Genomic DNA, 55624 nt, shown 5'->3' with positions numbered 1-55624 from the left:
GAGGGGGTGCTCAGATCTGCCGTCAGGGATGCCATGCGGTAGATGGTCTCCCCCTCCAACAGCCGCTCCGACGCTACCAGTAAGCCTGTCTCCACGCTGACCCAGTACCGTTGGGTGTAACCCTCCGGATCCTGGACCGTCTCCACGTAAATGCAGTTCACATCGGAGACGCTGCGGTAATCCGCGGCGGCGATATCCTCCACCGGCAGGTCCAGGATGGTCTCATAGGTGGGGATGGCCTGCTCGTCATCCGGGGTGATGTCCCCCGCAGGGGCGCTGTAAACGCTGCTCTCACTGCCATACCAGATATAAGTGATCTCCCCGTCGGTGATGGTGTGGCGAACCTGTCCGTCCGACAGGGAGCGATCTGTCCGTGTCCAGCGGCCGCTGACCGTGACGGTGGTCTCAAAGGAACCGCTGCCGCCGTCCCACAGCTGCTCCACCCGGATCACCCGGCTGTACTGCCGCGGGCGGGTCAGCGTCTCAATGGCGGTCTGCACCGTCTCCGGCGTCACCGCGATCACTGTCAGGGCGTCACCGCCGGAGGCATTGGTATCATCCTCTGTCTGTCCGGGGGAGCTCCCCTCCTCCGGCAGCGTGATATGGGAGGAGCGGCGCAGACTGTTGCTGAACATCAGGATCAGAACCATCACCACCAGGACAATAAAGCCCGCGGTGATCCGGTTCAGCTTCCGTTTCTCCATCTCCGCCCTCCTCTCTCAGGGTGCCGTCCGCGGCAGGTCAGACGCCGAATTCTGCCGGCCGATCCCGCCGCAGGCCGAACTTCCACTCGATGGCATCGGCAATCCGGCGGCAGGCATGGCCGTCACCGTAAGGATTCACCGCGTGGGCCATGGCGTCGTAGGCGCTCTTGTCCCGGATCAGCCGCTCCGCCATGGTGACGATGTCATCCTGTACCACGCCGCAGAGCTTCACGGTCCCGGCCTCTACCGCCTCCGGCCGCTCCGTCTCCCGGCGCATCACCAGCACCGGCTTGCCCAGGGCAGGGGCCTCCTCCTGGAGACCACCGGAGTCTGTCAGCACCAGATAAGACCGGGCCATAAGGTTATGCATCTCGTCCGCCGGCAGCGGGTCGATGAGATGGACCCGGGGCGCGCCCCGAAGATAGGTGTCCACTGCTTCCCGCACCACCGGGCTCAGGTGCACCGGGTACACCAGCTCCACGTCCCGGTTCTCCTCGGCGATCTGCCGCAGGGCCAGCATGATGTTCTTCATCGGCTCGCCATAATTCTCCCGCCGGTGGCAGGTAACAAGAACGATCTTCTTCTCCCCATAGGGCAGCTGATTCAGCTCCTCTGTGGAAAAGCGGTAGTCCGGCCGGACTGTGGTCTTCAAAGCGTCGATGACCGTGTTGCCGGTGACGAACAGCCCCTTGGTAATACCCTCCCGCTCCAGGTTGGCCCGGTTGTTGGCGGTGGGACAGAAATACAGGTCCGCAATGGCGGACACCAGCTTCCGGTTCATCTCCTCTGGAAAGGGAGAATACTTGTCATAGGTTCGCAATCCTGCCTCCACGTGCCCAACGGACACCTGATGGTAAAAGGCTGACAGGGCACCGGCAAAGGTGGTGGAGGTGTCCCCGTGAACCAGGATCATATCCGGCTTCAGGGCGTCGATGGCCTCGTCCATGCCGGTGAGGCACTTGCTGGTGATGGTGGACAGCGTCTGCCGGGGGGTCATGATGTCCAGATCCCAGTCCGGCTTCACCTGAAAGACCTCCAGCACGCTGTCCAGCATCTGCCGGTGCTGGGCGGTGACGCAGCAGAGGCTCTCGATCCCCTCCCGATTCGCCAGCTCCTGCACCAGGGGGCACATCTTGATGGCCTCCGGCCGGGTGCCGAAGACGCTCATGATCCGCAGCTTTTCCATTTACTTCTCCTCCGTCTTTCCATCATCCTCCGGCTTGTCCGCTGGATGATGGCCGTGGTGGCCGTGCTCCTTCAGCTCCTCCAACTCTTCGTGCAGCTCCTCCTTGACCTCCTTGGGGAACACCACCCGGGCGGCCACCACTGCCACGATGCACAGCACCAGGAACAGCAGCATGGCCCGGCCCTCCCCACTGGTAGTCAGCACCACGGCGCTCAAGCCCAGGATGGCAGAGATCACGTACAGAGTAGCCACCGCCTGCTTCTGGTTCAGGCCCATGTCGATGAGCCGGTGGTGGATGTGGCTCCGGTCGGCGTGCATGGGGCTCTGGCCGTGGGCGATGCGGCGGATGAAGGCAAAGGCGGTGTCAAAGATGGGCAGTCCCAGAATCAGGAATGGCACCGCAAAGGAGATGATGGCATAGAACTTGAACAGGCCCTGGATGGACATGGTGGCCAAAATGTAGCCCAGGAAGGTGGCGCCGGTGTCGCCCATAAACATCTTGGCGGGGTTCATGTTGTAGGGCATGAAGCCCACGCAGGCCCCCACCAGGGCCGCCATCACCACAGCCACCTGAAACTGCCCGCCAATGAGGGCGATCACCAGCACTGTGGTGGCGGAGATGGCGGAGACGCCGTTGGCCAGGCCGTCCAGGCCGTCGATCAGGTTCACCGCGTTGGTGATGGCAACAATCCAAAGCACCGTCAGGGGCACGGAGAGATTTCCCAGCACCCAATAGGGATTGTCCGAAAAGACGTTGGGGTTGGAAAACGCCTGGATCACCACGCCGTGGGTGGCGGGGATCAGGGCGGCCACGATCTGCACCACAAATTTCAGCAGCGCCGGCAGGGCCATGATGTCGTCCACCACGCCCAGCACCACGATGATAACGGCTCCCAGCAGGATGCTGCGCATCTCGGCCGTGATCTCCACAAACAGCAGGATGCTGACCATGAAGCCGATAAAGATGGCCAGTCCCCCCAGCCGGGGGATGGGAGTCTTGTGCATCCGGCGGGCGTCCTTGGGTACGTCGATGGCCCCCACCTTGTAAGCAAAAGTCTTGACGATGGGCGTCATCAGAAAGCTGACGACCAGCGCCACCAGCAGCGCCAGCAGCGTATAGGCGATCAGCCGGTTTTCGATCAACATGATGTCTCCTCCATCACCGGGGCAGGAAGCCCACCTTTTTATAGACCTTGTTCAGGGTCCGGTTGGCTACATAGGCCGCCTTCTCCGCACCGGCGCGGTAGACGCTCTCCAGATAGCTCTTGTCCGCCAGCAGGCGTTCCGTCTCCTCCCGGATGGGCCGCAGCAGCTCCACCACGGACTCACCCACCGCCTGCTTGAAGTCGCCGTAGCCATGGCCGGCGAACTCCTGCTCGATGGTCTCAAAGCTCTTGCCGGTGGCCACGGCGTAGATCTGCATCAGGTTGGACACACCGGGCTTGTCGGCCGGGTCAAAGCGGACGCAGGCCTCGGAGTCCGTCACGGCCTTCTTGAACTTGCGCAGGATGTCCTCCGGCTTTTCCAGCATGTAGACGCAGCCGTTGGGGTCCTTGTCGGATTTGCTCATCTTCTTTTCCGGGCTGGTGAGGCTCATGACCCTGGCGCCCACCTGTGGGATATAGGGATCCGGCAGCTTAAAGGTATCACCGTAGATCCCGTTGAACCGGGTGGCGATGTCCCGGCAGATCTCCACGTGCTGCTTCTGGTCGCCGCCCACCGGCACCAGGTCTGCCTGGTACAGCAGGATGTCGGCGGCCATCAGGGCCGGATAGGTGAAGAGGCCGGCGTTGATGTTGTCGGCGTTCTTGGCGGACTTGTCCTTGAACTGGGTCATGCGGCTGAGCTCGCCGAACATGGTGTAGCAGTCCAGTACCCAGCCCAGCTGGGCGTGGGCAGGCACGTGGGACTGGACGAACAGCACGTTTTTCTCCGGGTCCAGGCCGCTGGCAATGTAGGCCGCCACCTGGGTCAGGGTATGCCGCCGCAGCTCAGCGGGCACCTGCCGCACTGTGATGGTGTGCATGTCTGCCAGCATGTAGTAGCAGTCATATTCGTCAGCCAGAGCCGCCCAGTTCTTGATGGCCCCCAGATAGGAACCCAGGGTCAGGTCGCCGGAGGGCTGGATGCCGCTCAGGATTCGTTTTTTCTGTACTTCGTTTTCCATTTTGTATCCACCTCAAATACTCAAGCTGCCAGGCATCTCTGCCGGATGGCGGCCGGTTTTCCTTATATCGAGATAACTATTATATTATACCATACAACATTATTCTGTGCAATCTTTGATTGCGCTCCCAGACGTTGCGTGTTACAATACCCCCATAACCGCAGCTGCTCTGCAAAGAGGAGGGATGGGACGTGCTCCCCAAAATCGGAATCCTGTGCGCCGGAGATGACGAGCTCGCGCCGTTCCTGCCTCTTCTGGACAGGCGCTCCGTCCGCCGGCAGGCCATGCTCACGATCCACGAGGGATGGATCTCCAGCGTTCCTGCCGCCGCTCTGTACAGTGGTGTCTGCAAGGTCAATGCGGCCATCGCTGCCCAGGTCCTCATTGACAGCTGCCGGGTGGAAGCCATCATCAATGCGGGCACAGCAGGAGGCATCGACCCATCCATCTCCATCTTTGATACCGTCATCAGCACAGAGACCGCCTATCACGATGTAGCTGAGGATATTCTCACGGAGTTCCATCCCTGGATGGACTCCATCTGGTTCCCGGGGGACCCCTTCCTGCTCTCCTTGGCCACCCAGGCGGCCCAGGACTCCGGCCGCCCCGTCCGCTTCGGGCGGATGGTGACCGGAGAAGCCTTTCTCTCTGGCCCTGGGACAGAGGCCGTGCGGTCCGCATTTCACCCCCTTTGCGCGGATATGGAATCCGCGGCCGTTGCCCATGTCTGCCATGCAAACGGCATCCCATTCCTCTCCATTCGCACCATCACCGATTCGGCCGACCGATCCGCCGCCGCCTGCTTTGAGGAAAACTGCCGCCGGGCTTCTGAAATCGCAGCCCAGGTGACCCACGCCCTGTTGAAACGCCTGGCCGTCAGCGAGTCCTACCCGATTGAAAAAGGAGAACTGCCATGACGCATTTCTGTACCTGCCAAAACACCGCCTGCCGCTGCCATCCCTCCAACCATAGCCAGGGGTGCGATCTGTGCATTCAGAAAGAGCTGCGCAAAGGCGAGATCCCCAGCTGCTTTTTCAATCTGGTGATCCGACCCGGGGAGACAGTGGAGGATTGTACCATGGCGGCCTTCGCCCGACGGGTGCTGGAGCGGGAGGCGGAGATGGCCGCCTCTGATAAACAGTAGCTGACCCCGGACAGAAAAACGGAGGGAGCGCATCGCGCTCCCTCCGCCTTCTTTTCAAAAACAGGGTCCGGGGCAGGCTCAGGCCTTGTGGTCGCAGCCCAGCACGTCCACGATCTTGTGGGACACCAGCTCCTTGATGGCGGCGCGGGCGGGCTTCAGGTACTCGCGGGGATCGAACTTGTCGGGGTGCTCCGCCATGAACTTGCGGATGGTGCCGGTCATGGCCAGACGCAGGTCGGAGTCAATGTTGATCTTGCACACGGCGCTACGGGCAGCCTTGCGCAGCTGTTCCTCGGGAATGCCCACGGCATCAGGCATCTTACCGCCGAATTCGTTGACCATACGGACGAACTCCTGGGGCACGGAAGAGGAGCCATGAAGCACAATGGGGAATCCGGGCAGGCGCTTCACGACCTCGTCCAGGATATCAAAGCGCAGGGGAGGCGGAACCAGCTCGCCCTTCTCGTTGCGGGTGCACTGGGCGGCAGTGAACTTGTAAGCGCCGTGGCTGGTGCCGATGGCGATAGCCAGGGAGTCGCAGCCGGTCTTCTCCACGAACTCCTGGACCTCCTCGGGATGAGTGTAGTGGGACTCCTCGGCAGAGACCTTCACGTCATCCTCGATGCCGGCCAGAGCGCCCAGCTCGGCCTCCACAACCACGCCGTGGTCGTGGGCGTACTCAACCACCTTCTTGGTGATTTCAATGTTCTCAGCAAAGGGCTTGCTGGAGGCGTCGATCATGACGGAGGTAAAGCCGCCGTCGATGCAGCTCTTGCAGGTCTCAAAGTCAGGGCCGTGGTCCAGATGCAGGGCGATGGGGATGTTGGGGCACTCGATGACGGCCGCCTCCACCAGCTTCACCAGATAGGTGTGGTTGGCGTAGGCCCGGGCGCCCTTGGACACCTGGAGAATCAGGGGAGCCTCCAGATCCCGGGCGGCCTCGGTGATGCCCTGGACGATCTCCATATTGTTGACGTTGAACGCGCCGATGGCATAGCCGCCGTCGTAGGCTTTTTTGAACATTTCGGTCGTGGTAACCAGTGCCATAAGATCAACTCCTGTTCATTTATTTGTCCCGCTCTCCCACATCGGCCGACAGGTCCGATCCCGGTTGTCAAAAAACGCCGATTCAAAAGAACGAAAACGATTTTCCCTTATGATAATATCACAAGATTTTTAAAATGCAAGTATTTACAATTCTTTTTTTGAATGATATGATGAAAGAAAGCATCCCGAAACCAAATCTGAGGAGGATTTTTCCATGAGTGAACTGAAAGGCGCCTGCATTTTCGGCCAGTCCGGCGGCCCTACTTCCGTCATCAACGCTAGTGCCTACGGCGTCATCGCCACGGCATTGAAGAACCCCAGCATCACCCGCGTCCTGGGCGCGGAGCACGGCATCAAGGGCGTTTTGAACGACCGGCTGTTTGATATGGGCCAGGAGGACCCGGCAGAGCTGGAGCTGCTGAAATACACCCCCTCCTCTGCCCTGGGCTCCTGCCGGTACAAGATGGCGGACCCGGATGTGGATGACACCGACTACAAGCGGATTCTGGAGATCTTCAAGAAGTATGACGTCCGCTACTTCTTCTACAACGGCGGCAACGACTCTATGGACACCTGCAACAAGATCAGCAAGTACATGCAGAAGGTCGGCTATGAGTGCCGCGTGATGGGCGTGCCCAAGACCATCGACAACGACCTGTTTGGAACCGACCACTGCCCCGGCTTCGCCTCCGCCGCCAAGTATATTGCCACCAGCTGCATGGAGGTCTATCAGGATGCCCGAGTGTATGACACCGGCATGGTCTGCATCATCGAGATCATGGGCCGCCACGCCGGCTGGCTGGCTGGCGCCGCCGCCCTGGCCACCGCCTACGGCGCCGGCCCCGATCTGGTGTACCTGCCCGAGGTGGACTTCGACATGGATCAGTTCCTGGCCGACGTGGAGCGCATCTACAAGGAGAAGGGCAACTGCATGGTGGCCGTCTCCGAGGGCATCCACTACGCCGACGGCTCCTTCGTCTCCGAGGCCAAGACCTCTGCCACCGACGGCTTCGGCCACGCCCAGCTGGGCGGCCTGGCCTCCCTGCTGGCCCAGGTAGTCAAGGAGAAGACCGGCGCCAAGGTCCGGGGCATCGAGCTCTCCCTCCTCCAGCGGTGCGGTGCCCACCTGGCGTCCGAGACCGATATCGAGGAGGCCGTCATGAGCGGCATGGCCGCTGTGGAGAACGCCGTCAATGGTATCACCGACAAGATGGTGGGCTTCGAGCGCAGCTATGAGGACGGCCAGTACGTCTGCAAGACCAAGCTGCTGCCCCTGACCGATGTGGCCAACACCGAGAAGAAGGTGCCCATCGAGTGGATCAACGCTGCCCACAACGGCGTGGAGAAGCCCTTCATCGACTATGTGCTGCCCCTGATCCAGGGCGAGCCCAAGCTGCCCAAGGAGGACTCCCTGCCCCGCTTCGCCAAGCTGAAAAAGGTGCTGGTGAAGTAAGCGGCAGCGAAACCCCAGAACAGGAAAGAGATCACCCGCTTTGGGTGATCTCTTTTTCTTCAGCACCGTGTCTCTCGGTAGACAGAGTACAAGAAATGAAGCATTTCTCCGCTGTAATATCGGGTGAGAAACGTATCTTCCTTGCGCATGCCGATGCTCTCCGCCACCCTGATTGACGCAAGGTTATCCGATTTGATGATGGACGATACCCGGTCCCGCTTCAGTTGTTCAAACGCATATCGTTTACAGCCTTCAGCTGCCTCTCTTGCATACCCGCAGTGCCAGAACTCCTTCTTGAGCAGATATCCGATTTCAAGCACGTCTTTATTTCGATATGGCTGCATAGTAAGGCCTGCCTGCCCAACCATGACACCACTGGTTTTCGATATGACCGCCCACAGGCCAAATCCATAGTCCCGATATCGTCCGATCTGCCGGTCAAGCCATTGTTGGACATCCGAGTTGGAAAAATCATGTTCATAGGCATACATCACCTTCGGATTTTGCAGCATCTCCGCCAAATCAAGAAAATCATCCTGATTCATTTCTCTGAAAGCCAGACGTTCTGTCTCGAAAACCACAGGACTGCTTGCCCCCAATGTCATTGTTCTCACTTGTTCTTCTGATAGATCGCCCACAGCCCGTCCATCAGCAGGTACTTGTCGTAGACGATCTTGTTCCGGCAGTATTTCACGATCACCGGGGCATTGCCGCCGGTGGCCACCACGCTGAGTGTCCGTCCTGAGAACTGCTCCCGGATGCGGTCGATGACGCCGTCCAGCATCCCGGCGGTGCCGTAGACGATGCCGGAGCGCATACAGTCCTCCGTCGTCTTGCCAATCAACACCTTGGGGTGCTGGAGGGAGATGGCGGGCAGCTGGGCCGCCCGGCGGCTCAGGGCCTCCAGGGACACGTTGACCCCCGGCAGCAGCATCCCGCCCTCGTAATTCCGGCCCTCGGAGATGACGCCGATGGTGGTGGCGGTGCCCATGTCGATGGTGACGATAGGAGGCTCGAATTTCTCCAGCGCCGCCACCGCGTCGGCCACGATGTCCGCCCCTACCTGGGACTGGACCGCCAGCCGGATGTTCAGCCCCGTCCGCACACCGGGCCCCACCACCATGGGCGGCTTGCCCAGCAGCCGGGCCAGAGCCTTCTCCATCATGAAGTTCAGGGGGGGGACCACGCTGCACAGGATCGCCCCCGTCACATCCTCAAACCGGAAGTGATACAGGGCGAACAGGTTCATCAGGTCGATGCTGATCTGGTCTGCGGTCTTGCGGCTGTCCGTGTCCAGGGATGCCAGAAACCGCAGCTGCTTGTCCCTGTCAAACAGCCCCACAGAGGTGTTGGAGTTTCCTACATCAATGGCCAGCAGCATAAGCCTCTCTCCTTTTTTCTTCTGATCTTGATCGTGTTCTATGGTATCACGCCTTGCCGCCGGATGCAAGGCCGGGACAGAGGGAAAATTTTTCGATGAAACGTCCGAAAACGGGAAGAAATCTGCCGCCGGATCTGCTATACTTTTGTTGAACACACGCGAAAGGAGGAGGCGCCATGGATTTTCCCTATGGTGAAACGGAGATTGCCTATCTGCGTGCCAGAGACCTGAAACTGGGCGCGGCCATGGACCGGATCAGCCCCATCCATCGGGAGGTGGACCCGGACCTCTTCTCCTCCGTAATCCATCACATCATCGGCCAGCAGGTATCCATGGCTGCCCAGCGGACAGTGTGGCAGCGGCTCCAGGCAGCGGCCGGGACGCTTGTGCCGGAGACGGTCGCGGCCATGCCGGCCGAGGCGCTCCAGGCCCTGGGCATGACCCGCCGCCGGGCGCTGTACATCCTGGAATTTGCCCGGAAAGCGGCCTCCGGGGATTTTGATCTAGACGCCCTGGCGGAAATGGAGGACCGTGAGGTGCTGGCCCGCCTCACCTCCCTGCGGGGTGTGGGGCCTTGGACAGCGGAGATGCTGCTGATCTTCGGCCTCCGGCGGCCGGATGTGGTCAGCTGGGGCGACTTGGCCATCCTCCGGGGGATGCGGATGCTGTACCGAAAGCGGTCCATCGACCAGAGGACCTTCCAGCGCCTGCAGAAGCGGTACAGCCCCTACGGCACCACTGCCAGCCTGTACCTCTGGGCCATCGCCTGCGGCGCCCTGCCGGAGCTGACGGACCCTGGCGCCGGACGGAAACCGGACAAAAAACGGGGGCGGCACACATGACAGACCGGCAGCGCTGGCAGGCGGTCCTGGACAACGACCGCCGGTATGATGGCACATTTTTCTACGGCGTAGCCTCCACAGGCATCTTCTGCCGTCCCTCCTGCCCCTCCCGACCGCCGCGGCGGGACCGGGTGCGGTTCTTCCCCACGGCGGACGCTGCACTGGCGGCGGGGTTCCGCCCCTGCAAGCGCTGCCGCCCGGACCTGACCGATTTTTCCCCGGGCCAAGACGTTGCTGCGGAGGCCATGGCGCTGCTGCATCGCCACTTCCGGGATCAGGCGGACTTGTCAGCCGCGCTGAACGGCCTGGGACTCTCCCGCCGGAGGTTGGCCGATCTGTTCCATGCAGCCTACGGCACCACCCTCCACGGCTGCCTGGGAACGCTTCGGGTAACCGAAGCCTGCCGCCTGCTGCGGGAGACGGACCAGCCCGTTGCCCAAATAGCCGGGGAGGCCGGATTTGACAGTCTCTCCGCCTTTTACCGGGCCTTCCGGTCCGGCACAGGACAGTCCCCGCTGGCGTACCGCCGGAGCGCCCATTCCGCGCCGGACAAATCAAGCGGTCCCTGTTGAACGACTTACATTCGTTTGCAATCGCTCCATCACTCTGATCCTGATTTGAGGTGTAATTGTATGTGGATGATCTTTCATAAGCCCTCCCCGGTGGGAATGCTGACCCTCTCCTCGGACGGCACAGCCCTCACAGGGCTGTGGCTGGATGGGCAGAAATACTTTGGTGCTGGACTCCCAAATGCTGTAAAGGAAAATGACCTGCCGGTATTTGAGCAGGTCTCCGCCTGGCTGGACGCCTATTTTGCCAAGGCTCCCCTTCCGGCTCTGCCGCCTCTGGCCCCCCAGGGCAGCCCCTTCCGCCAGGCGGTGTGGCGCCTGCTGCTGGAGATCCCCTACGGCACGGTCACCACATACGGCGCCCTGGCCCGGACGCTCCGGGGCCAGGGGATTTCTGCCGCGGCCCAGGCAGTGGGCGGCGCCGTGGGCCACAACCCCATCTCCATTCTGATCCCCTGTCACCGGGTTGTGGGCAGCGACGGAAGTCTGACAGGCTACGCCGGAGGCGTGGCCAACAAGCAGTTCTTGCTGGAGCTGGAGGGCGTGGACATGACCGGGCTGTATGTCCCCACTCGTGGCACGGCGCTGTGAGACGCAGGTGGTCTCCATGGCGCACACACGAAAAAAGATGTTTTACGCGCCGAAGGCGTTCAACGGCTATGGGCCGCCGGAGCCTCCGATTCCGGCAGCTCAGGATCGGCCCGGGCGCTATCCCTGTCCCTGCTGTGGGCAGATCACCCTCCCGGTCCCGCCGGAGGAGGCGGTGGCTTACATCTGCCCGGTATGCTGGTGGGAGAACGACGTGTTCATTTCCTCCGACAACGAGCCCAGCGACGAAAATCATGGGCTGACCCTGTCCCAGGGGCGGGAAAATGTCCGGCGGTTCGGCACCTGCGATCCCCGGATGAAGCGGTGAGGGCATCGGAGGAAATTTCTTCTTCAGGGATGCCTTTGGGACATCTGAACAGGAATCCCCCAATCCTTGCGCTGTTCGGCGTCTTTTGGTTCCCTTTGTGGTGGTCGGTCTCACGTATACCGGGCGAGTCGGCCTTTTCCCAGCTCCCTCCGGGACAGGCTGGAATAGTAAGAAAGGGCGCCGGATTCCTCCGGCGCCCTTTCTATGATGTCTGCGTCACAGAATGATGCAGATGAGTCCCCCGCTGCCCTCATTAATGATGCGGGTCAGGGTCTCCTGGAGCTTCCGCCGGGCGTCCTCCGGCATCCGCTTGAGCTTTGCCTGCAGATCCTCGTTCACCAGCTCGTGGAAGCTGCGTCCGAAGATGTTGGACTGCCAGATCTTGCTGGTATCCCCTTCAAACTCCTGCAGCAGGTAGTTCACCATGTCCTCGGACTGCTTCTCGTTGCCCACGATGGGGCTGACGGCAGTCTCGATGTCCGCCCGGATCATGTGGATGCTGGGGGCGCTGGCCTTCAGCCGCACGCCGTACCGGCCGCCCTGCTTCATGATCTCCGGCTCCTCCAGCTTCAGCTCGTCGATGCCGGGGACCACGATGCCGTAGCCCGTCTCTCGGACGTCGTGGAGGGCGCCGGCTACCTTGTCGTACTCCGCCTTCACCGCCGCCAGCTTCGTCAGCAGGCTCATCAGATCCCCATCATCCCCCACCTCAAAGCCGGACTGCTCCGACAGGGTCTTGTAGAACAGCTCCCGGGGCAAGGCCAGCCGTGCGGCGGCCACGCCGGTGCCCAGGTCGATGGCTGAGATTCTGGCCTCACTGATGTGCTCGCTCTCCCCCAGGGCGGCGATGACGCCCTCCACCTCCCGGATGTGGCGGAGCTGGGCGGTGTTCTGACGGATGGCGTCATACAGGCCCGCTTTGATAGGATGGTCCGCCGGCAAGGCATCCACCCAGGGGGGCAGGAACAGGTCCAGCTCCTGCATGGGGAACTCGTAGAGCACCGCCTTCAGGATGGCGGCCACGGCGTCCTCGTCCAGCTCCAGGCAGTTGACGGCCATGCAGTTCACCTCATACCGGGAGGAGATGTCCTTGGCGATGGCTTGGGCCCGGTCGCCCCGGGGGTCTGCGGAGTTCAGCAGGACGATGAAGGGCTTCCCCAGCTCCTGCAGCTCCCGGATCACCCGCTCCTCCGCTTCCAGGTAGTCCTCCCGGGGGATGTCGGAGATGGTGCCGTCGGTAGTGATGACGATGCCGATGGTGGAGTGCTCGGCGATCACCTTCCGGGTGCCGATCTCCGCCGCCTCGGTCATGGGGATCTCATGGTCGTACCAGGGGGTGGTGACCATCCGGGGGGTGTCGTCCTCCATCTGGCCGATGGCGCCCTTCACCATGTATCCCACACAGTCGATCAGCCGCACGGAAAAGCTCGCCCCGTCCGGCAGCTGGATCTGGGCAGCCTCCTCCGGGACGAACTTGGGCTCGGCGGTCATGATGGTCCGGCCAGAGCCGCTCTGAGGCAGCTCATCCCGGGCCCGCTCCTTGCGGTAGACGTTGTCGATGTTGGGGATCACCTGGGTCTCCATGAACCGCTTGATGAAGGTGGACTTCCCGGTGCGCACGGGGCCCACCACGCCGATGTAGATATCCCCAGCGGTGCGGGTGGCGATATTCTGATAGATACTGGTATTCATAGCATCCCGTCCTTTTTCCGCTCCATAGTCTTGTTCCACTCTATGTCCGGCTGCTGCGAAGTATGACAGCCCGTCTTGTTTTGGAGAAGATGCACAAATTCAGGAGCCGGCCTTCTCCGTTCTTGGCTGATTTTGCGGCTTTACACGGATAATTTAGTGTGGTAAACTGCTAATGTAATGAAACGGACGGTATCTCCGTCCAGAGATTTGGAGGATTGACGATGAAAAACATGAAGAAGCTGTGGGCAGCGCTGCTGGCCCTGGCCATGACCTTCTCTCTGGCCGCCTGCGGCGGAACCTCTGACGAGGACGCCGCCACTGATGACCAGCCCACAGGGGAAGAAGTCTCCGGTGACACCGCTCCCGAGAGCGACGTGGCCTATATCCAGGATAAGGGCACCCTGGTGGTGGGCATTACCTACTTTGCCCCCATGGACTACAAGGAAGAGGGCAGCGATGAGTGGATCGGCTTTGACGCCGACCTGGCCAAGCTGTTTGCCGAGAGCCTGGGCGTCTCCGTGGAGTTCCAGGAGATCACCTGGGACTACAAGGTGGAAGAGCTGGACTCCCGGGCCATCGACTGCGTGTGGAATGGTATGACTCTCACCGACGACGTTCTGGCTGCTATGGGTACGTCCAACCCATACTGCACCAACTACCAGACTCTGGTCTATCCTGCCGACCGGGCCGCTGAGTTCGAGGGCCTGACCTCTCTGGAGGGCCTGAACATCGCTGTGGAGTCCGGCTCCGCCGGTGAGGATGCCGCCGTGGCCTTGGGTGCCACCACCGTGCCGGTCCAGGCCCAGTCCAACGCCCTGATGGAGGTTGCCGCCGGCACGTCCGACGCCGCCGTCATCGACGTGCTGATGGCCGCTGAGATGACCGGCGAGGGCACCAGCTACGCCGATCTGATCTACAGCCTGAACCTGAATGAGGCCCAGGACCTGCCCTCCGAGGAATATGGCGTGGGCTTCCGGCAGGGGTCCGACTTGGTGGACGCCTTCAACACCTTCCTGGCGGAGAAGACGGCTGACGGCACCGTGCTGGAGGTGGCTACCACCTACGGCCTGCAGGACGCCGTGATCCTGGAGTGAGCTTCTTCCCCTGCGGATCTTCCAAAAGCAGAGTGCGCAGTGCGCGCTCTGCTTTTCGGCGGCTTTCCCCCTCTACCACACTGACCTTGAGAGGACGATACCATGATTGAATTTTTTACCTCCAGCACATTCCGGACCGTGCTGTCGGCCCTGAACAGCGGATTTCTCAAGACCCTTCAGCTGTTTTTCATCACCCTGATCGGGGCACTGCCCCTGGGCTTGGTTATCAGCTTCGGTTCCATGAGCCGCTTTCCTCCCCTGCGGTGGCTGACCCGCCTGGTGGTCTGGGTCATCCGGGGCACGCCTCTGGTGCTGCAAATCATTGCACTGTTCTATGTGCCCGGCATCCAGAAGTGGTTCAACTGGCCCAGCGGTGAGTCCGGGCGGATGATGGCCGTGTGTGTGGCCTTCATCATTAATTACGCCTGCTACTTCTCCGAGATCTACCGGGGCGGCATCCAGGGAGTGCCGAAGGGCCAGCAGGAGGCAGGCCAGGTCTTGGGCATGACCAAAGCCCAGATCTTCCGCCACATCACCCTGCTGCAGATGATCAAGCGAATCGTCCCCCCCATCTCCAACGAGATCATCACGTTGGTGAAGGACACCTCCCTGGCCCGGGTCATCGCATTGCAGGAGGTCATCTGGATGGGCGAGTCCTTTATGAAGGGCAACTCCGGCATTGCGGGCCTGGTGTGGCCCCTGTTCTTCACCGCTGTCTACTATCTGATCTTCAGCGGCATCGTCACGGTGTTGCTGGGCAAGCTTGAAAAAAAGCTGGACTTCTTTCAGTAAGGAGGGAACCGATTTATGGCAATTCTGGAAGTACATCACATTGAAAAGCATTTCGGCGCCACCCGGGTGCTGGAGGACATCAGCTTTGATCTGGAGCAGGGCCAGGCCCTGGCCATCATCGGCTCCTCCGGCTCCGGCAAAACCACCCTGCTGCGGTGCCTGAATTTCCTGGAGAAGCCGGAGCAGGGTACCATCTCTGTGGCGGGTAATCTGATTTTTGACGCCGCTGATCCCGCCACCCAGCGGGAGAGCGAGGTGCGGAAGAAGCGGCTCCACTTCGGGCTGGTGTTTCAGTCCTTCAATCTGTTCCCCCAATACACGGCGCTGAAGAACGTCACCCTGGCCCGGGAGCTGCTGGCCCAGGAGCAGCCGGACTTCAAGCAGAACAAAAAGCAAATCCTGGAGGAGATCCAAGCGGACGGCCGGGAGCTGCTGGCGAAGATGGGCCTCAGTGAGCGGGCAAATCACTACCCCAGCCAGCTCTCCGGCGGACAGCAGCAGCGGGTGGCCATCGCCCGGGCCCTGGCCTTGCACCCGGACATCCTCTGCTTTGACGAGCCCACCTCCGCCCTGGACCCGGAACTCACCGGCGAGGTGCTTCGGGTCATTCGGGAGCTGGCGGAACAGCGGACCACCATGATTATCGTCACCCATGAGATGGCCTTTGCCCGGGATGTGGCAGACCAGGTGATCTTCATGGACGGCGGCGTCATCGTGGAGCAGGGTGACGCCCACCAAGTCATTGAGCACCCCAGGGAGGAACGGACCCGTCAGTTCCTCGCCCGATATTCCGAGGGATAAAACGGAACAGAAAAAGAGCGGAGCTGATGCTCCGCTCTTTTGTTATCTTGTGCCGTCTTGTTAAGACGGGGCAACGGGAAACTCCGTCAATCAGGCAGGTTTGGATCTCCGGCGGCCCAGCAATCGCCCGATGAGAAGGCCCAGGGCAGAGATGGCCGCCCCGATGAAAAACAGGTCCCACTGAGGCAGGTTGATCTTGTCAAAGGCCAACATATTGGCGAGCCGGAAGGTGAGAAAGTCCGCCAGCATATACAAAAGTCCCAGGGCCAGAGGCAGCAGCCACATGCGCCCATCCCTGCGGACCAGTTCCCCAATCCGCAGGGAGATCACAAAGGCGGCGATGGGCAGGAGCAGCCAGTGGAATAAAAGGGCGTACCCCATGGCGTCCGTGGGGTCCATCAACAAGAACACCACCAGGGCAAAAACCCAGAGTCCCAGGTAAACCGCTACCAGCCGCCTCGGGGACCGCCAGCTCCTCCCCTTGGCTCCCCGAACACGCACCGCAAAGTCCGGCATAGGCACCTCCACTTCCCAGAGGGCAGACGAAACAGACCGAATACCCGTTTTTTCCAGTCTACCATGGGCTGCCGGACCCGTCAAGGGTGACTCAGGTCCGCTTCCGGGGGATCAGCAGCAGCTGGTCCCGGGAGATATCTCCTTCCGTCTCCAGTTGATTGGCTGCCAGGATCACGCCGATGGTGGTGTTGTACCGTTTCGCCAGATCCCAGGCGGTCTCCTGCTTCCCCAGGCAACGCAGCACCAGGGACGGCGCGCCGGTGGTCTCCTTAGGCGCGTCTGTATTGATCTTTCCTGCGGACACGCACACCCGTTTCACACGCTGGGCCGCCTCCGCCCGGAAGTCCACCGGGAACCGGACCTCGATGCCCCGGTCCGTCAGGCTGCCCTGGACCTCTTCCGGGCAGACGGCCCGGGCAGCGACCCGGCAGTCCTCCGGCAGCTCCAGCTGGCAGCTGACGTCGATGCTCCGCTCCGCCACCAGAGGCACGCCCCCCTCGTCCAGATACAGTGCCCGGACAGACGCCCCGGTCCGCAGGACCACGCCCGCCCCCTCCCGACTGACGGAAACAGCTCCGCAGGTGACGGAGAGGGCCAGGATGGAATCCGCCACCACACCGATCTCCAGCACCTCCCGCACCGTCTGACGGCGGGTGAACTGTTCCCGAAAGCTGGTGAGTTCTAGAGGCGCGGCGTCATAAGTCAGATCATAGGCAGTGGAGTAGAGGTCACTGAGGAGCGTCAGTTCCTGGGTCTGGCGCAGCAGAGCTGTGGCGTGGAGGTATAGCGTCACCGCGATCTCCCGGCCCTCGGCGTCGGCGCCGTCGACCTGCAGATCCGCGCCGGTGAACTGGAGGCGCACCGATGGCTCTGCGCCCTCCGGGGCGCCTTCCACCTCCAGGATCTGAGAGAACGGCAGCTCTCCGGACGCGGCGCAGCAGCGGCCGTCCGCCGTCCGGTACAGGAGGCTGACGGTGAAGATACCCTTGAACAGCAGCTTGCTGCCCACGATCTTCGTCTCCGTCACAGTGCTGTTCACCCGGCTGGTGAGGATCTCCGCCGCTCCCTCTCTGCCCGGGGACAGGTCCATCTGTTCGGAGAAGGTGAAGTCCTTCTCCGCAATGTGGGTCAGCACGATGGCGTGCTGCTGCTCCTGCTTTTTTTCGATGCACAGTTCCGGCCCCGCCTCTGCATCCGTGCAGAAGCATAAGGGACTGCGCTGATAGCCCGTCAGCCGCGTCACCAGCTTGCAGTGGGTGAAGACCTTGCGGGGGTTCAGCATCCGGGTCTCCAGAAGCTCCGGCTCCGTGTCCGCCAGCAGCGCCGCGCAGTCCGGCAGACTGCGTCCGTCGGTCTCCACCGTGAAGGGCATGGCAAATTCCAGGGTCCGGATGCCCCCCTCCCCCTCCGGCGTGTACAGCACCGTCACCCGGACGGTGCCGGAGATCTCTGCCCTGCCGTCCCGCATCTCCCGGCTGTGGAGGAACACCTTGCCCGTGGTCTCGATGATCCGCGCAATGTCCGGACAGTAGTCCGGCACGATGGTCTCCGCTGTCTCCTCCTGAGTCAATGTCAGCTCTCCCGCCGCCTCATAGGCGTCGAAGCAGGCCTTTTTCAATTCCAGTTCCATGGTTCGCCCTTCCTTTCCGGCCGTTGGTCCTCCGATGGACGGCGCAGCCGTTTCCCGCCGCCTGGAAAACGGTACGGGGCGGGAGGGGCCGCCAGCGGCCGCTCTCCCGCCCCTGTGCGCCGCCATGTTGTCCACGGAGTCTCGCTCTGCTGACACTGTATGCCCGGCCGGGACTGCTTATTCCGAAATCTTGAACAGCTTCCGCAGAATGCCGCTGAGGGCTTTGGGGGACTTCCACACTACAATTCGCATGATATTTGCTCCTTTCTAACGCCTGCAGCAGGCGCAGCCGCACGCAATCAGCAGGACCGCCACCAAAAACATCAGCGCCCCTACCGGAAAGATCGCCGCAATCAGGATCCCGGCCCCCAGCGCCACCGCACAGACGCCCAGTATCCAGCATCCGCCGCCTCTCCGAAACATACGCCCCACGCCCCTTTCTCACTCCCATTATATACGCCGCTGCCTGTCCTGGTACAAAAGGCAGGGCACACAAAAAGAGGCGGGCATCTGCCCGCCTCTTCCGCGCGATTCACTTCTTCCGCTCCTGCCAGTCCTGGAGGGGCTTCAGCTCCTCATACAGGCGCACATAGCTGGCGTGGCGGCTCCGTTGGATCTTGCCAGCGCGCACCGCCTCCAGCACGGCGCAGCCCTTCTCCTTGGTGTGGCTGCACCCCACGAAGCGGCACTGGTCCAGATAAGGCCGGAACTCCACAAAGGTCTCCGGCAGGCGGTGCTTCAGCTCCAGATTCAGCTCATCGGTCTCAAAGGAGGAGAAGCCCGGGGAGTCCACAACGTCCGCCCCGCAGCTCAGGTGGAACAGCTCCACGTGCCGGGTGGTGTGGCGTCCCCGGCCCAGCGCCTGGCTCACATCCCCCACCTGGAGCTGAAACGCCGGATCCAGGGCATTCAGGATGCTGGACTTTCCCACACCGGAATTCCCTGTAAAGGCAGACAGCTTCCCGGCGATCAGGGGCTTCAATTCCTCGATCCCCTCCCCGGTCTCCGCGCTGACCCGCAGAGTTGGAAATCCGGCGGCTGCGTAAATGGCGTACAGCGCATCGGCACAGTCCAGATCGCATTTGTTCAGCAGCACCATCACGCTGCATCCTTTCAGTGCTGCGATGGCCGCCACCCGGTCAATGAGGAACGGGTCTGTTTTGGGGATGGCACCGGAGGCGATGACCACCAGCTGGTCGATGTTGGCCACCGCCGGCCGGGAAAATGCGTTCTTCCGGGGCAGGATGGCCTCCACAAAGCCCTCGCCGTTCCCCAGCTCCCGGACCTCCACCCGGTCCCCCACCAGAGGGGAGATGCCCTCCTTCCGAAACTTGCCCCGGGCCCGGCAGGTGAGCACCTCGCTGCCGGTGTCCACATAGTAGAAGCCGCTGAGGGCCTTTCGGATCCGTCCCTCACTCACCGAAGGTCACCTCACGGGTATTGTTCACATCCATCACGCCGTCCACGTACACCTCCACGGAGACCGTTCCGGTGCCGTACAGCTCATAGACATAGTTGCCATCTCGGCAGGGGACCGACTCGTTGACCTTGATCACTCCGTCCACCACGATCTGAACTTCTGCTGTCTCCCGGTCTGTGGGCAGGGCGATAATCAGCGGTTCCATTTGCAGGTCTTCATTGCCGCCGCTCTCCGGGCCGGTGCTGACCCACAGCTCCACTGTGCTGCCGGCAGGCACCTGCGTGGTAGCCGTCGGGTTCTGACGGATAACCAGACCCGCTTCCACAGTGTCGTTGGCCTCCTCATGGACCTCGACCTCCAGGCCCAGCACGTTCTTCAGCTGGTCCTCCGCCCAGGCACGTTCCCTATTCGTGAAATCGATCAGCGGCACGGTCTGGGGTCCCCGGCTGAGGACAAAGGTGATGGTGTCCCCCTTGTGGAGTTCTTCATTCGCCGCCGGGGTGGTGGACTTGATGACGTCAACGGCCAGCTCGTCATCGTACTCCTTCTGGGTCTCCTCATAGGGCTGGACGTTCAGTTCATATTCCGCCACCAGATCCTGCAGGATGGTCATGGCCTGGTCATAGGTCATGGGCTTGGTGGTCAGGTCCGGCATGGTGCCCACGTCCTCACCGGCGCTGACCCAGACGTTGATGGTGATGGGCAGCTCACCCTTCTTCTCCGTGTCCGGCTCCGGGTCCTGGCGGACGATTTCACCCACGGCGGCGTCGCTGGCCTCGGTGCCCGCCACCACCACCTGGAAGGTGCCGTCCGCCACACTGGCCTGCTCGTTGGCCTGCTCCTCCGTCATGCCCACCAGCTTGGGTACGGTGTAGGTGTCCGGCGCCGCCGGGACAAAGGAGGCGAAGATGGCCCGGAACAGGAAGAACAGGACCACCACGACCACTACGGCACCGCCGCCGATCAACGCGATCTTCTTGCCGCCGCTGAGGCGGGAGGGCTGTTCGTCCTCGTAGCGATCCTCCTCCCACCGGCGTCCCCGCTCATAGGAGGGCTCCCGGCCCTGCCGGTGGAGCTGGGGCGGCACAGCGGAGCGGAGCTTCTGAGTGGGCTCGTCGGTCTCCTCCGGCCGCAGGTCGGACAGCTCGAAGTCCAGATTCACGCCGGGGTTCTTCCGAAAGGCCTCCAGATCTGCGATCATCGCGTCTGCGGAGGGGTAGCGCTTCTCCAGATCCGGTGCCATGGCCTTCATGCAGATCAGCTCCAGCTGCTCGGGGATGTCCGGATTCACCTCCCGGGGAGCCAGGGGCACGGAGCTCAGGTGCTGGATGGCCACGGATACGGCGCTGTCCCCCTCAAAGGGCAGGCGGCCGGTGAGCATCTCATACAGCACCACGCCGGCGGAATAGATGTCGCTGCGGGCGTCGGTGCGGTCCCCGCGGGCCTGCTCCGGAGAGATGTAGTGGACGGAGCCCAGAGCCTCCTGGGTCAGGGTCTGGGCGGCGTTCTCCAGGCAGGCGATGCCGAAGTCGGCTACCTTCACGCTGCCGTCCCGCAGCACCATCACGTTCTGGGGCTTGATATCCCGGTGGACGATGCCCCGGCTGTGGGCGTGGCTGAGGCCCCGCATGATCTGTGTAATGAAGTGCAGCGACTCCCGCCAGTTCAGCTGCCCCCGCTTCTCCATGTACTGCTTCAGCGTGATGCCGTCGATCAGCTCCATGACGATATACTCGATATCGCCGCCCTTGGACACGTCGTACACCGATACGATGTTGGGGTGAGACAGTTGGGCGACTGCCTGGGATTCTGCGTTGAACCGGCGGCGGAAGTCCTCGTCCTGGGCCAGGTCGCTCTTGAGAATCTTGACGGCCACCAGGCGGTTCAGCCGGTGGCACTTGGCCTTGTACACAATCGCCATGCCCCCGGTGCCGATACGCTCCAGAATCTCATAGCGGTTGTCCAGCATTTTTCCAATATACGGGTCCTTGTGTTCCATGTGTCTCCCCCCTTTACTGTTTTTGCATCAGGACGGCCGTGACATTGTCCGGCGCGCCCTGGCGCTTGGCGATGGCGAGCAGCCGGTCCAGGCAGGTGTCCGGCCCGTCCCCGTGGATGACCTCGAAGAGCATCTCCTGATCGGTGACGGTGTTCACCAGTCCGTCGGAACACAGTAGCAGGTACTCCCCGGCGTTCATCGGGCATATGTACCCGTCACAGTCGGCGGAGATGTCCGGTCCCAGGGCCCGGGTGATGAGATTGCGGCTGGGGTGGCGGCGGGCCTCCTCAGCGGTGATGTCTCCCCGGTCTACCATGCTTTCCACCAGGGAGTGGTCCTTGGTGATGCGGGTGATGCCGTCCTCCGTGATGTGATAAGCCCGGCTGTCCCCCACGTTGGTGACCACCACGCCGCCGTCATAGGAGATGGCGGACACCAGGGTAGTGCCCATGTTCCGGCATTCCTCCCGGCGCTCTGCCTCCGCCTGAATGGCCTGATTGGCCAGGGCTGCCGCCTGGGCGGATGCCTCCAGCAGCTGCTGAGGGGTCTGATCCGCCGTCAGGAGCTTCTCCAGCTCCTCCAGATAGACGGAGACGGCGATCTGGCTGGCCACACGGCCCCCGGCGGGGCCGCCCATGCCGTCGCACACCACGCCCACCGTGCGGCCGGAGGCCGTGTGCTGCGCCGTGACGTAGGCGTCCTGGTTCTCCTTCCGGACAAGGCCGATGTCGGTCATGCCCCAGACGTTCATTTGGTTCATTGGGAACACTCCCCTTTCTGCGCTTCTTCCATGGCCTTCCGGCGGAGCTGTCCGCAGGAGGCGTCGATATCTCCACCCAGGCTCCGCCGCACGGTGGCGGTGATGCCGTGGGATTCCAGCCGTTTTTGAAAGGCCCCGATCCGGCGGGAGGGCTTGTAGGGGCTCTCCACCACGTCGTTCAGGGGAATCAGGTTCACGTGGCCCGGCATCCCCCGGAGCTTCCTGGCGATCAGGTCCGCCTGCCAGTCGTGGTCGTTGACCCCGTCGATCATGGCGTACTCAAAGGAGATGCGGCGGCCGGTCTTGTCGAAGTAGTCGTGGCAGGCCCGGAACAGCTCCTCCACGTCATAGGCCCGGTTGATGGGCATGATCTTGGATCGGGTCTCGCTGTCCGGCGCATGGAGGGACACAGAGAGAGTCAGCTGAAGTTCAAGCTCCGCCAGCCGCCGGATGCCCGGCACGATGCCGCAGGTGGAGAGGGAGATATGCCGCATCCCGATGTTCATCCCGTCGGGGTGGTTCACCAGCTCCAGGAATTTCAGCACCGTGTCCAGGTTGTCCAGCGGCTCGCCGATACCCATCAGCACGATGTTGGAGACGGGCAGGCCGGAGTCTTTTTGGGTGAACAGCACCTGGTCCAGCATCTCCGCCGGGGTCAGGTCCCGGACCTTGCCGGCGATGGTGGAGGCACAGAAGGCGCACCCCATCCGGCACCCCACCTGGGAGGAGATGCACACGGTGTTGCCGTGGTGGTACTGCATGAGCACTGTCTCGATGCAGTTGCCGTCGGACAGCTCCCAGAGGTATTTGATGGTCCCGTCCAACCGGGACACCTGCTTGCGGGCCACCTGGGGGGAGGTGATGAAACAGGTCTCCTTCAGCTTTTCCCGCAGGGACTTGGAGAGATTGGTCATCCCATCGAAGTCCGTCACCCCCCGGTGGAGCCAGGTGAACACCTGCCTGCCCCGGAAGGCCGGCTCCCCCAGGGACTGGAGGAAGGCCGTCATCTCCGGCAGGGTCAGTGATTTCAAATCGGTCATGGATCGTTCCTCAATTCCGCGTCATGCGGCAGATGTAAAAGCCGTCGGTGCCGTGGCGGTGGGGCCACAGAGTCACCTGGCCCTCGGTCTCCCCCACCGGTCCGGACAGGGAGAAGGGCGTGCGGCAAAAGTCCGGGTGCTCTGCCAGGAAGCTGTCGGATACACCCTCGTTCTCCTCCGGCAGGATCGTGCAGGTGGAGTACACCAGCGTGCCGCCGGGCCTCACGTACCGGGCGGCGTTGTCCAAGATCGCCCGCTGGATCACCGGCAGGGCGAACAGGTCGTCAGGCTTTTTGTACCGGACATCCGGCTTCTTCCGGATGATGCCGAAACCCGAGCAGGGGGCGTCTACCAGCACCACATCGAACCGCGCCTCCCACTCCGGCCGGAACCCCCGGCCGTCTGCGGCGGTAGTCTGGATGCACGCAAGGCCCAGTCGCTCCGCCCCCTCCCGGATGCGCTTCAGCTTGTTCTCGTGGAGGTCGCAGGCCAAAATCTCCCCCTGGTCCTCCATTGCAAAGGCGGCGGAGAAGGACTTGCCTCCCGGCGCGGCGCACACGTCCAGCACCCGCATACCCGGCTCCACCCCGGCGATTTGGGACACCAGCCGGGCCGCCGGGTCCTGGACCAGGAATTTTCCCATTCGGAAGGGCTCCAGCGCCGTCAGATCCCCGACGTGGTCCAGCTCCAGGCATCCGGACACCCAAGGATGGGGCCGGACAATCACGCCGGATGCCTCCAGCTCCGCCGTCAGCTCCTCCGCAGCAGCTTTCAGCGGATTCACCTGAATCGTCAGCGGCGCCGGAGCGTTGTCGGCCGCAAGGCAGGCTTCCGTCTCCGGCCCCAGAATGGCCTGGAGGCGTTTCACCAGCCACTTGGGATGGCTGTACCGGATGGAGAGGCTGTGCAGTGCATCCTGGTCTGGGATCCTCGGCAGGTGCACCTTGTTCCGGGAGAGTTGCCGCAGCACCGCGTTCACCAGCCCGGCTGCCTTGGCCCGGCCGTTGTCCTTGGCCTGCTCCACCGCCTGATTGACAGCGGCGCTGTGGGGAATTTTATCCAGAAACAGAATTTGATAAGCCCCAATCCGCAGAATTTCCAGCAGCGGCGGCTGCAAGTGGTCGACCTTTTGGGAGCAGTAGGCACCCAGGTAGAAGTCCAGCAGCAGCCGGTTCTGCATCACGCCGTAGACGATACGGCTGCACAGCGCCGCCTCTGGTCCGGACAGGCCGTCCCGGCGGAGCTGGGCCCTCAGGGCCGCATCCGCCCAGGCCCCGGCCGTGCGGCAGCTCACCAGGACGCGCAGGGCGGTGTCCCGGGCATTAGGGGCCCTCATTGGCTGCCTCCCTGATCGCGGCCGCCGCGGCCGATAAAGATCAGCACAAACCGCATCAGCTGCAGCAGGCTCATCAGCAGCGCCGCCACATAGGTCAACGCCGCGGCCCGCAGCACCTTTTTGGCGCCGGGCAGCTCATCCTCATCCAGCAGGCCCGCCCCGTCGATGGTGGCGATGGCCCGGGCGGAGGCGTTGAACTCCACCGGCAGCGTCACCAGCTGGAACAGCGTGGTGAAGGAAAACAGCACGATGCCGATGAAGAACAGAGACTGGTTGTACAGCACCAGCCCCACCAGCAACAGGATGAAGGACAGACTGGAACCGATCCGCGTGGCGGGGATGATGGCCGTGCGCAGCCGCACAGGGCCGTAGTTTTCCGCGTACTGGACAGCGTGGCCCGCCTCGTGGGCCGCCACGCCCACCGCCGCGATGGTGGGGGCGTCGTAGACTGTCTCAGACAGGTAGATGGTATTGTCCCGAGGGTCGTAGTGGTCTGTCAGATTTCCCCGGCAGGGCCGGACAGGCACACCGAATACCCCGTGAGCCCGCAGCACCGCTTCCGCCGCCTGGGCACCGGTGATGCGGCGCCGGTTGTTCACGGCATTGTACCGCCGGAAGCTGCCGGACACCTGGAACTGGGCCCACAGGGACAGCAGCAGCACTGGGATCAGCAGCAGGACGTACAGATTATTTGCAAGAAAGTCGCCATAACCGTAATAGATATGACCGTAATAGGGCATAAAAACCTCCCGAATTGTGAAACTGGCGGAGCTCAGACCTCCAACGGGTGGCCCAGCAGATAGGACGCCGCAGCCATGCGCTTGCCGCCCTCCGCCTGGATCTCCGTGAGATACAGGCTCTCTCCCCTGCCGCAGGCCACCTGGATGCCCTGCTTCCCGGCGGAGAGCACTGTACCGGGCGCCGCGCCGGTCTGTTCGCCGGGGGCGGTGCGGTAGACCTTGAACCGCTGCCCTGCCAGCTCGCAGGCCGCGCAGGGCCAGGGAATCAGTCCCCGGACCTGACAGTCGATCTCCCGGGCGGAGCGGGTCCAGTCGATGGGGGACATCTCTTTTGTCAGCATGGAGGCGTAGGTCTGACGGCTCTCATCCTGGGGTGTCCGGGCGGCTGTGCCGTTTCCGATGGCCGCCACCGCCTCGCTGAGGGCCTCTGCCCCCAGGTCCGCCAGGCGCACCGTCAGGGCCTGGGCGTCCTCGTCCGGGCCGATGGGAGTCTCCTTCTGCAGGATCACGTCCCCTGCGTCCAGCTCCTTCGCCATATACATGATGGAGACGCCGGTAGTCTCCTCCCCGTTCAGGATGGCCCAGTTGATGGGGGCCGCCCCCCGATACTTGGGCAGCAGAGACGAGTGGACGTTGATAGAGCCGTATCTGGGCGCCTCCAGAATGTCCTCCGGCAGGATGCGGCCGTAGGCCGCCACCACCGTCAGCTCCGGTGCCAGGGACTGCACCAGCTCCAGCGCCGTGCCGTCCCGCATCTTCAAAGGCTGATAGACGGGAATATTTTCTGTCAAAGCAAATTCCTTTACAGGCGTTGGCACCAGCTTATGTCCCCGGTTTTTGGGCTTGTCCGGCTGCGTGAACACGCCGCAGACCTCATGGCCGTCGGCCACCAGCCGCCGCAAGGACGCCACGGCGAAGTCCGGCGTGCCCATGAACAGGATCCGCATGGGCTCACTCCCCTTCCTGAGCTTCTGCGGCCTCACGGGCCTCCCGCTCTTCCTGCTCCAGATAGTCCCGAAGCTCCTCATCAGAGAGGAAGTGGTCGATGTGCTCCACAAACAGATGGCCGTCCAGATGCTCGATCTCGTGGCAGAAGGCTCGGGCCGTCAGGCCCTCGCCCTCCACCTCGAACCAGTCGCCATACCGGTCCTGGGCCCGGACCCGGACCACGTCCGGCCGGGTGACGATGCCCCATTTGCCGGGCACGCTGAGGCAGCCCTCCAGCCCGGTCTGCTCGCCGCTCTGAGCCACGATCTCCGGGTTCACCAGTTCGATATACTCCTCAGAGTCCTCGTCCAGCACCACGCACACCCGGCGCAGCACTCCCACCTGGGGAGCAGCCAGCCCAGCGCCATTGGCATCCTCCAGTGTTTCCAGCATATCGTCCAGCAACTGGTGCAGGTGAGGGTTGAACTCCGTCACAGGGCGGCACACCTTTGTCAGGCACTCCTCTCCCTGCACCACGATCTTCCGTAAAGCCATAAGTCCTTGACCTCCTTCAAAACGCTGCTCACTCCATGGAGTTGCAGTCCACAAATAGATTCATCCCGCGGTTGGCGCGGTCGTTTGCAAATGCCTTCAGCAGCCAGCTCACCGCCTCTCGGGTGGGCCTGTCGTTCTTTCCCACCAGCAGGCAGCGGTAGCGGTAGCGGTTATTCAGCTTCATCACCGGCGCAGGGGCGGGACCCAGCACCTCCGGTTCTCCGGCCGCCAGCTCCGGCAGGGCGCAGAGGCGGCGCAGCTCTTCCCGCACTGCGACGGCGGCCCGGAGGACGGCGCCCTCCTCGGTACCGGAGACGGTGAAGGTGAAGAGGTCTGCAAATGGCGGAAACCGCCGCAATCGCCGCATCCGGATCTCCCGCTCATAAAACCCCTGGTAATCCTGCCGAGCCGCGCACTGGATCACATCGTTTTCCGGGGTGTAGGTCTGGATCACCGCCCGGCCGGCACTGCCGCCCCGGCCCGCCCGGCCCACCACCTGGGTCAGCAGGCTGAAGGTCCGCTCGGCGGCCCGGTAGTTGTCTACATACAGGGACAGATCCGCAGCCAGAACCCCCACCAGTGTCACCTGGGGAAAGTCCAGCCCCTTGGCCACCATCTGGGTGCCCAGGAGGATGGGAATCTGCTCCCGCTCAAACTTGTCCAGCAGCTGCTCATGACGGCCCGCGGCGGTGTCTGCGTCCATCCGCAGCACCTCCGTACCCGGGAACAGATCGTGGAGCTCCTCCTCCACCTTCTGAGTGCCGGTGCCCACGTGCTTCATGATGCCGCCGCAGACGGGGCAGGTGTCGCTGGATCGCTCCGAGTGGCCGCAGTAGTGGCACATCAGCCGTCCATTGGCGGAGTGATACGTCAGCGCCACGCTGCAGCGGGGACACTCCGGCACATGGCCGCACTCCCCGCACAGCAGATACCTGTTGCTGCCCCGGCGGTTCAGCAGCAGGATGCTCTGCTCTCCCCGCCGCAAGTTTTCCTCCAGCTCAGTGCGGAGGACCTGCCCCACCATCCCGGCGTTGCCCGCCCGGATTTCCTGTTTCAGGTCCGCCACCAGCACCTCCGGCAATGCCTGCCGGTTATATCGCCGGCGCAGCAGCGCCTTGTGATAGATCCCATGCTCCGCGTTCCAGGCGGTCTCCACCGCCGGAGTGGCAGACCCCAGGACCAAGGTGGACTTGTCCCGGGCGCAGAGGTATTTGGCCACGTCCCGGGTGTGATACCGGGGCGGGTTTTCCGACTGATAGCTGCTCTCCTGCTCCTCGTCCAGGACGATCAGGCCCACGTTTTTCAGCGGGGCGAAGATGGCGGACCGGGTGCCCAGCACCACCTGGACCTCGCCCCGGCGGATACGCTTCCACTGGTCGTAGCGCTCCGTCATCCGCAGGGAGCTGTGGAGCATGGCCACCTGGTCCCCAAAGCAGGCGGAGAACCGCCGCATCATCTGGGGCGTCAGCACGATCTCCGGCACCAGGACCATGGCCCGCCTCCCCCGGCTCAGTATTTCCTGAACCAGACGGAGATAGACCTGGGTCTTGCCGCTGCCGGTGACGCCCTGGAGCAGCACCGCCTCCGGCTTCCCGGTCTTCGTCAGGGTCCGGATAGACTGAAAGGCCGCCTCCTGTTCCTCATTGAGGACGATAGGACCGCTGGGTTCCACCGCCGTCAGGTCCGGCAGCCGCAGCTCCTCTTCCGCTGAAAAAGCCACGATCCCCGCCTTCTCCATCCCCCGGAGGGCGGCCATGGAGACGCCTGTGAAGTAGCATACCTCCGCCGCGCTCATCCGCCCCTCTGCCGCCAGGAGACGCACCGCCTCCCGCCGCTGGGGGGAGGATCGCTTTTCCGTCAGAGATGCGGCCTCCTCGGCGCTGACGGCCAGTTCCACCATCCGACGGGACTTGTCGCCGATCCTCCGGCGGGCCGCAGTCTCGCAGACCGTGACCCCGGCCTTCTGCAGTGCCCGCAGCACAGTGCCAGCCTCCCTGCCGCAGGCATCCTCCAGCACTGACAGCTCTGCGGAGCCTCCGGCGGCAAACAAGGCGTCCAGCACCGGGGCGGCCCGTCGGATGCCGGTGGCCGCGCCGTCGGCCGCGCAGCGGTCCATGCCCTCTGCCACATGCCAGACCTCCCGGATCTGGTACCAGAGTCCGGCGGGCAGGATGGCCTTCACCGCCTCAAACAGCGTGCAGAAGTACCGCTGCCGCAGCCACAATGCCAGGGCGATGCCATCGCCGTCCAGTACCGGCCCTCGGTCCAGGACCGACAGCAGGGGCTTGAGCCCCTGCATCTTTTCACCTGGCGTCCGGGCCAGAATAATGCCCTCACTGGTGCGGTTGCCCCGGCCGAAGGGCACGGTGACCCGGACGCCGGGTACCGCCGTTTCCAGCAGCTCCGGGGGAACCAAGTAGTCATAGGGCTTGTCAATGGAATAGGGCGCGGCGCTCACCGCGATTTTCACGATCTCAGCGGTTTCCATGCCTCGCCCCTCCTGTTGTTACTGTGCCTCTTCCTCCGCCGGCTGTAGATCCTCCGGTTCCTCAATGGTCAGGTCCATGTTTCTGGCGTCCAGCTTGCCGTCCGCCACTTCCTGGATGGCCAGGGTGACGGGCTTCTCCGTCAGATGCTCGCCAGTCTCCTCCGCCTCGTCGGCGATCTGCCGGGCCCGGCGGGCCACCACGTCCACCAGCATATAGCGGTTGGGGATATAGCCGGTCAGCTTGTTCATTGCGGGATACAGCATCATAATGGATCAACTTCCTATCTGCCTTGCAGGCGTAAATTTATTTATGGACAAAGCGGGCGTCTCAGCGTCCGCTGATGATCTCCATGCGCTCCTGGGGCTTGCAGTGCTCCGCCGTGATAATGGCGTTCAGCTCCCCCACCGCATTCTCCACGGTGTCGTTGATGACAAAGTAATCATAGGTGTGGGCCGTCTGAAACTCCACTTTGGCCCGCAGCAGCCGCTTCTGGATCTTCTCGGGGCTGTCGGTGCCCCGCTCTGTCAGGCGGCGCTCCAGCTCCGCCCAGCTGGGAGGGGCGATGAAGATGCGCACCGTGTCCGGCCGCTTGCTGCACACCTGGATGGCGCCCTGGATCTCAATATCCAGGATCACGTCCTTCCCGGCCTCCATGGCATCGTCCACAAACTTCTTGGGTGTGCCGTAGAAGTTCCCCACATACTCCGCGTACTCCAGGAATTGGTCCATGGCGATCCACTTCCGGAAGGACTCCACGTCCATGAAGTGGTAGTGGATACCGTCCAGCTCTCCGGGACGCGGGTCCCGCGTGGTGGCCGACACAGAAAAATACAGATTCTTCCGGGACTCCAGCAGGGCCTTGAGCACCGTGCTCTTCCCCACGCCGGAGGGGCCGGAGACCACAAAGGTCCTCCCCTTTCTCATATACACACGCTCCTATTCTTCGTTCTCTCTCTCTTCCTTCGGTGCGAACCGCTCCGGCGGCAGGGCCGACAGTACCACGTGGTCGCTGTCCATGATAAAAATGGACGCGGTCTTGCGGCCGTAGGTGGCGTCGATCAGCATTCCCCGCTCCCGGGACTCCTGCACCATGCGCTTGATGGGGGCCGAGTCCGGCCCCACCACAGCCACCAGCCGGTCGGCGGAGACCAGATTGCCGAATCCGATGTTGATGAGCTTCATCTTCCATCACTCCACATTCTGGACCTGCTCCCGCATCTTCTCCACTTCCGCCTTCAGCCCCACCACTACATTGGCAATGGCCACATCGTTGCACTTGGAGCCGATGGTGTTGGACTCCCGGTTGACCTCCTGGATCAGGAAGTCCATCTTCCGGCCCATGGGCTCGTCGCTTGCCAGCATGGTACGCAGCTGGGCCACGTGGCTCCGCAGGCGGACGGTCTCCTCGTCCACAGCCACCTTATCCGCGTAGATGGCGGCCTCCATCAGGATCCGCTGCTCGTCGACGGTGGTGCTCTGCAGCACCTCCTCCATCCGGGCGGTGAGCTTGGCGCGGTACTCCGCCACCGTCTCCGGCGACCGCATCTCCACCTGTCCGGTGTAGCGCTCAATGGCGTCCAGCCGGTTGGAGATGTCCTCCGCCAGCTTCTGCCCCTCTACGGCCCGCATGTCATTGTACGCGGCCAGCGCCTCGTCCAAGACCGCGCAGAGGTCGGCGCTGACGGTCTCCAGGTCCTCATCCGCCTTCGTGACGGTGAGGACGTCCGGGAACCGGGCCAGCGTCTCCGGCGCGGGCCGATAGTCCGCTGTGCCGCAGACGTCCGACAGCTCCCCCAGGGCGGCGGCATACTGGGCCGCCAGCTCCCGGTTCACCGCAACCTTGACCACATCCGCGGCAGTGGCGTCCACGGTGATGAACACGTCCACCTTTCCCCGGGACACCGCCTGCTGGACGTGCTTTTTCACTGCGTCCTCCGCAAAGGCATACATCCGGGGCATCTTCACGGTGCAGTCCAGATACCGGTTGTTGACGGAGCGGACCTCCACCGTGATGTCCCGCTTGTGCAGCTCCTGTCTTGCCCGGCCGTAGCCGGTCATGCTCTTAATCATGTGATCCCTACTTCCTCTCTTGTGGTCTCTCAGCAGCAGAACCAATAGCCGCCGCCATTGCAGAGCGCCCAGAGACAGCACAGGCTCATACAGGGATTTCCGCCGCACAAGGTGCCGAAACTCCCGCCGCCGGGGCGGTATGCCGTGTCGTCCGTGCCCTCCATATACTCCAGCGCCTGCCGGTACTCGGCGTTGGTGGGGTCCATCTGGCAGGCGGTCCGGTAGTACCGCAGCGCCTCGTCCAGCCAGCCCCGGCGGTAGCAGACCGCCCCCTTCAGGAAGTTCCACTCCGCATTGTGGTCGCTGTAATTGGCCAGCAGCGCCTCCGCCCGGCTGATGTTGCCGGTGTTGATGGCGATGCGGGCCTGCTGGAGCACGGAGCTCTGACCGCTGTAACTCTGGGAGCCCCCATATCCGCCGTAGCCCTGATAGCCGCCGTACCCGCCGTAGCCGGAAGCGCCGTAAGAGGCCCCGCCGGAGCCGCTCCCCCGCTTGCCGGAGGCCCGCTCCTTGGTGATCTGCTCGTAGGCGGCGTTGATCTCTTTCATCTTCTCCTGCGCCAGATCCGCCAGCGGATTGTCGTGGTAGTTATCCGGGTGGTACTTCCGGGCCAGGTCCCGATATGCTTTTTTGATCTCCTCGTCGGAGGCGTTCTCCGACACACCCAGTATCTGATAGGGATCGTTCATGTGGTCTCCTCAGCCTTCTTGTGTTTCTTTCTCTGTTCTCTGGGGGGCATTTTGTGGAAGGTGCCCTCCAGCACGGCCCGGCCCACGGCAAAAAGCCCGGTGTACACCGTACTCTCCAGCAGGGGGCGCCAGACGCCGAAGTCCCACAGCTCAAAGGCCGTGGCGATCATGTGGATGGAGTGGTCCAGCGTTCTGGCAAAGGCCCGGCGGCTCTCCTCGTCCCATTTGCCGTCCCGCAGGCCATAGCGCAGGGCCACGGGATTATAATTCCCGGAGACGGCGTCTTTTTGCAGGTCGTCCGCCGCGTCGATCAGATACACCCACCGGCCCAGGTGGTAGAGCATCTGCTCCAGCACCCGCCGCCGCACCGGGTCCTCCACCCCGGCAGCCGCTGCCGCCAGCAGCTGGGCAAAGGTATCTGCCGCCTGATCCATGGAGGGACAACACTCCCCCTCCAAGCGGCTCAGAGCCGCCAGCTGTTCCCGCACCCGGCCGTCAAACTCCGGCCGGGCCGCGGCAGCCTTTCGATAGCCGCCCCGCAGTGCGGCGGCGGAGACCCGGTAGCCCAACCCCTTCCAGAGGCCGTGGTCCTCCACGCCGTCCCGCAGCTGCCAGTAGGCCAGAATCACGCTCTCATCCGCCGCCAGCTCCAGGGCCGCGGTTGCGGGCTGGTACGCCCGGAGCCGGACGGGGCTGGACACGCACCGCCTCCGGCAGGGTGCAGCTTCTTCCGGATCCGACAGCAGGATGGCCAGATAGGTGAAGTCGTAGTTCAGGATCATCCGGGCCGCCGGGCCGTACCGCTCCCCCAGGGTGTGGCACAGCCCGCAGTATGCCCGCCGGAACCGGTCTGCCTCCTCCTGAGGCAGGATCTCCAGCGGGGGGCGTACATAGCCGAACACCGCCTCAGAACACCCGGACGATGTTGAAGGTCAGGCCGCCCCTGGCCCGCAGCCTGCGGTCATAGAAGATGGCAAAGACGATGCCCGCCGCGAATCCGGCCGCAGCCACCGCGTACTGCGCCGCTACGCTGTCCGTCAACAGGGACATGATGACATACCCCGCCAGGAACAGCACCACCGGGATCAGGTACACCAGTACCACGATCCGCAGCATATTCTTGGTGCTGCTCTCCACAACCACCTTCTGTCCGGGCCGGGCGCCGATGGGGTTGCTGGCCCGGGCGTGGACCGCCGCGCCGGTGACGCCGCAGCCGGCGCACTCCTCGCAGTCGTGTCCGCAGGCGGATTTCCGGGGTACGGAAATCTCCGCGTGGTCCGCATCTAAAATTCGTTCAACTGTTGCGATCTGCGTCATGTTGTCTCGTCTCCTGTATCTGGGGTCTCCCCGGCGGGCGTATCAGGCTCCGCCGGCTGATCGGATGTCTGTTCAGAAATGGTGACACGCACCTGATACGTCCCGCCGGAGACGCCCACGTCGTGCCCCACCACCGTCACCTCCGCGGGGACAGTGTAGGTGCCCACGGCGGAGCCGAAGTCCGCCAGGTCCACCGTCACCAGAATGTTGTCCGAGGTAATGGCCCCCACATCCCCGCTGGTGCCGAAGATGGACACGGCCAGCTGCTCTGTCAGCAGGTCTACGGTCCGGTCCTCCGGCGCGTTCTCCAGAATGAAGTTGGTGGCCGTCACCGTGGTGCGCTGCATATCCTTGAAGGAGATGCGCAGCGTGGCGCGTGTGACGCCGCTGAGATTCTCGCATCCCTCCGGGATGGGAATGGCATAGCTGTAATTGGTGGTGCTGCCCAGCTCCGCCAGATTGAAATCGTCCAGAACGATGCTGTCCATGCTGTTCAGCACATCTGCCGGGCCGGACACCAAGATGGTGGACGGCTCGATCCCCCAGTCCACGTTGTACATGCGGGCGCCGGCGGACTCCACGAAGTTCATGGTCAGCTGCAGCTCCCGGGTGACATATACCGGCAGCGTCACCTGAATGGTCTCCTCTGTGGTCTGGAGGCTCGTGTTCTCCAGCAGCTGGTCGTTTGCGTCATAGAACTGGATGGGCAGCTCTCCCGTGACCGTGGAGGTGGCGTCCTCTCCCAGATCCAGGGTCACCTTGGCATAGCTGACGGCATCCACATCCTCCTGATCGCCCCGGACCTCGATCTCCGTGGGGCTGACCTGCAGCTCTCCGGCGGAGTAACCCTCTGCCACATTGCCGGAGATCTCGCACCGGACATCCACCGTCTTGTGGTACAGCTCCGCCACGTTGATGGTGATGACGGAGGGCGTCCGGTCGCTCACCGTAATATTCTGCCGGAAATACTCTTCCGTATAGCCGTAAATCACCGAGGTCACCGTCTGCACCCCTGTCCGGCTCACATTGGAGAGATCCACTGTCACCCGGATATAGTCTTTGTCCAGCAGAGCCAGGTCAAACGCGGTCCCTTCCATCTCCAAATCCACGGTGCTGACGGTATCCTCGTCCAGCAGCATGAAGCCCCGCTCTGTAAGGACCGTCTCCCCAGTGTAGGTGATGGGCACATCCCGGAACCACTTGGTATGCATCACCGCACCGCCGTTGTTTCCGAAGTTGTCCACGAAGATCCACACCACGATGGCCGCCAGGATGCACAGGGCGAGATACACCGCCTTCTGCTTGGGATTACTTTTCATGGTTGTCGCCTCCCGTGCTTCCGGCCCGCAGCAGATTCATCAGGCTGAACTTGGGCTTGTCCTCCCCGGCCTCCTGCGGAAGCAACTCGTTCCGCAGGATATTGGCCAGCGTCTCCGGCTTGAGGTGCCGCTTGAGCATTCCCCCGATGGCCACGGAGATGGACCCGGTCTCCTCGGAGACGATGACCACCACGGCGTCGGCGTTCTCGCTCATGCCGATACCGGCCCGGTGGCGCATCCCCAGCTCCCGGGAGAGGTTCACGTTCTTGCTGAGAGGCAGCATGCATCCGGCGCCAAGCACCCGCCCGTTCCGGACGATGACGGCGCCGTCATGCATGGGGGCCTTTACAAAGAAGATGTTTTTCAGTAATTCGCTGGAGACCGCCGCATCCAGCACCGTGCCGCTGCGGACCATGTCGTCCAGCAGGTTTTCCCGCTCGAACACGATCAGGGCGCCGGTGCGGGACTGGGACATCTCGGTGCAGGCCAGCACCGTCTGGTCGATGGCCTGTTCCACGGCGGTGCCGGCCTCCGCCCGGGAGAAGAAGGCGATGAAGCGGCGGCTGCCCACCTCCTCCAGGATGCGTCGGATCTCGGGCTGGAAGAGGACGATCAGCGCCACCACGCCCCACCTCACCAGCTGGTTCATGATAAAGTTGATGCTGTTCATATTCAGGACCATGGACAGCATCAGCGCCGCCAGAAACACCAGCACGCCCTTGAGCAGGCTGGCGGCCCGGGTGCTCTGAATCAGCGTCAGAGCCTTGTAAAACACAAACACCATAATCGCTATATCCAAAATGTCCGTGACCTTCAGCATCATCAGATACCGGCCGATGATCCCGGGCAGTGTGGAGAGCGTGACAAATTCCATTGGACGTCATCATCCCTTTCAGGCCATGAATATCTAGATTATATAAAATCTGCCTGTAGAATGCAAGGCAAACCAAGCTAAAATTCACGGTCTGTTCAGAAAGTCACCTCAGGATCTCCCCCATAGCCACTAGGAAACGGGATACTTCCTCCCGCGTGTTCCAGTGGGAAAAACTCAGCCGGACGGTGCCGGTGTCCAGCGTCCCGGCGGTGCGGTGGGCCAGGGGCGCGCAGTGAAGGCCCGCCCGCACGGCGATGCCCCGGTCTGCCAGGGCCGCGCCCAATGCCTCTGCGTCCATGCGCTCCGGGACAATGGAAAGCACCCCCGCCTGGGCCGCCAGGTCTGGCAGGGCAAACACCTGCAGTCCAGGGAGCCGCCTCAGGCCCTCCGCCGCCTGGAAGGTCAGCTGCCGCTCTCCGGCGCAGATGGCCTCCGGCCCCAGCTGGCGGACGAATCGGACCCCCGCCAGCAGCCCTGCGATGCCGGGCATATTGTGGGTGCCCGCCTCCAGCCGATCCGGCAGGAAGTCCGGCATCTCCTGCTGGATAGAGATGCTGCCGGTGCCGCCCTCCAGCAGTGTGCGGACGGGGACGTCCTTCCCGCACAGCAGCACGCCGGTCCCCTGGGGGCCGTACAGGCCCTTGTGGCCCGGCATGGCGATGAAGGCCGCCCCCAGGGCCGTCATGTCCAGGGTCAGCATCCCGGCGGACTGGGACGCGTCGATGATGAAGGGTACCTCCCGCTCCCGGCAGATAGCGGCGATAGCCTCCACCGGCTGGACGAAACCGAATACGTTGGACACGTGGTTGCAGATCACCGCGTCCGTGCCGGGCACGATCAGGCGGTCAAAGGCCGCCGTCACCGCTGCAGGCTGAAACAGGGGCGCCGCCGCCACGGACACCTGGGCTCCCAGGGCCGCCAGGGGCCGGGTGACAGCGTTGTGCTCATATCCGGAGATCACGGCTTTCCCGCCGGGAGGCACCAGGCTCTTGATGGCAATGTTCAGGCCGTGGGTGGCGTTCATGGTGAAGGCCACCTGCTCCGGGTTCTCCAGATGGTACAGCTCCGCCAGCTCTGTCCGGCAGTCGAAGGCAGCCTCCGCCGCACGCATGGCGGCGGGGTATCCGCCGCGGCCGGGAGAGCTCATGGTGGCCATGGCGTCCCGCATGGCGTCCGCCACAGTCCGGGGCTTCTGGAAGGTGGTGGCCGCGCTGTCAAAATAGATCACGGTCTCACCTCCCGGAACGTCCCCCGCTGGGTCAAGAATATCTGAACAGGGTCCAAAGATTCCCTGTGAAGGGCCGTCAGGGCAGCCGTCAGGTCGGAGTCCGCGATCTGCACGGCGTAGGCGCAGCCCCGGTCCGTCAGGTCCCGGGGGGCCCGGAAGATCCGGCTTCGGATCCCCGACCGGGCCAGCGCCCGCTGCATCCGCTGGGCATAGGTCACCGAGCGGGCGATAATCAAATAGTGCTCCACAGACACTCCTCCTCTCTACCCATTCTATGGTCGGGAGGCGCGGACGTGCGAAAAGGACGCGCCCGAGGCACGTCCTTTTTTTCAAGGGAGCCGTTCCAGCAGCGCCACCGCATGGGCCGCCATGCCGGAGCCGTCCCCGGTAAAGCCCAGATGCTCCTCTGTGGTGGCCTTCACATTCACCCGGTCCGCATCCGTCCCAAGAGCTGCGGAGAGGTTCGCCTCCATCTCCGGGCGGTAGGGGCCCACCTTGGGGGCCTGGGCGATGAGGGTGGCGTCGATGTTCACCACGGCCCATCCTCTCTCCTGCAGCAGCGCTGCCACCTGCCGCAGCAGCTCCAGGCTGGAAATACCGGCGTAGCGGGGATCGCTGTCCGGGAACAGCTTGCCGATGTCCCCCAGCTTGGCGGCGCCGCAGAGGGCGTCCATTACCGCGTGGGTCAGCACGTCCGCGTCGGAGTGGCCCAGCAGCCCACGGTCCCAGGGGATCTCCACGCCCCCCAGCACCAGCCGCCGCCTCTCCGTCAGCCGGTGGACGTCATATCCATGTCCGATCCGCAGATTCGTCATATCCGATCCTCCCTGGCCTGCAGAATAGCCTCCGCCAAAATCAGGTCTACCGGAGTGGTGATCTTCAGGTTTTCCTCGTCCCCCTCCACCAGATAGACCCGCTTGCCCAGCCGCTCCACGGCGGAGCAGTCATCCGTTATGGGGATGCCCCCCTCAACAGCCGCCTGAAGCGCGGCTTTCAGCAGCGCGCTCTCGAAGATCTGGGGTGTCTGCACAGCCCGCAGGGCCGCCCGGTCCAGCGTCTCCGCCACCGTGCCGTCGTCCCGGACGGCTTTGATGGTGTCCTTCACCGCCACCGCCGGGGCCGCCGCCCCGCAGCGGGCGGCCTGCTCCGCCACATCGTCGATGAGCTCCGGCGTCACCAAGGGGCGGGCGCCGTCCTGCACCGCCAGCAGCTCCATGCCCTCCCCGGCCTCCAGTGCTGCCAGAAGCACCGAGTGGGCCCGGCTCTCCCCACCCCGGATCACCTTGGTGCATTTGGTGATGCCGTAGGTCCTGCACAGCTGGGAGATCTCCAGAAAGTCCTCCTCCCGGGCGGCTACCACGATCTCGTCGATCCGCCGGGCCATCTGCAGGGCCGTCAGTGTCCGGGCCAGTACAGGAATGCCGTCCAGGGGCTGCAGCAGCTTGTTCACCCCGCCCATGCGGGAAGAACTGCCTGCCGCCGCCACCAGCGCGGCGCAGCAAGGGCGCTGGGCATCCCGGAATTTTTTGAAAAATGCCATGATCCGACCTCCCTGGAAATTTCTCCTGAAACAGCAGAATGTTCGCGGACATGGTCCGCGAACACGTTATCTCTGGATCTCCGGTGTCTGGAGCATGGCCTGCTCCACACGCCGCTCCACCTCTTCATAGCCGCTGTCCTCTGCCAGCACCAGCTCCGACAGCAGGATCTGGCGGGCCGTATGAAGCATCTTCCGCTCCCCATTGGAGAGGCCCCGCTTCCGTTCCCGGAACATCAGCCCCTTAATCACACGTGCCACCTCGTACAGATCCCCGCTCTTCATCCGCAGCAGATTTTCCCGGTACCGCTTGTTCCAGTTGCTGCTCTCCTCCACCGCCAAAGACGGGATAGCGGCAATCAGGGCTTCCGCCTCCGGCCGCTGGATGACCGAGCGGACTCCAATCGTCTGGCTGTTGGCGGTGGGGATCTTCAACAGCAGTCCACCCACCGGCATTTTGAACACATAGTAGTCCTGTGTACTCCCCGCGACCTTTTCCTGAACGATGGCGTCGATCACGCCGGCCCCATGCATTGGATGAACGACCAGATCCCCAACGCTGAACATGGTAAACTCCTTCCCATTTCCGCCGGGCGGTGACTGGAACCCGCTCTCTCTATTTCCACTTTTCTGTTTTCATAAATTTCATTATACCGGCTTTTCAGCAGCTTTACAAGCTTATTTTGAAATTTTTTTACTATCTTTTCCAGTGCCTTACACTTTCCGCAGAGAATCATCCACCCGCGGCAAGGGCATCAGCTCCTCCAGACACAGGTCCCCCCTGTACAAAAGAGCCGGACGGCAGATATGCCGCCCGGCTCCGGAGGATTTTGTTATCTCTTGTTGGAACGGCGCCAGATGTGCATCTTCTCCGCCTCGGCGATCAGCTCCTCGCGGAACTGAGGATGGGCGATGGCAATCAGGCCCTCGGCCCGCTCCCAAGTGGACTTGCCCTTGGCGTTGAACTTGCCGTACTCCGTCACTACATAGTGGAGGTTGGTGCGGGTGGCGGTGACCACGGACCCCTCCAGCAGCGTGGGCCGGATACGGGACTTCAGCTGGCCGCTTTTTTTGTCCATGTAGGAGGAGGAGCAGCAGATGAAGCTCTTGCCACCCTTGGACAGGTACGCGCCCATGACGAAGTCCTGCTGGCCGCCGGCACCGGAGATATGGTGAATTCCAGAGGACTCAGAGGACACCTGGCCGTACAGGTCGATATCCACGGCGCCGTTGATGGAGATGAAGTTGTCGATCTGAGACACCCGGGCAATGTCGTTCACATAGCTGACGGGAGCAGCCATGCACTCAGGGTTGTTGTCGATGAAGTCATACAGCTTCTGTGTGCCCGCCGCGAAGGCATAGGTCTGCCGGCCCCGGTCAAAGGGCTTGCGCAGGCCCGTGATGCGACCGGCTATGGACATGTCCACGAAGGCGTCCACGTACATCTCGGTGTGCACGCCCAAATCCTTCAAGTCGCTCTCGGCGATCATCTTGCCGATGGCGTTGGGCATAGAGCCGATGCCCAACTGCAGGCAGGCACCGTCACAGATCTCCGGCACCACCAGTTTGGCCACCGCCATGTCCACCTCACTGGCGGCTCCGCCGCCGCCCAGTTCATCCAAAGCAGGGTTCTCTCCCTCCACGATCATGTCCACGTCGTCGATGTGGATGCAGTTCTCAAACCCGCCCAAGCACACGGGCATGTTCTTGTTGACCTCCACGATGACGGTCTTGGCGCACTCGCACACAGCCTTCAGGTGGGAGCCGCCGGGACCGAAATTGAACCAGCCGTGCTCGTCCATGGGGGCCACCTGGAACATGGCCACGTCCAGGCTCTTGATGCAGTTGCGGTAATACCCCGGCAGCTCAGAATACCGCAGGGGGATGTAATAGGAGAAGCCCTCGCTCACGGCCTTGCGCTCGATGCCGCCCATGTGCCAGGAGTTCCAGCAGAAATGCTCCGCCGCATTGGGCACATCGAAAATGGCGGGCTTGTGGGTCAGGATACCGCCCCGGATCTTCACGTCGGTCAGCTCGCCCATCCGCCGGGCCAGCGCCTTATCCAAGGCATCCGCCGAGCAGACGCTCCAGCCGTAATCCACCCAGTCGCCGGACTTGACGGCCTTGACCGCCTCGTCGGCCGTTGTCAGCTTCTGTTTGTACACTTCCTGGTAGCTCATGTTGATCTTCCTCCTGTAATTCCCGTTTGTTGTATGATGTCATCGGTGTTGTCTTACATTGATTGTCAAGAGTATAACATACCAGCCCTTGAAAAGCAATCCATACCGTGAAAAAAATCACAAAATTTTCAAAAAAAGGCAGGCCCCTCACCGGAGCCTGTCTTTTTTAGGTCTGGAAATCCGTGCGGATTACTCCTCCACAGGAGCTTCTTCCTCCTCAGCCGCGGGAGTCAGCAGGGCGCGGATGGACAGGGAGATCTTCTGCTTCTCCTCGTCGATGGCCGTGATCTTGGCGTCCACAATCTGGCCCTCGGAGAGGACATCCTCAGGCTTGTCGATGCGCCGGTCAGCAATCTGGGAGATATGGATCAGGCCGTCCACGCCGGGCACGACCTCGGCAAAGGCGCCGAAGGTCATCAGCTTGACGATGCGGACAGAGGCCACGTCGCCCACCTGGTACTTGTCCATGAACACCTGCCAGGGATCGATGCTGTGATCCTTCACGCCCAGGGAGATCTTCTTCTTCTCGGGATCGAAGGAGATGACGTACACGTCCATGGTATCGCCCACCTTGCAGACCTCGGCGGGGGTCTTGATCCGGCTCCAGCTGAGCTCGGAGATATGTACCATGCCGTCCACGCCGCCGATGTCCACGAACACGCCGTAGCTGGTCATGGACTTGACGGTGCCGGTGTAGTGCTTGCCCACTTCGATGTTGGCCCACACCTCCGCCTGGGCGGCCTTCCGGGCCTCCTCAGTGACGGAGCGGATGGAGCCCACCACGCGCCGGCGGGCGCGGTTGACCTCGGTGATCCGCAGCTGGACCTTCTGCTTCACCATGGCAGACAGATCGGCGCCGCGGGGCTGACCGCTCTGAGAGGCGGGGACGAATACCCGCACACCCTTGACGGACACCACGATGCCGCCCTTGTTCTCCTCGGTGACAGTGCCCTCCAGAACGGTCTTCTCCTCCACGGCCTGCTCGATGTTCTCCCAGACCTTGGCAGCGTCCAGACGCTTCTTGGACAGCTCTGCGTAGCCCTCCACGTCGTTGACGCGGACCACATAGGTCTCGATCTGGTCGCCCACGTGGATGATGTCCTCCGCCTTGACATTGGGGTCATCGCTCAGCTCACTGAGCTTGATGTAGGCCGCCTGCTTGGCGCCCACGTCCACCTGCACTTCGGTGGGGGTGATGGCGGTAACGATGCCGGTGACCCGGTCACCGTTATTTAAAGTTTTAAAAGACTGATTCAGTAATTCCTCGAAGGACTCCTCTTTGCCCTCGGCCGCCTTGATTTCTTCGCTCATCGTTGCATATACCTCCTTAATGATGCCCGCAGGCGTGGAGGCACCAGCCGTAAGGCCCGCAACAGTACAACCATTGAAAAAATCCGGCGAGAGCTCGTCCGCGCGTTCAATCTGGACCACGCGGGGGCATCTCCTCAGGCAAATTTCCGTCAGATGTTTGGTGTTGGCGCTTTTACGGTCTCCCACCACGACCATCACGTCTGCTTTGCCGGCGATTTCTGCCGCCTCAGACTGACGTTCATGCGTAGCATTACATATTGTATCAAAGATTTTTACGTTTGTACACTGTTTTTTTATGATTTTCCAAGAAGTTTCAAAAAGTTTTCGGATGCAGGTGGTCTGCGCTACTACGGTAACAGGGATTTCCCGACTTTTCTCATCCCCGTCCAGCCAGGCCTCCACGGCCTCCGGCCCGTCGAACACCAGGGGCTGGCGGCACCAGCTGGCCACCCCCATCACCTCCGGGTGCAGGGGTTCGCCGATGATCACCGGACGGCGGCCCTCCGCCTCCGCCTGGGCCACTAGGCGCTGGATGCGGATCACATTGGGACAGGTGGCATTGACGCACCGGACGCCCCGGGCCTCCAGATCGTCCAGCACGGATTTCAATTCTCCATGGGATCGGATCACCACCGTGTCCCCCGCCGCCAGGCCAGCCGGGTCCTCGGTCTTCCGGACACCCCGGCGGGCCAGATCCTCCACCACGTGGGAGTTGTGGATCAGGTCTCCCAGCATCCAGCATCCGCCGGTCTCCTCCCCGGTCTTTGCCGCCAACTCCACCGCCCGCTTCACGCCGTAGCAGAATCCGGCGCTCTTGGCCAAAAGGACCTTCATCGCGCCTCCTTCCCCAGGGCGTAGGAGCGGCGGAGCACCTCGTCGGCGATGGCCTGGACCTCCTCCGGTGAAGGCCGACGGCTGGTGGCCTCCGGCCGGTATGCCTGGCCGAAGATGATGCGGGTCCGGCGAAAGAGGCGTTTGTTCCCCTCCACGTACACCGGCACGAACTGCGCCCCGGAACGGATGCCGATGACGGCCACACCACCCTTGGCGGGCAGAGCCCCCTCGTGTTCCACCCGGGTTCCCTCCGGGAATATCAGCAGGTTGTCCCCGCTCTTGATAGCCTTCAGGGCGGTTTTCACCGCCTCGATGTCCCCCTCGCCCCGGTCAACAGGGAAGGCGCCCAGCTTCCGCAGTACCCAGTCAAAGACCTTGTTGCAGAACAGCTCCTTCTTGGCCATGATGTGGAGCCGGTAGTTCACCGGAACCTTCAGCGCCACCAGCACCGGGTCCCAGTTGCTGTTGTGGTTGGGACACAGCAGGGCGCCGTGCTCCGGCAGGTTCTCCCGCCCGATGATGGTGACCGGGTGAAGAATCCCCGCCACCAAGTTTACCAGATAGTAGATGCATACGAAAAATCCATTCAACGGCCTCTTTTCGCTCATAGTCCCGTCCTCTCCCGGATAATGTGCAGCAGCGCGTCTTCGCTCTGGACAAAATCCAGAGCCGTGGTGTCCAGCAGCACCGCGTCCTCCGCCTGACGCAGGGGTGCGGCGTCACGGTGGGTATCGTTCCAGTCCCGTTCCTGAATGGCACGGAGGATAGCCGCATAAGGCTCCGGCGTCCCCCGCTCCTCCAGCTCCAGCATCCGGCGGCGGGCCCGCTCCTCCGCGGAAGCGGTGAGAAACACCTTCACCTCCGCATCCGGCAGCACCACCGTGCCGATATCCCGGCCGTCCATCACCACGCTGTTCTCCCGGGCCAGCTGGCGCTGCATCTCCAGCAGGTACGCCCGAACCTCCGGATAGGCGGATACCAGAGAGGCGTAGCGGGACACCTCCGGCAGGCGGATCTCCGCCGTCACATCCATTCCATTCAGCTCCATGTGCTGCAGGCCGTCCGTCCCATAGGTCAGGCAAATCTCCAGGTCCGGCAGCACCGCCACCACGGCGGAGCGGTCCCGGGGATCGATCCCCTTCCGCCACACGGCATAGCCGATGGTGCGGTAGATGGCACCTGTGTCCACGTATAAAAAGTTCAGTCTGGCGGCCACGCTCCTGGCCAGGGTGCTCTTCCCCGCGCCGGAGGGCCCGTCGATGGCCACGCGAATGTTCTCACTCATGCGTTCTCTTCCCCTTGTCTCAGCGCCTCCGCCGCAGCCTGTCCCGCCGCCCGGCCTGTGGCCCAGGCGATCTGCAGGTTGAATCCGCCGGTATAGGCGTCCACATCCATGATTTCTCCCGAAAAGTATAATCCCTTTACAAGTTTTGATTCCATTGTCTTTGGGTCAATTTCACTGATCTTTATGCCGCCGGAAGTGACGATGGCGTCCGTTACCGGGCAGGGTCCGGCAATCTCCACAGAAAAATGCTTGAGGCCCTGGACCAGTTCCCGCCTCTGCTCTCGCGTCAGGTCATGGACCTTTTGATGGGGCGGGATGCCCGACCGCTCCACTGCCACCGGAATCAGCTTCTGGGGCAGCAGATCGTCCAGCGCGTTGCAGAAGTCGTGGTTGGCGTACTTCTCAAAGTCCCGCAGCAGCCGCTTGTCCAGGGCCTGCTCATCCAGGGCGGGCTTCAAGTCAATCTCCAGCCGGTAGGTCTTTTTGCCGAAGTGCCGCATGTGGGCGGAGGCCGACAGCACCAGGGGCCCGCTGACACCGAAGTGGGTGAACAGCATCTCCCCGAAGTCCGTGTAGATCTTCTTCCGGTCCTCAAACACCGCCAGCCCCACATTCCGCAGGCTCAGGCCCTGGAGCTCCCGGCCCAGGCCGTAATCCCGCAGCGGCACCAAAGAGCCCTGAAGGTCCGTCACCGTATGCCCCGCTTCCCGGGCCATTCGGTGCCCCTCTCCTGTGGAGCCGGTGGCGGGGTAACTGACGCCGCCGGTGGCAAGGACTACCGCCCCGGCAGGGTATGTCCCCCGCTCTCCCCGGACACCTGTGACGGCGCCGGAGGTGATCTCCAGCTCCGTCGCCCGGTCCCGGGCCAGAGAGACCTTCAGCGCCTTCAGCCGCCGCTCCAAAGCGGCGCTGACGTCAAAGGCCCGGTCACTGACGGGAAACACCCGATTCCCCCGCTCGGTCTTCAGCGGCACGCCGATGGACGCAAAGAACGCCATGGTGTCCCGGCCGTCGAACCGGGAAAAGGCGCTGTACAAAAACTTGCCGTTCCGGGGCACGTTGGCCAGCAAGGTCTGTACATCGGCGTTGTTGGTGACGTTGCACCGGCCCTTGCCGGTGATGTTCAGCTTCTTTCCCAGCCGCTCATTGGGCTCCAGCAGCGTCACCCGTGCGCCCCGCTCCGCCGCGGAGACAGCGGCCATCATCCCGGCGGCTCCCCCGCCGATCACTACCAGCCCCTTACTCATCGTCCATCTTCCCGAACACGCCGTAGGCGTTCCAGATGTCCTCCAGCTCCGCAAAGGTGCGGGACACGTCCGACCGCATCCGGGAGCCCACGGCGATCAGCAGCGCGTTGATGAGGGACAGAGGCGCCACCATGGAGTCCACAAAGGAGATCATCTCACTGGGAGCCAGCAGAGCAGCCTCCGCCATCTGGTAGACGGGGGACAGCTCATTGTCTGTAATGGCCACGATGGTAGCCCCCCGGTCCTGGGCAAACTTCACTGTGTTCATAGTGACCTTGGAGTACCGAGGGAAGCTGATGGCGATCATCACATCCCCGGGGCCGATCCGCAGCAGCTGCTCGAAGATCTCCCCTGCGGCGTTGGACTGCACCAGCGTCACGTTCTCGGACAGCAGGTGCAGGTAGAAGTTCAGATACCCCGCCACAAAGGAGGAGGTCCGCACCCCCAGGATGTACAGGTGCCCGGCGCCCAGGATCAGGTCCACCACCTTGTTGAACTCAGTCCTGTCCGCCTCTTCCGCCACCATCCGCAGCTTGTCCATATCGGACTGGATCACGGCGGACAGCACATCCTGTCCGCCGAACAGATTGTCCGCCGCCTGGATGCGCTGGGTGGAAGTGAGGCGGCTGCGGATCATCTCCTGCAGTGCCCGCTGCATACTGGGATAGCCGTCGTACCCCAGCTCCGATGCGAAGCGTACCACTGTGGACTCGCTGACGCCGGAGAGCTTCCCCAGCTTGCTGGCAGTCATGAAGGCGGCCTTGTCGTAATTCTGCAGGATGTAGTCGGCAATCCGCTTCTGTCCCTTGGAAAAGGTGGGCATATTGCGCTCGATGGTATGTAGGATGCTCTTAGCCACTGCTGTTTCCTCCGTCGGCCGCCTGCAGGGGGCCGTTCTTGATCTTGCCCGGCAGCTCCGCTGGCCCGCCGGACGTTCCGCGGTCTATTGTAGCACAGTTTTTTCAAAATTCAAACCGCTTTGCGGGATTTTTCCGTCTCGCCGCCGGAATGGAAAAGACGCCGCCCCATTCAGGGCGGCGCCTTCCGCTTTTCAGTCAGGGGGTGACTCCCAGCGCCCCAGCCTCGTCCTGTGTCAAATACCGCCACTTTCCCGGCGGCAGATCGCCCAGCTCCAGAGCTCCCTCCCGGACCCGGCGCAGCCGCTTCACCGTCAGGCCGCACTGGGCACACATCCGGCGGACCTGCCGGTTCTTCCCCTCATGAATGGTCACTGCCAGCACCGCGGTTCCGGGAGTTTCCCGCAGCACCTCCACCCGGGCGGGGCGGATGGGCTCCCCCTCCAGGTCGGTAACGGCTGCCAGCCGGGCCGCCGCGCCGGCCACCGGTCCGAATACGGAGACGTGATACGTCTTTTCCACCTCGTGCTTTGGATGCAGCAGGTGCTGGGCCCAGGCACCGTCGTTGGTCAGCAGCAGCAGGCCCTCGGAATCCAGGTCCAGCCGTCCCACGGGATAAACCCGGCTCCCGCAGTCCGCTACCAGCTCCGCCACTGTCCGCCGCCCCCGCTCGTCCGAGAGGGTAGAGACATAGCCCCGCGGCTTGTTCAGCAGGATGTACACGGCCTCCGCCCGGGGCGCCAGGGGACGGCCGTCCACCAGGATCTCGTCCCGATCCGGGTCTGCACGCTGGCCCAGATGGGCGGTCTGGCCGTTCACCGTCACCCTTCCGGCGATCAAATATGTCTCTGCCGTCCGCCGGGAGCAAACCCCCGCGGCGGACAGCAGCTTCTGCAGTCGTTCTTCCATGTTGTCCTCTCTCTATCCCGGCAACCCCTGCTTCAGAATGCTCAGGGCGCTCTCCATCCGGGGCGCCACGTCGGCGCCATACAGCAGCGCCACCCGGCCCACCTCTTTTCCATTGACCGAGAAAACCGCCTCCCCGGCCCGCCGGCCGGCCCGGATGGGGGCCCGCAGAGATCCGGCCAGCTCCACGTCCAGCTCCAGGGACTCCCCCTCCGCCAGCGGCCAGGCGAAGCTGTCCGCCGCCACCAGGGGCACCGTGGCGCTCATGCCGTTTTCCACCTGGACCCGCTGGATTGTCTGGCCCAGAGAGGCCCCCAGCTTGGCGGGATAGGTGGAAAAACCGTAGTCATACAGGGCCGCGTGGTCCGCCCAGTCGTTGCCGTCCTGGAGAGTCACCGCCACCAGCCGCTGGCCGTTTCGCTCCACACAGCTCACCAGCGTCCGGCCTGCCGCCATGGTATAGCCGGTCTTCAGGCCGATACACCCCTCTATCTGGTTCAACAGCTTGTTGTGGTTGGTCATGGTCCGCCCGCCAATGGTGACGCTGCGGGTGGAGGCCATCCGTACCAGAGTCTCATTTTCCACCGCCGCGCAGGCAAGACGCGCCATGTCCCGGGCCGTGGAGTAATGGTCCTCATGGTCCAGCCCGTTAGGGTTGGCGAAGGAGGAGTGCTCCATGCCGATCTCCCGGGCCGTTGCATTCATGAGCTTTGCAAAGTCCTCCTGGCTGCCGCTGATGTGCTCGGCAATGGCCACGGCCGCATCGTTGCCGGAGCAGAGCAACAGTCCATACAGCAGTGTCTCCAGCGTCAGCTTCTCCCCCACCTTCAGATACATGGAGGAGCCCTCTGTATACGCCGCCTCCCGGGAGACTGTGACCACATCGTTCAGGTCTCCCTCCCGGATAGCCACCAGGGCCGTCAGAATCTTGGTAGTGCTGGCGATCAGCATTTTCGCGTCGGCGTTCTGCTCATACAACACCCGGCCGCTGTCCACGTCCATCAAAATAGCGGAGGAGGCAGACGTACTGACCGCGTGCGTCTGACAAGGAAAAAGACTGAACAGGGCCGCCAGAGCGATCCCCAAAGCGGCAAGCCGCCGGAGCAGGGTTTGCAAATGCCATCACCTCATTTGTTTGGTGATGGTAGTATACCCCGTTCAGACGGGTTCTTTTTCTTCCTTCTTGTCGAAATATTTTTCCACTTTGTCCACCAGATCCGGCATCATCTCCACCACCCGGTCCAGCGTGGTCATGGGCGGCATCGCCACCGGCAGCACCCGGGTCGTTCCCTCCCGGATCACCAGGAACGCCACAGGCTCAATCTTCACGCCTGCGCCGCTGCCGCCGCCGAAGTCCTTGGGCTGGGTCTTACCGTAGTCGGCGCCGCCGCAGCCGAAGCCCATACTGACCCGGGAAATGGGGATCAGAGTCACGCCGTCAGGCGTGGTGATGGGCTGCCCCACGATGGTGTTGGTGTCCGCCATCTCCCGGATCTTGTCCATCGTGGAACGCATCAAATCGCTGAGGGGTCTCTTCTTGTCCATTGTCTCGTCCATGGATGCCATCCTTTCTCGTCACGCGGCGGGGTGTTCTGCCGCCTTGTTGTCTGCTGCTTTGGATGCGGGCGGCATCCGCCGCCGCTTCATGAACCGCCGGAGCCAGCCGATGGCCGGGACCGCCAGCTGCGTTCCCACGGCGATCAGCGTCCCCAGCCGGATGGAGATGCCAAGCTCTCCTTCCGCCCGGGTCTCCTGCGCGTCAAAATCAATTCCGAGATGAATCCCGGGATCCCGGATCACCACCAGCTTCTCCAGAGCCGGCATCCCGGTCCAGACCAGGGCGTGGAGTCCACCGTACAACTCTGCGGCTGCCGCCGGGTCCTCCGCCCCGCCCAGGGTGGCGGACAGGCGCAGCGGGTCTACGCGGATACCCCGCCGGGTGCGGCGCAGAGCCTTTTTGGCGGCGGGCCACAGCGTCCTTGCGGCGTCCTGAAGATCTTCCAGTTTGGGCTTCGGGATTTTTTTTGCCGCCTCTGCCAGGTCCTTCGGCTCCTTTTTAGGCTTTCCCGTTTTTTTGGTTTCCTGCGGCGTTTTTTTTGTCTCTTTGGACGGTACCAGCCGGACCCGGAAGGGACCAATCGTCAAATCCGCCGCGGCCTGCCCCCTGCCGAAGACCACATACAGTCCCAGCCGCAGCCGCCACAGAAAAATCGCAAGTGCCAGCAGCACCGCCAACGTGATCCAAAGTCCCAGCAACGTCCATCACCCCCCTGACCGCTCTGGCGGAGCGGATTCTCAAGGCGCCTCTTCCTCCATGGCGCCGGCCGTCTCCGGCGTGTCGGCTCCGGTGATCTCTGCCGTGTCCGCCGGGTCCATGATCTGTCCGTCCTCGCCGATCCGCATCTGTCCCTCGCCGCCAAGGTCCGGCAGCTCCGGCAGGTCATCCAGGCTGGTCAGATGGAAGGCCCGGAGAAACTGTTTGGTGGTCCGGTACAGGCGGGGCCTTCCGGGTACCTGCAGGCGGCCGCACTCCTCGATGAGCTTCCGGTCCAGCAGCAGGCCGATGGTATAGGCGCTGTCCACACCCCGGATCTGATCCACATAGGCCCGGGTGGTGGGCTGGTAGTAGGCGATGATGGTCAGCACCTCCAGCGCCGGCTGGCTGAGCTTGGCGGGCTTGCGGATCTCAAAGGCTTTTCGGATCACATCCGCGTAGTCCGGCGCGGAACACAGCTGCCAGGTATCCTCCATGCGCAGCAGCCGGATGCCCCGGCGCTCGTAGGCATAGTAGTCCATCAGCTTCTGGAGCACCTGCTCCACCGTGGGGCGGTCCATCTCCAGGGCCACGCAGATCCGGTCGGTCTGCACCGGCTCCCCAGAGGCAAACAGGATACCCTCCACTGCCGATTCGATCTCTTTCATCTCCATCTTGGAACGGTCCTCTCTCACAGTTTCAGATCCTGGGGCAACTCCCGCTCCTGCCGGACAGTGCAGTCCGTCTCACTCCCTGCCAGATGCAGGATGTGGGCCCGGCACAGCTCCAGCACCGCCAGAAAGGTGGCCACCACCTCGCTGCGGCTGCGGCTGCCCCGAAACAGCAGCAGAAACCGAGTGACGCCGTGAGTCCTTAGCCGGCTCAGAATCTCCCGGGCCTTGCTCTCCACGGGATAGGGCTCGTGCTGGACGATGCTCTGGAAGGCGGAGCGGGGCGGCGGCAGGGACCGCTCCGCCCGGCCCTGGATCTCGGCCATGGCCAAGACCAGGTCCGCCGGTGTCTGGTCGTACTCGTAGATCTTTCCCCGCTTCACCGGCTCCGGCGGACGGGTGAGGATATTCCGTCCGAATTCTCCCATGGGCTCCAGCCGGGCGGCCATGGACTTCACCTTGGCGTAGTTCTCGTTGCGCTTCCGCTCCTCCAGAGAGGCGATCAGGGCATCCATCTCGCTCTGGGCCTCCTCATCTTCAATGGAGAGAAGCATCCGGGTCTTGATGTACACCAGTTGGGAGGCCATGGTGACGAACTCGCTGGCCACCTCCAGATCCATCTCCTGCCGCCGGGCCAGCCACGCCATGTACTGGTCGCAGATCAGGGAGATGGAGATGTCCTGGATCTCCATTTTGTTCTTGCCCAGCAGATATAGAATCAGGTCCAGAGGGCCCTCAAAGTCCTGCATCTCTTCCTCGGATTTGCTGCGGACCACCTTTTCCAGCTTGAATACGGGGTTTTGCAAACCGTTCACCTCAACCAAAAATCAGGGACAACAGGGCACTGTAAATGCCCAGGATGCCCCGGGAGATCAAACTGCTGCCGATGCCCACAAAGGACAACACCAACAGCACGACAATGCCGTACCGCTCATACCGCATCAGCGTGATGTACTGCCGGTCCGGCAGAAACGCCGCCAGCACCTTGGACCCATCCAGCGGCGGGATGGGAATCAAATTGAACAACCCCAGACCGATGGACAGAGGCGCCAGCGTGTACAGGCAGAAGCTGAACACCACGTCCATCGCCGCAGAATAAGGGGCGTAAAGGTAAATCACCTTACTGATAAGCATTGCCAAAACCGCCAGCACAAAGTTGGAGACGGGTCCCGCCAGGGCGGTCAATGCCATGCCCTGCTTGGGCTTTCGGAAGTACCGGGGGTCCACCGGCACCGGCTTGGCCCAGCCGAATCCTGCCACGAACATCATCAGCAGGCCGATCCAGTCGATGTGCCGCAGAGGATTCAGACTCAGGCGGTGCATGGATTTGGCCGTGGGGTCCCCAAGAGCCAGGGCCGCCAGACCGTGGCAAGTCTCGTGGACTGTCAGGCAGAGAAAAATCGCGGCCACCCGCAACACCGCGTCCAGCAGTGAAGTCAGGTCCAGCGCGGAAAGCAATCCCTGTAAATAGTGCAGCATATTCGTCTCCCTGTGATGATAACCCAAAAGATAGGAGTATTATACCAGTTTTCCCCCCGCAATACAAGGAAAATCACCGGAATTCAAAGGGCTTTCAGGCGGAAACAAGCGGAGCGGGTGCTTTCGCACCCGCTCCTGATTCAGCTGGCTTAATAATCAGCCCTTCACCATGGAGGCGATCTCCTCAGCGAAGTTCTCCTGCTTCTTCTCGATGCCCTCGCCCTTCTCAAAGCGGATGGCGTCCTTGAAGGTCACCTTTCCGCCTGCGGCCTTGGCGGCGGAGGCGATATACTGCTCCACGCTCATGGAGTTGTCCTTCACGAACTCCTGCTGCAGCAGGCAGTTCTCGGAGTAGAACTTGTTCAGCTTGCCCATGACGATCTTCTCCCGCACGGCCTCGGGCTTGGAGGCCATCTTGGGATCGTTCTCCATCTGGACCATCATGATCTTCTTCTCCTCGTCCAGGACGTCCTGGCCCACCTGAGACTTGTCCCAGAAGCGGGGGTTCAGAGCGGCAATCTGCATGGCCACGTCCTTGCCGATCTCCTCCACCTTCTCAGCGGGCAGGTCGGACTCCAGGTTCACCAGCACACCGATCTTGCCGCCGGCGTGCACATAGGGCACGGAGACGTTCTCGGCGAAGCGGGCGAAGCGGCGGACCTTGATGTTCTCGCCGATCACCAGCACCATCTCCTGCTGCTGCTGGGTGACGGTCAGGTCGGTGCCGACGTACTTGCACTCCATCAGCGCGTCCAGGTCGGCGGGAGCCTCCTTGGCCACAGTGGCGGCCACGCCCTTGACGAAGTCCACGAACTTCTCGTTCTTGCCCACGAAGTCGGTCTCGGCGTTGACCTCGACCACCACGCCCACGCCGTCGATGACGGCGGCATAGGCCATACCCTCGGCGGCAATGCGGCCGGCCTTCTTGGCGGAGGCGGCCATGCCCTTCTCGCGCAGCCACTCCACGGCCTTGTCCATATCGCCGTCGGAGGCGGTCAGCGCCTTCTTGCAATCCATCATGCCCACGCCGGTCATCTCGCGCAGGTTCTTTACATCAGCTGCGGTAAAAGCCATTTTGAATTCCTCCAAACAGTTTTGGTATATACGCGCAAATGCAGGCGCAGATTACTCAGCGTCGGCAGCAGCCTCTTCAGAGGCGGCCTCAGCGGTCTGCTCACCCTGCTTGCCCTCCAGCACGGCGTTGGCCATGATGGAGGAGATCAGCTTGATGGCGCGGATGGCGTCGTCGTTGCCGGGGATCACATAATCGATCTCATCGGGATCGCAGTTGGTATCGGCGATGGCCACCACGGGAATACCCAGCTTGTGGGCCTCGGCGATGGCGTTGCGCTCCTTGCGGGTGTCCACGATGAACAGGGCGCCGGGCAGCTTCTTCATTTCCTTCACGCCGCCCAGGTACTTCTCCAGCTTGGCGATCTCGCCCAGGTGCTTCATGACTTCCTTCTTGGGCAGCATGTCGAAGGTGCCGTCCTCCTGCATGGTCTTCAGCTGGTTCAGCCGGTCCACACGGGTGCGCATGGTCTTGAAGTTGGTCATCATGCCGCCCAGCCACCGGGCATTCACATAGAACTGGCCGCAACGGGTGGCCTCCTCGCGGATGGCCTCCTGCGCCTGCTTCTTGGTGCCCACGAACAGCAGGGACTGGCCGCTCTCAGACAGCTGACGGACGAAGCTGTATGCCTCCTCCAGCTTGCGGACGGTCTTCTGCAGGTCCACGATATAGATGCCGTTGCGCTCCGTGTAGATATAGGGAGCCATCTTGGGGTTCCAACGGCGGGTCTGGTGACCGAAGTGGACGCCCGCCTCCAGCAGGGCCTTCATGGATACGACGCTAGAATTTGCCATAGTTGTGTGTTCCTCCAATTTCAATTTAGTTGGTCCTCCGGCGGTTTCATCCCCCCTGCCAACCCGGCCGTTTTGGGCCCCGGGCACAGACAGAAAGTCGACGCACCGTGCGGAATGCTGAAATATAGTATCACAATCCAGTGTGCAATGCAAGTATTTTTTCCCAAAAGCCGTGTAAAATTCCCGGTTTTGTCCGAATTTGTCCGAGTTCCCCAGCAGCCCCCCATTTGTTGTTGCGCCGCGCCTGTCTGTCTGCTATAATGACCAAAATCCCATTTTCAGTTTATATAAAAACGCGGCAGATCAGAAAGGAGCACATGGATGGACACTGAAAAGCAGAAATCATCTCCGGGTGGAACGGTTCCCGGTGAAAAGGTTCCGCCGGTCCTGATGGCGGAGGATGTGGCGGCACTGGAGGAACTGTGCGGAGACGTCTCCGGCTACTTTTACAAAATGCTGGACTACCTAGACCAGCGGGTCCGGGACGGTGTGCGTCAGGGAGAGTTCACGGAGGAGCAGGCCCGGGGCGATCTGGATCTTGCCCTGTGGTACGCCTATGCCTGCAACAACATCGACGACTATGACTACTATTATAAAGCTGCCCAGTGGATGCCCGCCTCGGAACCGGCGGCGGAGGCGGCCGGGAGCGGGATCTGGTACTATCGCTACGCCTGCGCCCTGATGTACTGCGGCCGCTTGGAGGAGGCCCGGCATTATGCGGAGACCGGCGTGTCCCTGGACCCGGAGTATCCCTGGGGCTGGCTGGAGACCGCCAAGCTCCGGGCTCACTTCGGCGATGCGTCCGGTGCTCTGGAGGCGGTGGACCGGGGGCTGGCTCTGGTGCCTGGGGACTACGAGTTCACCACCCTCCGTCGGGAGATCCAGGAGGGCCGGACTCTGGAGGAGATGGAGTTCCACTGGATCGATCCGGAGTGCGACGCGGTTCTGCAGGCCGGCGGAGACGAAAACGAGGCGGAAAAGCGGCTGTCCATCGCCGGGATCTGCTGCGATCCGGAGAACCTCGCCGCCATCAAGACCGCCCTCTCCCCCACGGAGTGGGAGGCGGACGCCCCCTACTGCACTTTCCGGCTGCCCTATCAGAACGGCAGCCTGCTGGGGCGTTTCTTCATGAACGAGGCGGCGCTGTCCAAGTTTCCCCTCTCCTGGGTCCGTGAGTTTGTGCGCCGGCTGCCGGAGCTGGACCGCCGGGGCCGAACCTTCCTGGCCGCCCAGGCGGGGCTGGGAACGGAGGGACTATCCCTGGAATGGTTCGCGGTCCATCCGGACCGGACGATGCGCCTGTGTTACATCCGGGGGCAGGACCAGCAGATGGTCCTGTTCGACAGGGATTTCTCCCTTTGCAGCGAGGACCGGCAGCCCGCCCTGACCCGGCCGGAGGGCGGCGCCTTCCTGGCCTTTGTCCTACTGGAAGCGCCTGCCTGGGACCCGGACCAGTTCCGCCGGGATCTGCGGGATCTGTACGGCATCCCCTGCCTCACAGAGGCGGAGGAATCTGAAGACGGCGGCAGCACCCTGACCTTTGAGGTCAGTGGAATGCTGGCGGCGGTCTGCCTATACCCATTCCCTGTGCCCCACGGCGAGGCGGAGGAAAACGCCGCCCACAACTACCTGTGGCCGGAGGCAGCGGAATCTGCTGCCCGCCACCGGGGCCAGCTGTTGGTGACCGTCCTGCCCCGGGAGGAATCCGTCCGAGAGGCGGCCATACTCCAGGTGAAGCTGGTGTGTGCCGCCTGCCGCCAGCGCGGAACGCTGGGTGTCTACGCCAACGGCACCGTGTACCAGCCGGAGTTCTATCTTAACGCGTCTCAACCCATGGAGGACGGGGAGCTGCCCCTGCTGGATCTGGTGTGGATGGGCCTCTACCGCCGGGAAGAGGGCCTGTGCGGCTACACTGACGGCCTTGCGGCCTTCGGCAAGGAGGAGATAGAGGTTCTGGACACCCAGGCTGCCCCGGGTGACCTGCACAGCTTCCTGTTGGATCTGGCCAGCTATGTATTGGAGGAGGATGTCACCTTCCACGACGGGGAGACCATCGGCTTTACCGAGGGGCAGTATCTGTCCATCTCCCGCAGCGCCGGTGTCTGGCACGACGGCATGACGCTGAAGATCCCCTATCCGGAGGAGCCGTGACCGCTCCGCCGGCATACGCAAATGCCCCCGCGGTGAAAGCCGCGGGGGCATTTGTCAGCAACGCTTGCGCCGCTTCCGCTCCAGGCGGGGATCCCGCCGCTGAAAGGGCTTGTCGATGAGGATGATGTCGTCTCCGATCCGCTGGATGCACTCCCAGGGGATGTAGAACTCCTCCCCCCTGCCGAACAGGCCGAAAAAGCGGCCCGGGCCGTAGACGATGATGGCTACCACCTGCCCCTCCGGCACCCGCACGTCCAGGTCCGACACGTAGCCCAGGCGGCAGCCGTCGCAGACGTTGATGACCTCCTTGCACCGGAAATCCCGGATCCTGCACTGCACCGCGCTCACC

General features: G+C 62.8%; 61 protein-coding genes (1 of these 61 running past the window's edge). 11 read left to right on the top strand and 50 right to left on the bottom strand.

The window, feature by feature from the left end; all coding sequences use genetic code 11:
• The 4 genes in view from OCV80_RS07240 to trpS are tightly spaced (at most 37 nt apart) and all read right to left on the bottom strand, a layout consistent with a single transcriptional unit that may run on beyond the window.
• Nucleotides 1-704: the 5' portion of a hypothetical protein gene (locus tag OCV80_RS07240; RefSeq protein WP_119311011.1), read on the bottom strand. Its footprint begins 49 nt before the window's first position; the window shows 704 of its 753 coding nt (coding positions 1-704); the start codon lies at nt 702-704; its stop codon lies beyond the left edge, outside the window.
• A gap of 37 nt (nt 705-741) precedes the next feature.
• A complete protein-coding gene (wecB, locus tag OCV80_RS07235) occupies nt 742-1890 on the bottom strand; it encodes a non-hydrolyzing UDP-N-acetylglucosamine 2-epimerase (protein ID WP_025544616.1) in 1149 nt (382 codons plus the stop codon).
• The gene (locus tag OCV80_RS07230; protein WP_021749931.1) at nt 1891-3036 is read right to left on the bottom strand and encodes an MraY family glycosyltransferase; all 1146 of its coding nucleotides are present in this window, start codon (nt 3034-3036) and stop codon (nt 1891-1893) included. It lies immediately after the preceding gene.
• Between the two features lie 13 nt (nt 3037-3049).
• Nucleotides 3050-4057, bottom strand: coding sequence for a tryptophan--tRNA ligase (trpS, locus tag OCV80_RS07225; protein ID WP_021749930.1), 1008 nt, complete (start codon nt 4055-4057; stop codon nt 3050-3052).
• Between the two features lie 191 nt (nt 4058-4248).
• On the opposite strand from trpS, the gene mtnN reads away from it, so the two are divergent.
• The gene (gene mtnN, locus OCV80_RS07220; RefSeq protein ID WP_119311012.1) at nt 4249-4974 is read left to right on the top strand and encodes a 5'-methylthioadenosine/S-adenosylhomocysteine nucleosidase; all 726 of its coding nucleotides are present in this window, start codon (nt 4249-4251) and stop codon (nt 4972-4974) included.
• Nucleotides 4971-5201 (top strand): DUF6485 family protein, encoded by a 231-nt coding sequence (locus OCV80_RS07215; RefSeq protein ID WP_021749928.1) that lies wholly within the window; start codon nt 4971-4973, stop codon nt 5199-5201. The genes mtnN and OCV80_RS07215 overlap by 4 nt, the downstream gene beginning before the upstream one ends.
• A 78-nt stretch (nt 5202-5279) precedes the next feature.
• On the opposite strand, the gene fba is transcribed toward OCV80_RS07215, so the two are convergent.
• Entirely contained in the window at nt 5280-6248 is a 969-nt protein-coding gene (gene fba, locus OCV80_RS07210) for a class II fructose-1,6-bisphosphate aldolase (protein WP_021749927.1), read from the bottom strand.
• Between the two features lie 214 nt (nt 6249-6462).
• Between fba and OCV80_RS07205 the strand changes: the two genes are divergently transcribed.
• Entirely contained in the window at nt 6463-7701 is a 1239-nt protein-coding gene (locus OCV80_RS07205) for a 6-phosphofructokinase (RefSeq protein ID WP_136890639.1), read from the top strand.
• Nucleotides 7702-7760: 59 nt separating this feature from the next.
• On the opposite strand, the gene OCV80_RS07200 is transcribed toward OCV80_RS07205, so the two are convergent.
• Entirely contained in the window at nt 7761-8306 is a 546-nt protein-coding gene (locus OCV80_RS07200; RefSeq protein ID WP_267288360.1) for a GNAT family N-acetyltransferase, read from the bottom strand.
• Nucleotides 8307-8311: 5 nt separating this feature from the next.
• On the bottom strand, nt 8312-9082 hold the full coding sequence (locus tag OCV80_RS07195) for a type III pantothenate kinase (RefSeq protein WP_025545668.1): 771 nt from the start codon (nt 9080-9082) through the stop codon (nt 8312-8314).
• A 176-nt stretch (nt 9083-9258) separates the two neighbouring features.
• Here OCV80_RS07195 and OCV80_RS07190 point away from each other — a divergent pair, with 176 nt between their 5' ends.
• The 4 genes from OCV80_RS07190 to OCV80_RS07175 are packed head-to-tail and all read left to right on the top strand — an operon-like array spanning nt 9259 to nt 11409.
• Nucleotides 9259-9924, top strand: a complete 666-nt coding sequence (locus OCV80_RS07190; protein WP_136890640.1) for a DNA-3-methyladenine glycosylase family protein — start codon at nt 9259-9261, stop codon at nt 9922-9924.
• The gene (locus OCV80_RS07185; protein ID WP_021749920.1) at nt 9921-10496 is read left to right on the top strand and encodes a bifunctional transcriptional activator/DNA repair enzyme AdaA; all 576 of its coding nucleotides are present in this window, start codon (nt 9921-9923) and stop codon (nt 10494-10496) included. The genes OCV80_RS07190 and OCV80_RS07185 overlap by 4 nt, the downstream gene beginning before the upstream one ends.
• A 60-nt stretch (nt 10497-10556) precedes the next feature.
• A complete protein-coding gene (locus OCV80_RS07180) occupies nt 10557-11084 on the top strand; it encodes a methylated-DNA--[protein]-cysteine S-methyltransferase (protein WP_021749919.1) in 528 nt (175 codons plus the stop codon).
• A 16-nt stretch (nt 11085-11100) separates the two neighbouring features.
• The gene (locus OCV80_RS07175) at nt 11101-11409 is read left to right on the top strand and encodes a CPCC family cysteine-rich protein (protein WP_021749918.1); all 309 of its coding nucleotides are present in this window, start codon (nt 11101-11103) and stop codon (nt 11407-11409) included.
• A gap of 216 nt (nt 11410-11625) precedes the next feature.
• Here the strand turns inward: OCV80_RS07175 and spoIVA are convergent, their stop codons facing one another.
• Complete coding sequence (gene spoIVA / locus OCV80_RS07170; protein WP_021749916.1) at nt 11626-13101, bottom strand: stage IV sporulation protein A; 1476 nt, start codon at nt 13099-13101, stop codon at nt 11626-11628.
• A 221-nt stretch (nt 13102-13322) separates the two neighbouring features.
• Here spoIVA and OCV80_RS07165 point away from each other — a divergent pair, with 221 nt between their 5' ends.
• From OCV80_RS07165 to OCV80_RS07155, 3 genes are all read left to right on the top strand, one after another.
• Nucleotides 13323-14195, top strand: a complete 873-nt coding sequence (locus OCV80_RS07165; RefSeq protein WP_119311017.1) for a transporter substrate-binding domain-containing protein — start codon at nt 13323-13325, stop codon at nt 14193-14195.
• 102 nt (nt 14196-14297) lie between these two features.
• Nucleotides 14298-14987: an amino acid ABC transporter permease gene (locus OCV80_RS07160; protein ID WP_021749914.1), complete on the top strand. Its 690-nt coding sequence runs from the start codon at nt 14298-14300 to the stop codon at nt 14985-14987.
• 15 nt (nt 14988-15002) lie between these two features.
• Nucleotides 15003-15788: an amino acid ABC transporter ATP-binding protein gene (locus tag OCV80_RS07155; protein ID WP_021749913.1), complete on the top strand. Its 786-nt coding sequence runs from the start codon at nt 15003-15005 to the stop codon at nt 15786-15788.
• Between the two features lie 90 nt (nt 15789-15878).
• On the opposite strand, the gene OCV80_RS07150 is transcribed toward OCV80_RS07155, so the two are convergent.
• From OCV80_RS07150 to rpsB, 41 genes are all read right to left on the bottom strand, one after another.
• Nucleotides 15879-16304 (bottom strand): hypothetical protein, encoded by a 426-nt coding sequence (locus OCV80_RS07150; protein ID WP_021749912.1) that lies wholly within the window; start codon nt 16302-16304, stop codon nt 15879-15881.
• Between the two features lie 91 nt (nt 16305-16395).
• Nucleotides 16396-17934 (bottom strand): DUF3794 and LysM peptidoglycan-binding domain-containing protein, encoded by a 1539-nt coding sequence (locus tag OCV80_RS07145; RefSeq protein ID WP_021749911.1) that lies wholly within the window; start codon nt 17932-17934, stop codon nt 16396-16398.
• 177 nt (nt 17935-18111) lie between these two features.
• The gene (gene spoVM / locus OCV80_RS16550) at nt 18112-18186 is read right to left on the bottom strand and encodes a stage V sporulation protein SpoVM (protein WP_119311903.1); all 75 of its coding nucleotides are present in this window, start codon (nt 18184-18186) and stop codon (nt 18112-18114) included.
• A gap of 280 nt (nt 18187-18466) precedes the next feature.
• The gene (gene rsgA, locus OCV80_RS07140) at nt 18467-19354 is read right to left on the bottom strand and encodes a ribosome small subunit-dependent GTPase A (RefSeq protein ID WP_136890642.1); all 888 of its coding nucleotides are present in this window, start codon (nt 19352-19354) and stop codon (nt 18467-18469) included.
• On the bottom strand, nt 19347-21353 hold the full coding sequence (gene pknB / locus OCV80_RS07135) for a Stk1 family PASTA domain-containing Ser/Thr kinase (RefSeq protein ID WP_136890643.1): 2007 nt from the start codon (nt 21351-21353) through the stop codon (nt 19347-19349). The genes rsgA and pknB overlap by 8 nt, the downstream gene beginning before the upstream one ends.
• Before the next feature lie 13 nt (nt 21354-21366).
• Entirely contained in the window at nt 21367-22113 is a 747-nt protein-coding gene (locus OCV80_RS07130) for a Stp1/IreP family PP2C-type Ser/Thr phosphatase (RefSeq protein ID WP_021749906.1), read from the bottom strand.
• Nucleotides 22110-23153 (bottom strand): 23S rRNA (adenine(2503)-C(2))-methyltransferase RlmN, encoded by a 1044-nt coding sequence (rlmN, locus tag OCV80_RS07125; protein WP_267288318.1) that lies wholly within the window; start codon nt 23151-23153, stop codon nt 22110-22112. The genes OCV80_RS07130 and rlmN overlap by 4 nt, the downstream gene beginning before the upstream one ends.
• 10 nt (nt 23154-23163) lie before the next feature.
• Nucleotides 23164-24489 carry a 16S rRNA (cytosine(967)-C(5))-methyltransferase RsmB gene (gene rsmB / locus OCV80_RS07120; protein ID WP_119311019.1) on the bottom strand — a complete coding sequence of 442 codons (1326 nt, stop codon included), beginning with the start codon at nt 24487-24489 and terminating at the stop codon, nt 23164-23166.
• Entirely contained in the window at nt 24486-25229 is a 744-nt protein-coding gene (locus OCV80_RS07115; RefSeq protein WP_119311020.1) for a zinc metallopeptidase, read from the bottom strand. Before OCV80_RS07115 ends, rsmB begins: the two co-directional genes overlap by 4 nt.
• A gap of 32 nt (nt 25230-25261) precedes the next feature.
• Nucleotides 25262-26176: a methionyl-tRNA formyltransferase gene (gene fmt, locus OCV80_RS07110; RefSeq protein ID WP_021749902.1), complete on the bottom strand. Its 915-nt coding sequence runs from the start codon at nt 26174-26176 to the stop codon at nt 25262-25264.
• A 4-nt stretch (nt 26177-26180) separates the two neighbouring features.
• Nucleotides 26181-26711, bottom strand: coding sequence for a peptide deformylase (gene def, locus OCV80_RS07105; protein ID WP_021749901.1), 531 nt, complete (start codon nt 26709-26711; stop codon nt 26181-26183).
• Nucleotides 26712-26739: 28 nt separating this feature from the next.
• The gene (gene priA / locus OCV80_RS07100; RefSeq protein WP_267288317.1) at nt 26740-29199 is read right to left on the bottom strand and encodes a replication restart helicase PriA; all 2460 of its coding nucleotides are present in this window, start codon (nt 29197-29199) and stop codon (nt 26740-26742) included.
• A gap of 18 nt (nt 29200-29217) precedes the next feature.
• A complete protein-coding gene (gene rpoZ, locus OCV80_RS07095; protein ID WP_021749899.1) occupies nt 29218-29466 on the bottom strand; it encodes a DNA-directed RNA polymerase subunit omega in 249 nt (82 codons plus the stop codon).
• Nucleotides 29467-29527: 61 nt separating this feature from the next.
• Nucleotides 29528-30124, bottom strand: a complete 597-nt coding sequence (gmk, locus tag OCV80_RS07090) for a guanylate kinase (RefSeq protein ID WP_021749898.1) — start codon at nt 30122-30124, stop codon at nt 29528-29530.
• A gap of 12 nt (nt 30125-30136) precedes the next feature.
• The gene (locus OCV80_RS07085; protein WP_021749897.1) at nt 30137-30382 is read right to left on the bottom strand and encodes a DUF370 domain-containing protein; all 246 of its coding nucleotides are present in this window, start codon (nt 30380-30382) and stop codon (nt 30137-30139) included.
• 6 nt (nt 30383-30388) lie between these two features.
• Entirely contained in the window at nt 30389-31270 is an 882-nt protein-coding gene (locus OCV80_RS07080) for a YicC/YloC family endoribonuclease (protein WP_021749896.1), read from the bottom strand.
• A 29-nt stretch (nt 31271-31299) separates the two neighbouring features.
• Entirely contained in the window at nt 31300-31959 is a 660-nt protein-coding gene (locus OCV80_RS07075; protein ID WP_025545465.1) for a J domain-containing protein, read from the bottom strand.
• Entirely contained in the window at nt 31956-32861 is a 906-nt protein-coding gene (locus OCV80_RS07070) for a DUF5685 family protein (RefSeq protein ID WP_267288316.1), read from the bottom strand. The genes OCV80_RS07075 and OCV80_RS07070 overlap by 4 nt, the downstream gene beginning before the upstream one ends.
• 4 nt (nt 32862-32865) lie before the next feature.
• Nucleotides 32866-33276: a SoxR reducing system RseC family protein gene (locus tag OCV80_RS07065; protein ID WP_021749893.1), complete on the bottom strand. Its 411-nt coding sequence runs from the start codon at nt 33274-33276 to the stop codon at nt 32866-32868.
• The gene (locus OCV80_RS07060; protein WP_119311024.1) at nt 33273-34595 is read right to left on the bottom strand and encodes a CdaR family protein; all 1323 of its coding nucleotides are present in this window, start codon (nt 34593-34595) and stop codon (nt 33273-33275) included. Before OCV80_RS07060 ends, OCV80_RS07065 begins: the two co-directional genes overlap by 4 nt.
• A complete protein-coding gene (cdaA, locus tag OCV80_RS07055; RefSeq protein ID WP_021749891.1) occupies nt 34585-35469 on the bottom strand; it encodes a diadenylate cyclase CdaA in 885 nt (294 codons plus the stop codon). Before cdaA ends, OCV80_RS07060 begins: the two co-directional genes overlap by 11 nt.
• A 103-nt stretch (nt 35470-35572) precedes the next feature.
• Nucleotides 35573-36697, bottom strand: a complete 1125-nt coding sequence (locus OCV80_RS07050; protein ID WP_267288315.1) for an aminotransferase class V-fold PLP-dependent enzyme — start codon at nt 36695-36697, stop codon at nt 35573-35575.
• A complete protein-coding gene (locus tag OCV80_RS07045) occupies nt 36694-36945 on the bottom strand; it encodes a DUF3343 domain-containing protein (protein ID WP_021749889.1) in 252 nt (83 codons plus the stop codon). Before OCV80_RS07045 ends, OCV80_RS07050 begins: the two co-directional genes overlap by 4 nt.
• A gap of 81 nt (nt 36946-37026) precedes the next feature.
• Nucleotides 37027-37512, bottom strand: coding sequence for a 2-C-methyl-D-erythritol 2,4-cyclodiphosphate synthase (gene ispF / locus OCV80_RS07040; protein ID WP_051365693.1), 486 nt, complete (start codon nt 37510-37512; stop codon nt 37027-37029).
• Entirely contained in the window at nt 37509-38237 is a 729-nt protein-coding gene (gene ispD / locus OCV80_RS07035) for a 2-C-methyl-D-erythritol 4-phosphate cytidylyltransferase (RefSeq protein ID WP_256264794.1), read from the bottom strand. The genes ispF and ispD overlap by 4 nt, the downstream gene beginning before the upstream one ends.
• Nucleotides 38238-38303: 66 nt before the next feature.
• On the bottom strand, nt 38304-38801 hold the full coding sequence (locus OCV80_RS07030; protein ID WP_021749886.1) for a CarD family transcriptional regulator: 498 nt from the start codon (nt 38799-38801) through the stop codon (nt 38304-38306).
• Between the two features lie 266 nt (nt 38802-39067).
• Nucleotides 39068-40414: a butyryl-CoA:acetate CoA-transferase gene (locus tag OCV80_RS07025; protein ID WP_021749884.1), complete on the bottom strand. Its 1347-nt coding sequence runs from the start codon at nt 40412-40414 to the stop codon at nt 39068-39070.
• A 189-nt stretch (nt 40415-40603) separates the two neighbouring features.
• Nucleotides 40604-42559 carry a bifunctional 4-hydroxy-3-methylbut-2-enyl diphosphate reductase/30S ribosomal protein S1 gene (locus tag OCV80_RS07020; RefSeq protein ID WP_119311027.1) on the bottom strand — a complete coding sequence of 652 codons (1956 nt, stop codon included), beginning with the start codon at nt 42557-42559 and terminating at the stop codon, nt 40604-40606.
• Nucleotides 42556-43167, bottom strand: a complete 612-nt coding sequence (locus tag OCV80_RS07015) for a lysophospholipid acyltransferase family protein (protein WP_021749882.1) — start codon at nt 43165-43167, stop codon at nt 42556-42558. The genes OCV80_RS07020 and OCV80_RS07015 overlap by 4 nt, the downstream gene beginning before the upstream one ends.
• Nucleotides 43164-43844, bottom strand: coding sequence for a (d)CMP kinase (gene cmk / locus OCV80_RS07010; RefSeq protein ID WP_025545046.1), 681 nt, complete (start codon nt 43842-43844; stop codon nt 43164-43166). The genes OCV80_RS07015 and cmk overlap by 4 nt, the downstream gene beginning before the upstream one ends.
• Nucleotides 43841-45091: a BaiN/RdsA family NAD(P)/FAD-dependent oxidoreductase gene (locus OCV80_RS07005; RefSeq protein WP_267288314.1), complete on the bottom strand. Its 1251-nt coding sequence runs from the start codon at nt 45089-45091 to the stop codon at nt 43841-43843. Before OCV80_RS07005 ends, cmk begins: the two co-directional genes overlap by 4 nt.
• Nucleotides 45084-45950: a MurR/RpiR family transcriptional regulator gene (locus OCV80_RS07000; RefSeq protein ID WP_021749879.1), complete on the bottom strand. Its 867-nt coding sequence runs from the start codon at nt 45948-45950 to the stop codon at nt 45084-45086. The genes OCV80_RS07005 and OCV80_RS07000 overlap by 8 nt, the downstream gene beginning before the upstream one ends.
• Before the next feature lie 196 nt (nt 45951-46146).
• Nucleotides 46147-46857, bottom strand: coding sequence for a pseudouridine synthase (locus tag OCV80_RS06995; RefSeq protein ID WP_119311029.1), 711 nt, complete (start codon nt 46855-46857; stop codon nt 46147-46149).
• A 12-nt stretch (nt 46858-46869) separates the two neighbouring features.
• Entirely contained in the window at nt 46870-47970 is a 1101-nt protein-coding gene (locus tag OCV80_RS06990; RefSeq protein ID WP_249390744.1) for a D-alanyl-D-alanine carboxypeptidase family protein, read from the bottom strand.
• 42 nt (nt 47971-48012) lie between these two features.
• Entirely contained in the window at nt 48013-48411 is a 399-nt protein-coding gene (ytfJ, locus tag OCV80_RS06985) for a GerW family sporulation protein (RefSeq protein ID WP_174232996.1), read from the bottom strand.
• An 18-nt stretch (nt 48412-48429) separates the two neighbouring features.
• Nucleotides 48430-49110, bottom strand: coding sequence for a DUF2953 domain-containing protein (locus tag OCV80_RS06980; RefSeq protein ID WP_021749875.1), 681 nt, complete (start codon nt 49108-49110; stop codon nt 48430-48432).
• 39 nt (nt 49111-49149) lie between these two features.
• On the bottom strand, nt 49150-49803 hold the full coding sequence (scpB, locus tag OCV80_RS06975) for an SMC-Scp complex subunit ScpB (protein ID WP_021749874.1): 654 nt from the start codon (nt 49801-49803) through the stop codon (nt 49150-49152).
• Nucleotides 49800-50585, bottom strand: coding sequence for a segregation and condensation protein A (locus OCV80_RS06970; protein WP_119311030.1), 786 nt, complete (start codon nt 50583-50585; stop codon nt 49800-49802). Before OCV80_RS06970 ends, scpB begins: the two co-directional genes overlap by 4 nt.
• A gap of 10 nt (nt 50586-50595) precedes the next feature.
• Nucleotides 50596-51258: a site-2 protease family protein gene (locus OCV80_RS06965; protein ID WP_025544547.1), complete on the bottom strand. Its 663-nt coding sequence runs from the start codon at nt 51256-51258 to the stop codon at nt 50596-50598.
• A 156-nt stretch (nt 51259-51414) separates the two neighbouring features.
• Nucleotides 51415-52332 carry a translation elongation factor Ts gene (tsf, locus tag OCV80_RS06960; protein ID WP_021749870.1) on the bottom strand — a complete coding sequence of 306 codons (918 nt, stop codon included), beginning with the start codon at nt 52330-52332 and terminating at the stop codon, nt 51415-51417.
• 51 nt (nt 52333-52383) lie between these two features.
• Complete coding sequence (gene rpsB, locus OCV80_RS06955; RefSeq protein ID WP_036630655.1) at nt 52384-53124, bottom strand: 30S ribosomal protein S2; 741 nt, start codon at nt 53122-53124, stop codon at nt 52384-52386.
• 321 nt (nt 53125-53445) lie between these two features.
• On the opposite strand from rpsB, the gene OCV80_RS06950 reads away from it, so the two are divergent.
• Nucleotides 53446-55275, top strand: coding sequence for a DUF4261 domain-containing protein (locus OCV80_RS06950; protein WP_267288313.1), 1830 nt, complete (start codon nt 53446-53448; stop codon nt 55273-55275).
• Nucleotides 55276-55329: 54 nt separating this feature from the next.
• Here OCV80_RS06950 and OCV80_RS06945 read toward each other — a convergent pair whose 3' ends face one another.
• Nucleotides 55330-55614, bottom strand: coding sequence for a YlmC/YmxH family sporulation protein (locus OCV80_RS06945; protein WP_025544543.1), 285 nt, complete (start codon nt 55612-55614; stop codon nt 55330-55332).
• Between the last annotated feature and the right edge of the window lie 10 nt (nt 55615-55624).

The organism is Oscillibacter acetigenes (assembly GCF_025567605.1).
In the GTDB taxonomy this organism is placed as follows: Bacteria; Bacillota; Clostridia; order Oscillospirales; family Oscillospiraceae; genus Oscillibacter; species Oscillibacter welbionis.
The sequence above is the reverse complement of the archived record's forward strand: the minus strand, read 5'-3'. Positions and strand labels throughout refer to the sequence as shown.

Coding starts and splice junctions, on each gene's coding strand:
- OCV80_RS06995 (WP_119311029.1), bottom strand. CDS start 46,857: ATGGAAGAACGACTGCAGAAGCTGCTGTCCGCCGCGGGGGTTTGCTCC.
- fmt (WP_021749902.1), bottom strand. CDS start 26,176: ATGCGGATCCTGTTCATGGGCACGCCGGACTTCGCCGTGGCGTCCTTG.
- OCV80_RS07200 (WP_267288360.1), bottom strand. CDS start 8,306: ATGACATTGGGGGCAAGCAGTCCTGTGGTTTTCGAGACAGAACGTCTG.
- priA (WP_267288317.1), bottom strand. CDS start 29,199: ATGGAAACCGCTGAGATCGTGAAAATCGCGGTGAGCGCCGCGCCCTAT.
- OCV80_RS07130 (WP_021749906.1), bottom strand. CDS start 22,113: ATGAACCAAATGAACGTCTGGGGCATGACCGACATCGGCCTTGTCCGG.
- OCV80_RS07230 (WP_021749931.1), bottom strand. CDS start 3,036: ATGTTGATCGAAAACCGGCTGATCGCCTATACGCTGCTGGCGCTGCTG.
- rpoZ (WP_021749899.1), bottom strand. CDS start 29,466: ATGATGCTGTATCCCGCAATGAACAAGCTGACCGGCTATATCCCCAAC.
- OCV80_RS07195 (WP_025545668.1), bottom strand. CDS start 9,082: ATGCTGCTGGCCATTGATGTAGGAAACTCCAACACCTCTGTGGGGCTG.
- OCV80_RS07030 (WP_021749886.1), bottom strand. CDS start 38,801: ATGTTCAGCGTTGGGGATCTGGTCGTTCATCCAATGCATGGGGCCGGC.
- OCV80_RS07205 (WP_136890639.1), top strand. CDS start 6,463: ATGAGTGAACTGAAAGGCGCCTGCATTTTCGGCCAGTCCGGCGGCCCT.
- OCV80_RS07115 (WP_119311020.1), bottom strand. CDS start 25,229: ATGCCCTATTACGGTCATATCTATTACGGTTATGGCGACTTTCTTGCA.
- rlmN (WP_267288318.1), bottom strand. CDS start 23,153: ATGACCGATTTGAAATCACTGACCCTGCCGGAGATGACGGCCTTCCTC.
- OCV80_RS07075 (WP_025545465.1), bottom strand. CDS start 31,959: ATGAACGATCCCTATCAGATACTGGGTGTGTCGGAGAACGCCTCCGAC.
- ispF (WP_051365693.1), bottom strand. CDS start 37,512: ATGACGAATCTGCGGATCGGACATGGATATGACGTCCACCGGCTGACG.
- fba (WP_021749927.1), bottom strand. CDS start 6,248: ATGGCACTGGTTACCACGACCGAAATGTTCAAAAAAGCCTACGACGGC.
- OCV80_RS07185 (WP_021749920.1), top strand. CDS start 9,921: ATGACAGACCGGCAGCGCTGGCAGGCGGTCCTGGACAACGACCGCCGG.
- pknB (WP_136890643.1), bottom strand. CDS start 21,353: ATGGAACACAAGGACCCGTATATTGGAAAAATGCTGGACAACCGCTAT.
- OCV80_RS07080 (WP_021749896.1), bottom strand. CDS start 31,270: ATGATTAAGAGCATGACCGGCTACGGCCGGGCAAGACAGGAGCTGCAC.
- OCV80_RS07160 (WP_021749914.1), top strand. CDS start 14,298: ATGATTGAATTTTTTACCTCCAGCACATTCCGGACCGTGCTGTCGGCC.
- OCV80_RS07150 (WP_021749912.1), bottom strand. CDS start 16,304: ATGCCGGACTTTGCGGTGCGTGTTCGGGGAGCCAAGGGGAGGAGCTGG.
- OCV80_RS07015 (WP_021749882.1), bottom strand. CDS start 43,167: ATGAGCGAAAAGAGGCCGTTGAATGGATTTTTCGTATGCATCTACTAT.
- rpsB (WP_036630655.1), bottom strand. CDS start 53,124: ATGGCAAATTCTAGCGTCGTATCCATGAAGGCCCTGCTGGAGGCGGGC.
- OCV80_RS07020 (WP_119311027.1), bottom strand. CDS start 42,559: ATGAAGGTCCTTTTGGCCAAGAGCGCCGGATTCTGCTACGGCGTGAAG.
- OCV80_RS07065 (WP_021749893.1), bottom strand. CDS start 33,276: ATGACGCAGATCGCAACAGTTGAACGAATTTTAGATGCGGACCACGCG.
- def (WP_021749901.1), bottom strand. CDS start 26,711: ATGGCTTTACGGAAGATCGTGGTGCAGGGAGAGGAGTGCCTGACAAAG.
- OCV80_RS07215 (WP_021749928.1), top strand. CDS start 4,971: ATGACGCATTTCTGTACCTGCCAAAACACCGCCTGCCGCTGCCATCCC.
- rsmB (WP_119311019.1), bottom strand. CDS start 24,489: ATGAGGGCCCCTAATGCCCGGGACACCGCCCTGCGCGTCCTGGTGAGC.
- tsf (WP_021749870.1), bottom strand. CDS start 52,332: ATGGCTTTTACCGCAGCTGATGTAAAGAACCTGCGCGAGATGACCGGC.
- OCV80_RS07085 (WP_021749897.1), bottom strand. CDS start 30,382: ATGAAGCTCATCAACATCGGATTCGGCAATCTGGTCTCCGCCGACCGG.
- OCV80_RS06950 (WP_267288313.1), top strand. CDS start 53,446: ATGGACACTGAAAAGCAGAAATCATCTCCGGGTGGAACGGTTCCCGGT.
- OCV80_RS07145 (WP_021749911.1), bottom strand. CDS start 17,934: ATGGAACTGGAATTGAAAAAGGCCTGCTTCGACGCCTATGAGGCGGCG.
- OCV80_RS07190 (WP_136890640.1), top strand. CDS start 9,259: ATGGATTTTCCCTATGGTGAAACGGAGATTGCCTATCTGCGTGCCAGA.
- OCV80_RS07175 (WP_021749918.1), top strand. CDS start 11,101: ATGGCGCACACACGAAAAAAGATGTTTTACGCGCCGAAGGCGTTCAAC.
- cdaA (WP_021749891.1), bottom strand. CDS start 35,469: ATGGAATTTGTCACGCTCTCCACACTGCCCGGGATCATCGGCCGGTAT.
- OCV80_RS07005 (WP_267288314.1), bottom strand. CDS start 45,091: ATGAGTAAGGGGCTGGTAGTGATCGGCGGGGGAGCCGCCGGGATGATG.
- OCV80_RS06965 (WP_025544547.1), bottom strand. CDS start 51,258: ATGCTGCACTATTTACAGGGATTGCTTTCCGCGCTGGACCTGACTTCA.
- trpS (WP_021749930.1), bottom strand. CDS start 4,057: ATGGAAAACGAAGTACAGAAAAAACGAATCCTGAGCGGCATCCAGCCC.
- wecB (WP_025544616.1), bottom strand. CDS start 1,890: ATGGAAAAGCTGCGGATCATGAGCGTCTTCGGCACCCGGCCGGAGGCC.
- ispD (WP_256264794.1), bottom strand. CDS start 38,237: ATGGCATTTTTCAAAAAATTCCGGGATGCCCAGCGCCCTTGCTGCGCC.
- OCV80_RS07155 (WP_021749913.1), top strand. CDS start 15,003: ATGGCAATTCTGGAAGTACATCACATTGAAAAGCATTTCGGCGCCACC.
- OCV80_RS07165 (WP_119311017.1), top strand. CDS start 13,323: ATGAAAAACATGAAGAAGCTGTGGGCAGCGCTGCTGGCCCTGGCCATG.
- OCV80_RS07180 (WP_021749919.1), top strand. CDS start 10,557: ATGTGGATGATCTTTCATAAGCCCTCCCCGGTGGGAATGCTGACCCTC.
- gmk (WP_021749898.1), bottom strand. CDS start 30,124: ATGAGAAAGGGGAGGACCTTTGTGGTCTCCGGCCCCTCCGGCGTGGGG.
- OCV80_RS07060 (WP_119311024.1), bottom strand. CDS start 34,595: ATGAAAAGTAATCCCAAGCAGAAGGCGGTGTATCTCGCCCTGTGCATC.
- spoIVA (WP_021749916.1), bottom strand. CDS start 13,101: ATGAATACCAGTATCTATCAGAATATCGCCACCCGCACCGCTGGGGAT.
- cmk (WP_025545046.1), bottom strand. CDS start 43,844: ATGAGTGAGAACATTCGCGTGGCCATCGACGGGCCCTCCGGCGCGGGG.
- ytfJ (WP_174232996.1), bottom strand. CDS start 48,411: ATGGACGAGACAATGGACAAGAAGAGACCCCTCAGCGATTTGATGCGT.
- OCV80_RS07025 (WP_021749884.1), bottom strand. CDS start 40,414: ATGAGCTACCAGGAAGTGTACAAACAGAAGCTGACAACGGCCGACGAG.